Here is a 57,671-nt window from a genome sequence, read left to right as displayed (position 1 = left end):
TTGCCATATCTACGCCTTTACGGACTAATGGTTCTCCGCTTTTACTGATAATGCGATTCAGTGAATTGGAGAGCTTGGCTTCGTTGTGGGTAGAAACCAGTTTACCGGTAAACAGCAGGCCCCATGTTGCTGCGTTGACAAACATGGATGAACTTTGGCCCAGATGGGAATGCCAGTTGCCATTGCTGATTTTATCGCGGATCAGCGCGTCACGGGTGGCTTTATCTGGAATACGGAGCAGGGCTTCCGCGAGGCACATCAGGGCAACGCCTTCCTGAGATGACAGTGAAAACTCCTGCAACAACCCTTGAACCAAACCAGAACGTCCAACGCTGTTTTTCTGGTTACGCAATTTTTCTGCAATGCTGTAGGCCAGCTTATGCGTTGCTTGTGCCTGATCTTCGGGTAATTGCGCCTGTTGCAGCAGCATTGGCACTGCCTGTGTTTCCGGCAGGCGATAACCCGCGGTGATTGCGGAACGTTTTACTGATTGAGGCAAGATATGTTCTGCGAAGTCGAGGAAAGGTTGATGAGAAGAGTCTGTGACAGTTTCCTCTGTGGTTATCTTCTCTTCTTTAAGATCCTGACTGGCAGATAGCTCAGTGATCTGCTCATCATTTTCAAGACGTTCAAGGTAATTGAAAATAGCTTGTTTAATCAGCCAGTGTGGAGTGCGGTCAATCCGCAGTGCAGCGGCTTTAATGCGATCACGAGTTGCCTCATCAAGCTTCACGCCCATTGTTGTACTACCCATCCTCGCTCCTCAATAGGTAAGGTTTGTCTAAGTTACATGATAATATCTGACATGTTGCAACTTTGTGCAACCTTATGCGTATTGCTTGTTTGATTTTTGTGAAATTAATCCAGTTATTATAATTAGGAAAGGGTATTTATTTTTGTAACTTTATCTAATTGATATATATTGGTTCGGCATTTTATGGCTAATACCAGTGGGGTAACCATGAAATGGTTAAAAAGTATAACCTTTAAATCAAATAAATGTGATTCAGCAAACGTTTCTTGTAAAAAATGGCGTTAATTAGTTGTTAAATTACCTGGTGCTAATCTAGGATTCATTGTGACTTTCTAATTTGTTACAAAAATAATTATTTCAATTTAAAATTATAAACTATTTTTAGGTGCAATCAGGTGCAACGTTCCTGAACCTGACAGGGAAAACTCTGTGTCCCCAGGAGAACTGCGGCTTTGCAAAACACAGATAACACTATGGAGAACCTGCATGACAGTAAATACACCAATGCTAATCACCTTTATTGTCTACATTAGTGGAATGTTGTTGATAGGCTTTTTGGCTTATCGCTCAACCAAAAATTTTGATGACTATATCTTGGGAGGAAGGCGATTAGGTAGCGTGGTAACGGCTTTGTCTGCCGGTGCTTCGGATATGAGTGGTTGGCTATTAATGGGTTTGCCTGGCGTAGTTTATTTCGCCGGGGTTTCAGAAAGTTGGATAGCGATTGGCCTTTCTTTAGGCGCTTACCTGAACTGGAAATTAGTTGCGGGCAGGTTACGGATCCAGACGGAAGTCAATAACAATGCGCTGACACTACCCGATTATTTCACCAGTCGTTTTGAAGATAGCAGTAAGATCCTGCGCATTATTTCCGCACTGGTTATCCTGATTTTCTTTACTATTTATTGTGCTTCTGGCGCTGTTGCCGGAGGATTGTTATTTGAAAGCACTTTCGGTATCAGTTATCAGAAAGCTATGTGGCTTGGTGCTGCGGCAACGATTGCCTATACATTCCTCGGTGGCTTCCTGGCTGTCAGCTGGACGGATACTGTCCAGGCTTCGTTAATGATCTTCGCTCTTATCCTGACTCCGCTTATCGTTATTTTCTCTATCGGCGGCATTGATACCTCTATTGCTTTGATAGCAGCGAAAAACCCCGCTTATCTGGATATGTTTAAGGGGTTGAACTTTATCGCTATTATCTCGCTATTGGGTTGGGGATTAGGTTATTTTGGTCAGCCACATATTTTGGCGCGTTTTATGGCGGCAGATTCCCATCACACTGTTCGTAAAGCTCGTCGCATCAGTATGACTTGGATGGTGTTATGCCTGGCAGGAACGATTTCTGTCGGTTTCTTTGGTATTGCTTATTTTGAAATGCATCCTGACCTGGCTGGTCCGGTCGCTGCCAATCGTGAGCGTATCTTTATGGAACTGGCTGTTGTTTTGTTTAATCCGTGGATAGCGGGCATTTTATTGTCGGCGATTCTGGCTGCGGTGATGAGTACTCTTAGCTGCCAGTTGTTAGTATGTGCAAGTGCATTGACTGAGGATCTTTATAAGCCCTTTATTCGCAAATCTGCCAGCCAGAAAGAGCTGGTATGGGTGGGGCGTTTCATGGTGCTATTGGTGGCCGCTGTCGCTATGGTAATAGCAACTAATCCTGACAATAAAGTGCTGGCACTGGTAAGTAATGCCTGGGCCGGATTTGGCGCGGCGTTCGGTCCGGTGGTACTGATCTCTGTTGTCTGGCAGCGTATGACACGCAATGGCGCACTGGCGGGTATGTTGGTGGGTGCAATAACCGTATTGGTGTGGATGAAGTACCAGTGGTTTGCGTTGTATGAAATTATCCCTGGTTTTATCTTTGCTTCTATTGCGATAGTTGTTGTCAGCCTGTTGGGTAAAGCGCCAAGCAGAGAAGCACAACAGCGTTTTATTGATGCTGAAGCGCAATACAACACTAAGTGATTTAAAGTCAAACCGGAAATTGTGAAGGCAAAATGCCTTCACATAAATTTAAGCTTTAAGTTTTTTAGCAATCGTTGCTCCATGTTCGCCCTGATAGCAAGCGATTCTTCATTCATGTTCATTGGGGGAATGCGAATGGAATTAAGTGTAGTGGTGATTTGTTAGATTGCAGTAATAAAAATGACCTGTGGTGTATTATTCCAACAGGTCATATAGATAATAGTAGAAATTTAAATAAGTTAGCCGTATAAGCGAGTTCTACGTTTTTTTACAATTTGAAAACCAATAATTAATACTAGAAACCAAACAGGTGTGATGATTAATGCTTGGCGAGTATCATCTCGTAATGTGAGCAATATCAGAACAAATGCAAAAAATGCCAGACAGACCCACGACATAATAATCCCCAGCGGCATTTTATATATTGAAGCCTTATGTAATGCAGGGCGACGTTTCCGGTAAACCAGATATGAACACAGGATCATACTCCAGACAAACATAAACAGAATGGCTGAAACAGTTGTCACCAATGTAAATACATGCATCACATCAGGAATTAAATAAATCAGCACCACACCACAAGATAAACATAAACAGGTAAAAATTAATCCTGACGCGGGCACGGAACGGCGTGAAAGGCGGCTAAATTGCTGTGGTGCATCACCTTCTTTTGCCAGTCCAAACAGCATACGGCTGGTGGAGAAGACTCCACTGTTTGCTGAGGATGCGGCAGAAGTTAATACTACGAAGTTCACGATACTGGCGGCAGCGGGTAAACCAATCAGAACGAACAGCTCAACAAAAGGGCTTTTGTCTGCAATGATTGAACGCCATGGTGTGACTGACATGATAATTATCAGTGCCAGCACGTAGAAGGTGATAATACGAACCGGGATAGCATTAATTGCTCTGGGAAGTGATTTCATGGGATCTTTAGTTTCCGCGGCAGCAGTACCCACTAATTCAATTCCTACAAAGGCGAATATTGCTATCTGGAACCCAGCAAAAAATCCACTTAACCCTGTTGGAAATAATCCACCATCATTCCATATATTGGCCAATGAGGCGGTATGACCCGCAGGAGATTGAAAATGCATACCAATCAAAACAGCGCCTGTCACAATGAGTGCGACAATGGCAACTATTTTTATCATGGCGAACCAGAATTCCATTTCACCGAATAATTTCACTGTTGCCAGATTAAGGGCCAGCAATAGTGAAACGCAGAGCAGGGAAGTGATCCATTGTGGAAAATCGGGTTGCCAATAGCTGATATATGAGGTGATGGCGACGACATCGGCGATACCGGTAATGACCCAACAGAACCAGTAAGTCCAGCCGACAAAAAAACCAGCCCAAGGCCCTAATAAATCTGCGGAAAAATCACTGAATGATTTATATTGCAGGTTCGAGAGCAGGAGTTCACCCATTGCGCGCATAACGAAAAACAGCATGAAACCGATAATCATATAAACAAATATGATCGATGGCCCGGCCAGAGAGATGGTTTTCCCTGATCCCATAAACAGGCCTGTGCCAATGGCACCACCGATAGCAATAAGTTGTATATGTCGGTTGGTTAGATTGCGTTGTAGTTGCATTTCCCCGGTTTTAGCGGAAAGTGTTGTTTGTATTTTTTCTGCCATAGAATGGTGTCCAATATTTTCTCAGGTAAATTGTTAAGGCTCTTTAAGTGGCCTTATATGTGATGATGTTTGCGAAAAATATTGTGACACAGATTACTATAATAATAACAGCTTGATCTCACGTTAAAAACAAATTGGTTACAATTTAACTTATTAGTACTCTTGGGATTGAATATGAATTATTCGTTTAGTAAAAAAGAGTAAGAAGATATTGACGGCAGCTTTGTATCGGAGAATAATCGTTGACATTGGGTTGTTAGCTCAGTCGGCAGAGCAGTTGACTCTTAATCAATTGGTCCGGGGTTCGAGTCCCCGACAACCCACCAGTTAAATCAGTCAGTTATAATTAACTTCCTTTATTTCATTTCTAATTTGGGACATATTTGGGGCAAGCTTACCGAATATTGTATCTATTTTTTGTATGCTCCGTTAAATGAAACTGTTAAGACCGGGTACTATTCTACCCCGGTCTTTTTCCAAGCCTGTTATGATAGTGATGTTGATAGGATGGATTAAAGGCGCTGGCTTTTTACACAATAGAAAAACTAGGTTCTGTAAATCTCCAATAGTGGTTAACATAAATGTTGAAATTTCTGAATAAATCACCAAGGCTATAAATCATATAAGATAATTAACCTTGGTGATAATATAATCTTTTTATTGATTAAATTAGAAACGATAGCCGACGCTTATATTAAAGCCATTGGTGGAAATTTTATATTTATCTACACCGTCTTTGATATCAAATCGGCTGCCTTCATAACCGACTGTAACTGATGTATTTGTTGTTGGGTTTACAATAAATCCGGCTCCCCAGCCTAAGGCATTTTCATTTGTCTTTCCATTTGCATCAGTACCGCTATAGGATAATTTCAGGTTTATTCTGGATAATCCTACCTGACTGTATAAACTAATATAATCATTAATTCTATAAGTTGGGCCAGTCATTAAAGAATAATATTTAGTATCAATTTTGGGGCGATCTATTGTTTCTGCGTCATCTCCTTTAGCAAAGGTGAACGATGATAATACTCCCCATTGATCATCCAATTCATATCGGTAACTGAGTGTCGCGCCATTTAGCGCTTTAACGTCTTGTGGTTTCACATAGGCATACCCGATAGAAGCTGTATGTTGTTCAGCTTGAGCAGGTAAAGTTATTGCAAATACAGAAAAAATAGCGCCACAGCTTAGTAAAAGTTTTTGCATTTAATTACACTCTATATAATTTCTAAGTAAACTAATTTATAACTATTCAAATGACTTGCTTAATAACTGCTGTAATAAATATCATAATTTAGGTCATGAGTATATATTTTTTGATAAAATTTATATCTTATATACGATTAACTAACTATTTTTATTGTTTTCTCTTGATGGATAGCAGTAGATAAGGATGACTTTAATTATCATAAATATTTTCTTTATTGCTTTAATATTCATCAATTGTTAGCTGTGAAATTCTTCCCTCTTTTTTGCTAATAATTTATTTATATTGAAAATTCTCTATTTTTATACAAATTAGATAATGAATGGTTGAGGAACATCAAAAGGGGATTAATTTTTTGTAGATTAAAAGTGTTAATATACATTGGTTTTAATAAAAAATGTGTTTTTTTATGGCCTATCCATGGCCATGATACACATTTTAATTAATATTATAATTATTAAATGAAATGAGGTCTAAGATAATAATAGAAATAGGGGGTTTTTCTAATGTTCTTAATGAATTTCTCATAATGTACTCTCCTTTACCCTAACTTTTTTTCCTGAAATTTTCATCATTTTTTACGTAATAAAAAGAATCTAAGATAATTCCTGCAATTCTTAGTATATTTTCTGGGTGATCGAAGAAAATACGGGAACCATCACATTCCAAACCTGCGCGAGAGACCTCATTAAGTAAAACATCAGTGAGCTCAATAGGAAGTTGGATACATGAACGGTTTTTTTTATCATAGTATCTTAATATCCAGCGATTTGTTTTTCCTCGATAAAGGATGCTGAAATATGATTCTGTATCTTTTGACTGTAATTCCTGATCTTCGCCTAATATAGATATAACTTTGTCAAAAAGAGCTAATTCATTTTTCGTAGTCACTATGTTGGGATTGTTTGGATCAACAATATCTGTAATTTCATCAACCGGATTAGCGTCTTTTTCTAATTCACCACTAATAGTAGTATCGTCTAAAGGTATATGTTTATTAGAAAGACCAGATACTACCATTGCACTAACTGATTTTTCCACTGCTTGTTTAACCAAAGGTGTTATTAATTCAATAAAGCGCTGGTTAAGCTGACGTTCCACATTAGATCTACTTGCAACATAACGAACGAATTCAGTATCAACATCTCGTAAACTTGAACTTATTGTTTTAGTAAATGCTGATAAATAAACACTTTCTTCTGCCAAGGTTCTTAATGCTTCTGGTTTGAACTTATCATGCCTAAAACGAAATAATTGATTGGCATCTGCGTCACTTATTTCATCCATTCTAATACGTAAAAATGGGGTAGTATCCATAACATTTTTTTGTTTCAAGTCGGTAAAAAAACGCCATTCGACACCATTTGTTATAGCTGAAATAGTTACTTCGGGTGTCGAATTAAAATACCTGGCAAGCTGTGGGCAATGGTTTTCTATTTTTTCTCTATATGATTTAGCTTCAATAAACATTACAGGGACGCCTTGGCAAAACAAGGCATAGTCAACTCGTTCATTTGCTTTCGCACCAGGAAAGTCAGCCCCATATTCAGCTTTTACTTTTTGTGGATCATAAGGGTTAAATCCAATAATATCTAAGAATGGTAAAATCAATGCTTGTTTTGTCGTTTCTTCCGTAGTGCAATGTTCACCTACTTTTTTTACATGTTCAACATGGGAACGTAACTTAGATTTGAAATTTTCCATTAATAACCCCTTGTTTTTTCATTAATAATCAATAACAGACTGTCAAAATACCTGACCAATAATTTTAACTTTGCCAATATCAGCCATTTCGTCAGCTAAAAATATTAAACATTTTGTAAATTTCTTCAATCATTTCACTGGTTGATTAAGTAAAAGAGGAGATAATTACATTAACATGAAAAACAGAAGTATATCTCTAAAATGACTGTTATAGTTGATGTTGGGAAATAAAAATATCTAGAAAAAATCAGGTAATTAATTTTCTGGTGATGCTTTGATGTAGATGATTAAATCAATGTTATGTTAATTTTGTCGTTGGTAAACAGATAAATCTATTCTTATCTAAATGCAAATAATGTGACTTATATCTACATTAATAACGTATTAATGCGTACTAGATTGAATGAAAAATAGTCTGACATGGCAGTTTATGGGGAAACAATTCTTGCGGGGATATTTATATGTCTGTTTCATGGCTGTCACACGCTGCATCGGAAAATGTGAAAACACAAAAGCTAATCGTTAGCAGGAAAATCGCCTCCTTTCCTCTTTGTCTTGAAGGATGGGGTTGCTTGGAGGCAGACTGATGATGGGTTATGTTTTTATTCGTTTATAGTTGATTTCAACCATTGAATAAATGCATTGACTTTCTCATTCTGTTGTTGAGGTAGGGTACAGGTATAGTAATACTGTTTACATAGCACTTCGGTGTTGGGAAAGGGCGCGACTAATTCGTTATTTTCAATTTTTTCCCAAATCATATTCTTTCTTCCCATTGCAACACCCGCGTGGTGCATTGCAGCGACGGCAGCTAAGTCAGAGCGATCGAAGACGATACACTTTTGTGATGGGTCCAGTGTAATATCAAAGTGTTCTGTCCAGGTGTCCCATTCTTTGGTATCAGAATCGTAGCTCCATGCTTGTTTATCATGCAATAGTGTACAGTATTGCAGATTATCGATATTTCCCATCAGGTTATGTTTTTCTGCATATTGCGGGCTACAGACTGGGGTAATGTATTCACTCATCAGATATTGATGTGATAGCTCATTAGACATAATATCATCAAAGTAAATCGCAAGATCGATACCATAACCGCGGAAATTCACATTTTCGTTACCGACCAGAATATTCAGATTAATGGACGGATATAGCTGATTAAAATCAGCCAATTTGGGAACTAACCAGCATTGAGTAAAAGTAGGACGGGAGTAAATAGTCAGATTACCCGATAACTCTTGATTTTTTATTTCCAGAATTTCCTGATTCAAATGCTCCAGAGTCGATTTAATTGTCCAAAATAAACGCTTTCCTTCACAAGTTAATTCAATCTTTCTGTGAAAACGTTGGAAAAGTTTAAACCCCAGCTCTTGTTCCAGTGAACTGATTCGATGGCTGACTGCACTGGCACTGATAGCTAGCTCATCAGCAGCCAGAGCAAAAGAGCAGTGACGGGCCGCTATCTCAAATGTATGCAGTTTTGATAACTGGTTTCCATTGAGTAGCTTATTTACAACCATGAAATTATCATCTGTGTACATATTTATAATGTTTCTGTTTTATCGACGACGGGGTAATGCAACCGTATCATTAAGGTGGCATGTTTCAGATAGTTTTAGTGATTTAAATCTCAAATAAAGTGAAAACTTTGATCAACATCACTGAATTGACTCAATCTGGTTCATGCATGACTATGTATTAATCATTTGTCAAAAATGGAATATTCATATTCAATAGTAAAAAAGCGTGTAACAGACAGAGGTCAACTGTGGGGAATGATTAAGTGGATTCACAACCTTGGGTGATAGGTACGTTACTCACAAGTATTGTGTTAATTGTATTTACGATAATTAAATTAAAAATTCACCCCTTTTTGGCGCTATTGTTGGCAAGTTTTTATGTCGGTGCATTAATGGGAATGAACCCTGTTGAGATGGTGAGTGCCATTGAGGGAGGGGTTGGTGGTACGTTGGGTTTTTTGGCGGTGGTGATTGGTCTGGGGACCATTCTTGGTAAGATGATGGAGATATCCGGTGCCGCAGAGCGCATTGGTATCACATTGCAAAAATGCCGATGGCTTTCATCAGATATCATTATGGTACTGATTGGTCTGGTTTGTGGTATTACGTTGTTTGTTGAAGTGGGGGTAGTATTGTTAATCCCACTGGCGTTTTCTATTGCCAGGAAAACCAACACGTCACTGTTGAAATTAGCGATCCCATTGTGTGTGGCATTGATGGCGGTTCATTGTATTGTTCCTCCACATCCGGCCGCATTGTTTGTGACAAATAAACTGGGTGCGGATATTGGTTCAGTCATTGTTTATGGGCTGATAGTTGCTCTGTTTGCTGCTTTGATTAGTGGCTCATTATTTCAGAAATTTCTCGGTAGCCGTCTGCCTTTTAAATCGGTTCCGGCTGAATTTTCTAAAATTAAAGTTCACAAGGAAGAGGATTTACCCTCTTTAGGCATGACATTGTTTACTGTGTTATTGCCAATTGGCTTGATGTTGATTAAAACAGCTGCCGAATTAAATATGGAAAAAGGCACCACGTTTTATACGGTGTTGGAATTTATCGGCAACCCTATTACAGCCATGTTTATTGCCGCGTTTGTTGCCTATTATACTTTAGGCATCAGGCAAAATGTGGGCATGAGTACATTGTTGACGAAGACGGAAGATTGTTTCGCCTCTATTGCTAATATCTTATTGATTATCGGTGCAGGCGGAGCATTTAATAGCATTCTGAAAGCAAGTGGGCTTAGTGATACGCTGGCCGTTATTTTGTCGGGCCTGGATATGCATCCAATTCTTTTATCTTGGTTGGTTGCTATTATTTTGCATGCAGCGGTTGGTTCAGCAACTGTAGCAATGATGGGCGCAACAGCGATTGTTTCACCAATATTGCCGTTATATCCGGATATCAGCCCTGAAATTATTGCGTTAGCTATTGGTTCCGGGGCTATCGGCTGTACTATTGTAACTGATTCGCTGTTTTGGTTGGTTAAGCAGTATTGTGGCGCAACGCTCAATGAAACTTTTAAATACTATACAACCGCAACATTTATTGCATCTATTGTTGCATTGGCTGGGACATTTCTCCTTTCTACTATCGTGTAATGAGAGGGAATAATAGCTCAGTCTTGAAAAATAAGAATAAGAAGTGCGAATGTGTCAGTACCAGGGAAGCCTATAAAATAGGCAGCTTTAGAGCTAAAATAATAAAAAATAAACAGTAACGTAGTAATCAAAACAAGGGGAAGATAAAATATAAATAAATTGTGATGTTTTGGTGTTTTATAGAAAATCGTAGTAAACATAACATATTGAATATAATAAGAATTCTAATAATTAAAAAAGTAAGAGTTGTTTTTTTATATACCAGGGAAACACCAATCTTGGGTTAACACATAAATGAAAAGTACTGAGATTCAACAATTACTAAATGAATATCCGTTAGTAAAAAATTTAATCGAATTGGAGGAAATCTTCTGGTTTAACCCTTGTAACACCACTTTTAAAGAGGGATTACCTTTCGTGGGTTTGGATGCTAATGATGTCGGGGATGCTGAAGCACGTCTGAATCGTTTTGCACCTTATTTATGTAAAGCTTTCCCAGAAACGGAAGCCACACATGGCATTATTGAATCAGAGATAGTCGCTATTCCTGCGATGCAGAAAACACTAGAGCAACATTATGGTGTAGATATCGCAGGAAAAGTTTTGCTCAAAAAAGACAGCCACTTGCCCATTTCTGGTTCGATTAAAGCCCGTGGTGGAATTTATGAAGTATTAACTCACGCGGAAAAATTAGCATTACAAGCTGGTTTGCTTTCTGAAGACGATGATTACAGCAAATTGTTTTCAGAAGAGTTCAGGCAGTTTTTTAATCAATACAGCATTGCTGTAGGCTCCACCGGTAATTTGGGGTTATCCATAGGTATTATCAGTGTGAAGCTGGGTTTTAATGTCAGTGTACACATGTCTGCCGATGCCCGTGAATGGAAGAAGCAAAAGCTACGTTCACATGGGGTTAATGTTGTGGAATATAAACAAGATTATGGGGTGGCGGTGGCCCAGGGCCGTAAAGAAGCGGAATTTAATCCTGACTGTTTCTTTATCGACGATGAAAACTCTCAAACATTGTTTCTGGGGTATTCTGTAGCGGGTGCACGGGTAAAAACGCAGCTTGAGCAAATGAATATGGTAGTTGATGAAGATCATCCCTTATTCGTTTACCTGCCATGTGGCGTTGGTGGTGGTCCTGGTGGTGTCGCGTTCGGATTGAAGCTGGCTTTTGGTGATCATGTGCACTGCATTTTTGCTGAACCTACCCATTCTCCCTGTATGTTGTTGGGGGTATATACCGGTCTGCACGACAATATTTGTGTACAGGATATTGGTATCGACAATATTACTGCTGCTGATGGTCTTGCGGTAGGAAGGGCTTCCGGCTTTGTTGGGCGCGCTATGGAACGCTTACTGGATGGTTTTTATACCGTTCATGATCAGGAAATGTATAATCTGTTGGGCTTACTTAATCGTGATGAGGGTATCCGGTTGGAGCCTTCGGCGTTAGTTGGGATGGTTGGCCCTGCTCGTGTTAGCGGAAACCTTGATTACCTGAATAGTAGAAACCTTTCGGTGGACAAAATGAAACAGGCTACACATCTGGTTTGGGCAACCGGCGGTGGTATGGTGCCTGATGATGAAATGACAAAATACCTGGATGCAGCCGAAATCTAATCGTAAATAATTTAAAAGTACCCGATTTGTATTATGAGTGTGATTCATTGGTGAATCGGGTCTTCCAATCTATATATTGCATGGCCTTTTGTATCATGGGAATTGATATAGAGAAATTGTAATCAATGATTGCATAATGCAACAAAATGTTGCATTTTATCGCGTATGCGCTTCATATCGCATGTAGTACAAAATCCCAGAGGAGCACGCTATGGCTATCAGTATACGTTTAGATAATGATTTCGTGAATGATGTCAAGATTTACGCAGAAGCTTCAAGTAGAAGTGTACCTAAGCAAATCGAGCATTGGGCTAAGATTGGGCGCATTGCTGAGGACAACCCCGATTTGCCGTACTCTTTTATTCTTGATTCTTTACTGGCAAAAAGCGAAGTCAACAGTGGTAAGGTATCGCGTTATGTCAGAAGGACAAAAAGATCCAAAGATTGATGTTTACGAAACAAGGCGTTTCTCTAAGGCATTATCTAAGTTATCTGAAAATCTTCTTACGATAGTAGAAGATGAGATTGATAGAATAATTGATAACCCTGAAATCGGTGAACAGAAGAAAGGCGATTTAAGTTTCCTTCGAGTTCATAAATTTCAGTTAAATAACCAGTTAACATTGCTTGGCTATTGTTGGATTGAAGGGAAAATAGAGTTGTACCTGCTGAACTTTGGCCCTCATGAAAATTTCTATCAGCAACAAAAGCGACACAGAAAAGCTGATTTAAAATTCATTGGATAGGGGCTCTATCCATTAAAGAAAGCTTCAAGGCTGCGTATTACGTGGCCTTTTTTATGTCACTCCCCTCTTGTTTAATGTAACTGTGTAAGTTACATTAATTCACATCGGCGGATCCCCTCGTTGCTGAAGGTTTGAGAATGAAGACATTCCCTGACCGATGTTGTTTGCTGTTGGTATACCTGGTTATGTATCGATTGATGATGTGTAACGAAGAGCATTTATTTAGTCCATATGAGAGAAAAAAATATGCCTACACTTTTTGACCCAATTCGCATTGGTGATCTCGACTTGCCGAATCGTATCATTATGGCTCCTCTGACACGTAACCGTGCCGTGGGAGAAGGACGTATTCCCAATGCTCTGATGGCGGAATACTATGTTCAGCGCGTATCTGCTGGTTTGATTATCAGTGAAGCAACTTCAGTAACGCCACAGGGTGTGGGTTACGCTGATACTCCTGGCATTTGGTCAGACGAACAAATTGCGGGGTGGCGGTTAGTTACGGATGCGGTACATGCTGCCGGTGGGCGTATTTTCATGCAGCTTTGGCATGTAGGGCGGGTATCGGATCCCATTTTCCTTAATGGGGAACGGCCAGTGGCTCCAAGCGCGATTGCAATTGATGGTCATGTCAGCTTATTACGCCCAAAACGCCCCTTTGTGGTTCCGCGGGCTCTGGAATCTGATGAAATTCCTGGCATTGTTGAGATGTTCAGACGTGGAGCGGAAAATGCGAAAATAGCAGGATTTGATGGCGTGGAAATACATGGTGCGAATGGCTATTTGCTCGATCAATTTTTGCAAGATAATACTAATCTGCGTACAGATCAGTACGGAGGTTCAGTAGAAAACCGGGCCCGGTTGCTGCTTGAAGTAACAGATGCTTGCATTTCAGTCTGGGGAGCATCTCGTGTTGGTATGCATTTGTCACCACGTGGTGGTTATTACTCCATGGCGGATTCCAATCCTATGGTGACTTTCGGATACGTCGCGCGTGAACTGGGTAAACGTGGAATTGCTTTCATTTTTTCGCGTGATCCTGTTGTTGACGGTGATTTGGGCAAGATGATAAAAGAAGCCTTTGGGTCAACCTATATTGCCAATGAGGAACTGACAAGAGAGAGTGCCGCGCAAGCCCTTGCTGACGGCAGGGCTGATGCGGTGGCTTTCGGTCATTTGTTCATCTCTAACCCGGACTTACCTCACCGGCTTTTAGTTGAAGCGCCATTTAACGAACAACAACTGGAAACCTTTATGGTTCCTGGGCCCGTAGGCTATATCGATTATCCTGTGCTTACCTAGGTAAGGGGATATCTTACCCGCAATGGATAGCCTAAGATGAAAGATGTTCGGGTTATTTTCCAGGGATGTAAATTAAAAATTTTATAGAATTTTTACTGAACATTCCAGAATATCAGGTCGGCTCGTTTTACCAGAGTCGGCCCTATTATCAACGTGGGGTAATTTGAAGGAGAAGTATCAATGTCAGATTCATTAAATATATCTATTGTTCGTCGTTTTTACGATTCTATGGGTGATGTCGATATTCTTCGCCAGATCATGGGGAATGACGTTGTTTGGGATATTACTGAGGGCTCTCGATATAGTGGGGTTTATGAAGGAATTGAAGATATATTGAATAATTTTTTTGTGCCACTTTTTAACGATACTGATGAATTCGTTGCAGATGGCTCTGAATATTTCGAGTCAGGTGATCATGTCATTGTGTTGGGTAATTACTTGGGACGAATAAAGAAAGGCAAACGATTTATTTCTCGTTTCGTCCACATATGGACAGTGCGGGATGGGCGATTAATTAAATTACAGCAGGTTGCCGATACTCTCCAGATTGAACGTGCCCATACAGATCGTATCTAACCTGATATATCAAGCTCGTTACACGAGCTAAACTAGATAATGGTATGTGGTAACAGATCGGGAGGAGCAGGAATGTTAATCAGTCAGATTGACATTCTGAGTTTCACTATTTACTCTGCGGCGAAATTAGTGACATATCATATAACTTTTTTCTTATTTTCTGCTATTCTCAATGACATCCTTAAGATATACAGGGTTTTCCAGTGCCGACATCTACCCGTTTTGCCGTGGCTATTCATATTCTCACTGATATTGCGCTTCATCATGGTCAAGCTGTACGCTCCGAAGACATCGCAAAAAGTGTGAATACTAACCCGACTGTCGTTCGCCGGCTTCTGGGTGCTCTTGCCGAGGCCGGGTTGACCTATTCGCAAATGGGTCAGGGCGGGGGAGCGTTATTGGCCCGGCCACCGGAGCAGGTCTCATTGCTGGATATTTATCGTACAGTTGAAGATCCATTATATTTCACGTTGCACCGTTCCAAACCCAATCCCAAATGCTATATCGGACACAATATCACTCCTGTTTTAGAAGATGAGTTCTCGCGTATTACCTGTGTGTTGGAAGCTGCCCTGGCTGAAACGACAATTGCTGACATAGTAAATCGGGTTGAAGACTGCGCGGGTTTTCCTTTTAAGCCACATGATCTAAGTTGTCAGCAGACTAAATAATTAGCGCTTTTATAGGCTCTTGTGGCAGTTTGTGTCATCTTACTGGGATTTTTAACTCCGTTAAGCACTTTGTCTTGGCTCAAACTTATACGAAAACAGGTGATATTGATTATTTTGATATTCTGGCTCATCTTCATCCTGTTTATTAAGCAGTTTTACCAGCCATTTTCCTGTGTCCTTTCCTATTTTGGGGTAGTCAATACGGATTGATGTCAGTGTTGGTTGTGTGTGATCGCAGTTATCAGAGCCTTCCAGGCAGGCAACGGCCAGATCAGCCGGTATTTTAAGCAGACGACGCTGACATTCAAACATCACTCCTAAGGCAATCACTTCATGGCTGCAAATCACGCCTTCCAATTCCGGTTGACGTAATAACATTTCAGCGATTGCCTGACAACCAAATTGCATACTGGCAGTATCTGGCGTAGTGATATTTTGGTCTGCGTTCTGATAGTGATGTAGCATGGCTTTATTCCAGCCATTAATTTGCTGATTTTGCAAACGATTATCCATCTGTGCGCCAATATAACCAATATGCTTGCGGCCATTATTCAGCATATGTTCAGTCAGGGTATAAACTGCTGCGGAAAAATCCGTTTCTATATTGATCGTTGTCTGTTGTTGATGAGATCCCGCGACATTGATAATCGGGATATTGATATGAGAAATGTTGTTATAGGTTTTATCTGCCAGTTGAGAACCGAAGATAACCAATGCAGCTGCGTTGCTTTGCAGCAATGTCATGATAATTTCGGCTTCTTTATTACGGTTATATTCATGACATCCGAGTAAAACCTGGAAGGAATGTTTATTCAGCACCTGTTGCAGGGATTGTATAAATGTGGCGCTGGCTCTGTCTGTCAGAGATGGAACAAGAACCGCGATAATATTGCTTTGGCCTGAGGCAAGTACGCCGGCAGCGCCATTGGGGATATAGCCTAATTCCTGTATGGCCCGTTCAATTTTTTCCCGTAATTTATCCGATACCATTTCTGGTGTTCTCAATGCGCGAGAAACCGTCATTGAACCGACACCGGCATACTTAGCAACATCTTGTAATGTTACTCGCCCTGTATTACGGCGTTTTCGTGTCTTTTCCATCAATATTTTTCTTTTTTTAACTAACGGCTATGAATTTGACGGTGGGATTCTACCTTATCTCAGGCAAGTCGTGGGAAAAAAACCATGACGTGTTTTTCATATTCAGGTAAATCGATCAGATAACAAATGATAGCGCTATCACAATAATGAGTTGCAATGATAGATAGCGCTACCATTTGTGACTAATATCACTGGGTAGAGAACAGGGGATAGAAAGCGGAATATAATTTCAGGAGAGGCCGATGCTAAAAACTTTACTTACCAGTGATGTAGTCCAAATTATCTCTGACGCTGAAGACTGGCGCGAAGCTATTGCTATTGCTTGCCAGCCTCTGGTGGAGAATCATTCAATCTCACTCCGTTATATTGATGCTATTTATTGCTCTCATGAGGCCATTGGGCCCTATTACGTTGTCGGACCGGGAATTGCCATGCCACATGCCAGACCTGAGGAAGGTGTCAATAAGCTATCTTTAGCATTAACCGTTATTAGTAAAGGTGTTGAGTTTGGTTCTGAAGAAAATGATCCGGTCAAACTGTTGATTGTCTTGGCAGCGATTGACAGCAATAGCCATATTGAAGTGATTTCTCAACTTGCTGCACTATTTGATAATCAACAAGATACAGGGTTGCTGATGGAGGCTAAAAGTAAAGAAGAGATTCTTGCTGTTATTAACAAATATTAATTCACTATTTTTTTCTATGGGAAAACAGTATGAAAATTACAGTCGTTTGTGGAAATGGGCTAGGTACCAGCCTGATGATGGAAATGAGCATTAAAAGTATTCTGAAAGAGATGGGGATAGATGCCAGCGTTGATCATGTTGATCTGGGTTCAGCAAAAGCAACTCAAAGCGATATTTTTGTTGGTACAAAAGATATTGCAGAACAACTGGTTGCTCAGGCAGTCGATGGCAAAATTGTTGCGCTGGACAATATGGTAGATAAAGCTGCAATGAAAGCGCGTCTGTCCATGGCATTAGCCGAACTTGGTGCATTGTAACCGGAGGCTGTCATGGAATTCTTCCATTTTCTGATGAGTGATGTATTGTCAGAGCCTGCGATTTTAGTGGGATTTATCGCACTTATTGGTCTGGTCGCGCAAAAAAAGCCGGTGACTGAATGTATCAAAGGCACCATAAAAACCATTATGGGTTTTGTGATCCTGGGGGCCGGGGCCGGATTAATCGTCTCTTCATTGGGGGACTTTGCTGCAATTTTCCAACATGCTTTTGGTATTCAGGGGGTAGTACCAAACAACGAAGCAATTGTTTCCATTGCGCAGAAAAGTTTTGGCAAAGAAATGGCAATGATTATGTTCTTTGCTATGGTGATCAACATCTTGATTGCCCGTTTTACCCCGTGGAAATTCATCTTCCTGACAGGGCATCACACACTGTTTATGTCCATGATGGTCGCGGTCATTCTGGCAACAGCAGGGATCAACGGAACTATGCTGGTGGTTATTGGTTCTGTGGTTGTTGGGGTTGCTATGGTTTTCTTTCCGGCGATCGCCCATCGGTATATGAAGAAAGTGACAGGTTCTGACGACGTTGCCATTGGGCATTTTTCCACGCTCTCTTATGTTCTGTCCGGTTTTATTGGCAGTAAACTGGGTAACAAAGAGCACTCAACGGAAGAGATGAATGTACCGAAAAGCTTATTGTTCCTGCGTGATACGCCGGTTGCTATCTCTTTCACGATGGCAATTATTTTCATGGTCACTTGCTTGTTTGCCGGTGGTGATTTTGTGAGAGAAGTCAGTGGTGGAAGAAATAGGTTCATGTTCTCGCTAATGCAATCCATTACCTTTGCCGCAGGTGTATATATCATACTGCAAGGTGTGAGAATGGTGATTGCAGAAATCGTCCCCGCGTTTAAAGGAATTTCTGACAAACTGGTTCCGAATGCTAAACCTGCTTTGGATTGTCCGGTTGTATTCCCTTACGCGCCTAATGCGGTATTAGTTGGTTTCCTGAGTAGTTTTATTGCCGGTATCATCGGTATGTTTATACTGTATATATTGGGTATGACGGTAATTATTCCCGGTGTTGTACCACATTTCTTCGTTGGCGCTGCGGCTGGGGTTTTCGGTAATGCGACGGGGGGTCGCAGAGGGGCTATTCTCGGTGCTTTTGCACAGGGCTTGCTGATAACTTTTCTGCCTGTATTCCTGTTACCTGTTCTGGGGGATATTGGTATTGCTAACACGACATTCAGTGACGCTGATTTTGGTGCATTGGGAATTCTGTTGGGCGTTATTGTTCGTTGATTGGAACATCTGGAGTTTGGGGTTGAAACAGGGTTATTGGTGCCCTGTCTCGATCTCTATTACCAAAATATTAATGCAAACCATTCGACCATAATAAGCTTCAATCAGTGCTCATGCTGGTCTCGTGGTTTCTTAATTTTCTAAAAGCCTTTAGCAAAAGAGACGAAAATATTCATAAAAATGATAATTTAGCTTTGTATCAAGCCCTTTATTTTGATTTATCAAATTGTTTTCCATATATCAGTTTAGGAGAAAATTTAAGCGGAACGAAGATTAATTAAACAGGTCAGAGAGAAATACGTAATAATGAAATCGTGATTATTTATAGCAAAATATGGCCTATAGATTGAAGGTATTTTGGGGGGATATAAAGATCATAACCATTCTCTTTGCAAAATGTTCTTAATTCAATAGCTGAGTTAACCGATAGTTTCTCATAGATACTTTCGAAATATTTTTCCACAGTGCGATATGAAATTTTTATTTCGTCAGCAATATATTTATTGCTGACGCCACGGCAGAATAAAAAAATTACTACCCATTCTTTCTCTTTCAAAATATTGTTTGGTGGCTGAAATCTAATCGATATAGGAATATCATTCTCCATATAATGAGATACGGTAAAATTATGTATTTCTCTGGCGTGAGAAATTACGCCAATACACTGATTATTTTCATCCATTAATGGGTATTTATTACAGAAATAGGATGTAAATTGTTCGTTTTTGTTTGGAGAATAAGTGGTAAGAGATGATATTCGCTGCATATACTGTAAGACCTTACGATCATGTTCCTCAAAAAAGTGAGTAAATTTATTAACTGGTGTTAGTAATTCTTTATCGGTATATCCGATAACATTAAAGTTTTCAGGTAAATTATTAACTTTAATAAACATTGCATTTGCATAAATAAAGCGGAATTCCTTATCTTTTACAAACCATGGTTCTAAACTTTTATCCCACATATTAGTTAACTGAGGAGTAATAAAAGGGACTTTTTTACATCCTGATTGACTCATATTTGACCTTTATAACATTATTACCTTATAAAAATTTGAATAAATAGACGACATTTATAAGTAAGACAATAAAAACCTTTTTGGTGCATAGAGATCAAAACTATTTAGCCGGCAATATTCCTCCAGTTGTGAATCTGAACTAACTTTAAATTTATTATAAATCTTTCTTATGTATCCATCTATGGTTTTATCAGCAATATTAAGTAATTGGCTGAAATTTTTCTGGTACATAGAGATGAAAATCATTAAGGCGACAATATTCTTCCAGTTGTCGGTCGGAATTCACTCCAATTTTGCGATAAATACTTGATATATGAATTTCAAGGGTACGATAGGAAATATTCAGTATTTGCTCTATTTGTTTGCTGGAATATTTTTGTAGAAACAGGAAAATAATATCCCATTCATGTTGAGTAAAAATTTCAGATGGTGATTGGAACATAACGGATTCTGGTAATTTTCCATAAAACAGATGTGTTAGAGAAAAATCTTTTACTTTACCTGCATGAAATAGAGTTCCAATACAACTTCCTGAATCATTATAGAAAGGGTATAATTCAAATAAATATGAACAAAGAATTTGTCCTTTACCAAAAGGATGGGTTTCCAGTGAATATACCTTTTGCTCCAGTTCTTCTGCTTTTCGATCATGTGATTGAAAGTCTGCTTCAAATTCTGCTGTTGGAGCTGGAAGCTCTCTATCATATTTTCCTTCAATATTATAATTATGAGGTAAATTAAGGAGATCACAATAGGCTTTATTGGCATATATAAAGCACGATGTCTTATCTCTAATACCCCATGGATCGTTGCTTGTTTCTATTGTATTTATTATTTGTTGGGGGATGGCTATTTTATTGGTATTTTCCATCATTTTTATTGGTATTTTCCATCATCAAATCCTATTTATATAATTAATAATAAGTTTATAATTCTTTGCTTCCGAAAGATATAAATCTTTCAGGAACATAAAGATTAAATTTATTCTCTTTGCAGAAATCTTTTAATTCTATCTGTTGTGATAGATTAAATTTTTGGTAAATTGATTGAATGCAATCAACAACATATTCTGTACTCAGCATTAATTTTTCACTGATGCTTTCTTCATCTAATGAGCGAAGGGTCAGAAAAAGAACTTCCCATTCAGTTTGCGTCAATAAATCATTAGGTGGTGTGAACTCCAGTGTTGCTGGAGGGGTTTTTTCATAATAATAAGAAGCAGAAAAATTTTGAGTTTTGTACATATGAAAAGTGATACCGATACAACGACCATGATCATCGCAAAGCGGATATTTATCACAAATATAGATTTGCTTAGTTTTATTTTCTCCAAATGGATGAGTCTCCATTGAAGTTACTTTTTGCATAGTTTGAATAACTTTTTGATCCTGACGGTAATATTCTTCTTCATATTCTGCAATAGGCGAGGGTAATTCGGCTGTGGAAAGCCCGGTAATATCAAAATTTTCAGGCAAGTTGAGTAGTTGGTAAAAGGCAGGATTGGCATAGATAAATTTTGACTGGCAATCTTTAGCTCCCCAAGGTTCATTACTTCTTTCCCACATGCAAATTAATTGCGGAGTGATATTATTTTTCTTGTTTATTATATTTGACATGGCAACTCCTTAATTATCATTTAAGTAATTATCTGAAGAGTTTTTAATGATTCCACTTAAAATAACCTGATTATATAATATATTGCAACAGTTAATTCGTCAAAAAATAATATTTTTTATTTTTACCTATATGTGTTAGTTAAATGATTTATTATTTGATATAAAAATACTTCCAGATGGATAATGTAACCATTAATACTATTTATAATTGGAATTATTTAGATATTTTTATGTTATTTTAATCTAATACTTAACATCCCTTGTTTATTTTCCTATTTTTCTTGTTTGTCGCGATCATATGGTGTGGTTTTAACTAACTTGAATATATAGTCATCATTGGTGTTGTTCTGACGGAAAAAACTAATGTCAGGTTGCTCTATACTGAGATGGCGGATCAGGAGATCAATTGTTCGGTTTGCTGAAATCAACACTGGACCGTATGAAGATTTACCGGGGTTTTGCAACACATCAATGATTCTTTTCACTAACTTATTCCTTGGCATGGATATTATTAGACAGATTAAGAATAGCCGTACGGGAAGATGAAATTATATCTATCTTATTGTTTTAAATAAAAAATAACAGAATGAACAACATGTAATCTTTAAATGTGTGAGTACACTCGCAAATCATATTTTTGTATAAATAATTAGCTGAAAAGGGGAATAATGAGTCATAATATATGGGTTTTTAAAAGTACCACTTGGCAGTGAAGGGCATTATTATGGCGACATGGGTAAAATTGAACGACGATTTAAAACATCGAACTTCGTATCTGGATGGTGTACTGCATCGTTTTGCACAAAAGAACATGTGTTAGTGTGACCAGCCAGTCATTTTGCTGCCCGCCGGATTTCTCCGGCAGAAAAATAGAGCGATGGAATGTTTATCGATAGCCGACATGTATTACTACATCAACATCCTTCCTTGTGATTTGAACCAAAAATCAACCTGGCACAGATCCTTTTGTTAAAATGGTTGTTGAGCCTATCGCAGTGATTTTTGTTGATATTTTAAGCCAGCATGACTCATTTGTTGAGGGACGGTTAATTGAATCACTATTTTTCTTTTTATTGTGTGATGGTAAGAATAGGGGAGGGCTACCGGAGAGCAGACATTGGAAACTTATCTATTACACAGCTTGAACATGGATCAGGCACAGCAAAAGCAATTTCGTTCAGTCATCTGCCGCCATCCTGGTGCAGATTTAGTTACTATGGGGGATTTAGGGTTGGTTCCGGGTCTTAATCAGTTACAGATAACGCAGTGTGTTCAATGCGTTAAAGCAAAGAATATTTGGGATAGACCATAATGGGTCAACGAAAACATCTGACGCAACGCGAAGTGGAAAGTATGCTGGAAGTAGCAAAAGAGAGCTCTAATCGGGAGCGCGACTATTGTCTGGTATATATGAGTTTTGTTCATGGCTTACGTGTTAGTGAAGCTAGGTATCTACGGTTATCCGATCTGGATTTGGAAGATGGAAGTTTGTACATCCGGCGTTTGAAAGGTGGATTTTGTACAAATCATCCTCTTTTAGGCTATGAAATTCGGGCGATCAAGGCTTGGCTCAAAGTGCGTAAAACCTTTCAGGGTGCGGATAGCGATTGGTTATTTTTGTCACGTTACGGGAACCCGTTGACTCGCCAGCGCATTTATCAAATTATTAGCCAGTTAGGGCAACGGGCTAATATTTCTATAGGTTCGCACCCGCATATGTTGCGGCATGCCTGCGGTTTTGCTCTTGCAGATAGGGGGGTGGATACTCGGCTGATACAAGATTATCTTGGACACAGTAATATTCGCCACACAGTGCGGTATACCGCCAGTAATGCAGAGCGCTTTCACGGCGTTTGGAGTGTAAAAAGAAACCGGAGTCGGGAATTACACTTCGATTATGTCCCAAGGGCTTCTGCCTGTTCAGTTGAATAAATGGCTCTGATGTATGCGCCTGTTAAGGCGCATACATAAAAGCAATATTAATTAATGAGGAACAGTATTTGAAGTCAATTGAATTATCGCTTCATTTATGGTTCATCTCCGTGGATGAGGAGAACATACTACTGGGATCTCCAGTAAATCAGTAATATGGCCTTGATGATGTTATTTTATGTATCGAAATTACTCATCGATATGATTTCCTTCTTTTAACATTACAATGGCACGTAGCCAGACATCATGTGTTGAAAGAACAACCCGGCTTCTCCGGCTAAAATTGATGAATGCTTACATCAAAGAAATAAAGTAAAAATCCTATTCCCAATCTTGAAATACAACTCACACAGAAAGTTGAATATTGAGGAAGGGAAAGAAACGAAAGCTAATCAGTTAACCCCTGTTGCTAATGATAAACGGCATCTGGCGATATAACAGAACTTAGACAATTATTATTAAACAGTTGTCAGATAGCAAGGTTTTTTTCGAAAATACACGAAAAAATAAATCTATAATAAATTATTGGAAATATAGCACGGAAGAGTATCGAAAAATTAAGTTAAAAACAAAAAATTCAAAATGGAATCAGCTAACAGCTCAGAAAGACAATCTGCAATAAATAAAAAAATCTTTAACTCAGGTGGGTTCATATGATAATGTGCTGATTATTAGTAATTTATTATCACGTAGATGTTTCATTTGTCTATTTGGTCATTTCATTAATCATTGGATTTCATCCCAGGTAGATAAAAGAATAGATAGTATAGTCACCATGTACCAATATTCCACGATTAATCGCCTCCACCTCTGTTATTTATTGTATTCACATTTACATATTGTTGCAGAATATTACAATTTGACTAACTTTAAGCATAAGTATTGAATAGCTTCATTATCGCCATCACAGTTCTTCGCAATTGGGTGATATTCTTGGTAGTTATCTGTTTGCTAATTCCTTGAACTGGAGATACTCAAAGAAAGATACCGGGAAAACTGTGCGTAATCTCAAAAAATTGCAATATTATACAGTGCAAATATTGAATAACAATTAATCATACTCCACACTAGTTGAAACGTTTCAGTTTTATTGCTTTTTCTTTTACGGTGGATTTTAACGCTTTTTTCTCAGTATTACTGAGACGATTCTATCTTCAGTGAGAGGGGAAAATTATGTTCCAGTTGGCTCTGCAAAATATCCACACTGGTGCAACTGCAACCAGTAAAGAGGATGCCATCCGTCAGGTGGCGGCCATGCTAGCCGCTAGCGGTAACGTCAGTGATGCTTATGTTGATGGCATGCTGCAACGCGAAAGGCAAATTTCGACCTACCTTGGCAACGGTATCGCTATTCCGCATGGCACGATCAATACCCGTGATTTGGTGCTGAAAACTGACGTACAGGTATTTCACTTCCCACAGGGTGTGGAATGGGATAAAGGCGCTATGTGTTATGTGGTCATTGGTATCGCTGCATGTTCCGATGAGCATTTGTCACTATTGCGTCAGTTAGCACACCTGTTGAGCGACGATCGCATTGCTGGGCAGCTAAAAGCTATTGATTCAGCTAAGGCACTGCGTAACTTGCTAATGGGAGAAGGCCAGCAAGCCGAGTTTAAATTCGATACCAGCCTGATTTCTCTGGATATTAATGCCGGCGATCTGATGACGCTACAGGCGTTGAATGCCGGGCGGTTACAGCAAGCGGGTGCGGTGGATACGACTTTTGTCAGCAAAGTGATTAACAGTAAACCGCTGGATCTCGGACAGGGGATTTGGTTGAACGACAGCCCTGACGGTAACTTAACCAGCGCGGTAGCCGTCAGCCGGTTATGCACGCGAGACAACGAACCGGTGGTGGTGATGTTGTTGACCGTTGCGGTTACCGACGATCAGCCGTTGAATGTGTTGAATCACTTGAGCAACCTGCTATTAGCACAAAAAGCTGAATGTTTGCTGAAGGCTGATGCACCGACGGTACTGGCATTGCTGACCAGTGGCGTACCAGAGCAAAGTGAAATGTTCAGCGGGGAGTTCATCGTGCTCAATGATCACGGTTTGCATGCCCGTCCAAGTACGGTGTTAGTCAACGTTGCCCGGCAATTCTCCAGCGAAATTACCATGATCAACCTTGATGGTGGCGGTCGACCGGTAAATGGCCGCAGCCTGATGAAAATTATGACGCTGGGTGTTAAAAAAGGTCATCGGCTTCACGTCACTGCCAACGGTGATGATGCACAGCAGGCGATAGCTGCCATTGGTGAAGCGATTGCTTCCGGTTTGGGTGAGAGGGCGGTGTAATGAAAACGTTGCTTATCGTTGATCCTTTATTAGGACTGGCCGGAAGCTATCTGGTGAAAACTGTCCTCAGTGCCGCTGCGGCGGAAAATGGGCTGATACTGACAGAAAATCCGGTTGAAGCCGATTTGGTGGTCGTGACCGGCGATACCATACCCGCCGATAACACCCTGAATGGCAAACGAGTTTATCTTGGCAACACGGAACAGGCATTGCATGTACCGGAAGAGTTCTTTCGGCAAGCAAAAGCTGACGCGAAGCCATATCAGATGCCGGCAACCGACCTGAGTTGTGACACAAAACGTATTGTTGCGGTTACCGCCTGTCCTACGGGGGTGGCACATACCTTTATGGCAGCCGAAGCCATCGAAACCGAAGCCAAAAAGCGTGGCTGGTGGGTGAAAGTGGAAACCCGCGGTTCAGTGGGAGCGGGTAATGTTATTACGCCGGAAGAGGTGGCAGACGCGGATCTGGTGCTGATAGTCGCGGATATTGACGTAGATCTGGCGAAATTTGCCGGTAAGCCGATGTACCGCACCTCAACCAGCCTGGCGTTGAAGAAAACGGTTCAAGAGTTTGATAAAGCATTGGTTGAAGCAAAGCCTTTCGAGCCGGAAAGACAAGATGCTAAAGCTGGGAAAGGGGAAGAGAGCACCGGCATCTATCGCCATCTGTTAACCGGCGTCTCTTATATGCTGCCGATGGTGGTGGCGGGTGGTCTGTGTATCGCGTTGTCATTTGCTTTTGGTATCACCGCATTTAAAGAACCGGGCACATTGGCGGCGGCGCTGATGCAGATCGGGGGTGGTTCAGCTTTCGCTTTGATGGTACCTGTGCTGGCAGGTTATATCGCTTTCTCAATCGCTGATCGTCCTGGTCTGACGCCCGGCCTGATTGGCGGCATGTTGGCAGCCAGCACGAACGCGGGCTTTATCGGCGGCATTATTGCCGGCTTCCTTGCCGGTTACACGGCGAAGTTGATCAGCACTAAAGTGACGTTGCCGCAGAGTATGTCCGCGCTAAAACCGATCTTGATCATCCCGTTATTCGCCAGCCTGATTACCGGTCTGATTATGATTTACGTTGTTGGTAAACCGGTCGCCGGTATTATGGCGGGTTTAACCCATTGGCTCTCAAATATGGGCACAACCAACGCGCTCCTGTTAGGTGCCATTTTGGGTGGGATGATGTGTGCCGATATGGGAGGCGCGGTAAACAAAGCTGCCTATGCGTTTGGTGTTGGTTTGCTCAGTTCGCAAACCTACGCGCCAATGGCGGCCATTATGGCAGCGGGAATGGTTCCACCGTTGGCAATGGGTGTGGCGACACTGATTGCCTGGAAGAAATTCGATAGCGTTCAGCGGGAAAGCGGCAAAGCCGCATTGGTGCTGGGCCTGTGCTTTATTTCCGAAGGGGCGATCCCTTTTGCTGTCCGTGATCCGATGCGTGTGCTCCCATGCTGTATCGTCGGTGGTGCGGTGACCGGGGCGATCTCTATGGCTGTGAGCGCACAACTGATGGCACCGCACGGTGGCTTGTTTGTACTGTTGATCCCAGGTGCTATCACACCAGTACTGGGTTATTTGATGTCAATTATTGTCGGTACACTGTTGAGCGGATTAGCTTATGCCGCGCTGAAACGTCCGGAGCCGGCCACAGCCAAAGCGTAAAAATAGTTTAATGAAAAGCCGAATTTTTCGGCAATTGTAAAAAAATACTCATTTAATCGTGACCTCATTCGCATTTTTGCTATTTTCCGATTGTTATTTGTCTCTTTAAATTAGATACAAATACATTCAAAAAAATGAAGAATAATTATGAGTCGTGGTCTGCTTAAAAAAGAGGGGGTTGCTCAGGCATGTCTGGCGCGTTATCTGCTAGGTGAGTGCAATGGTAACCGCTTGAAGACCATTGAAGAGCTGTCGTCTGACTATGCGTTGTCGGTTGGGTTGGTACAACTTGCATTAAAAAAATTGGAGAATTCTGGTGCAATTTGTGTGGATCGGCGGGGGCGTAACGGCAGTTACCTGGTCAGTCTGGATCACAAGGCGCTGTTAGCACATGCCGATATCGGTAACGTGGTTTGTGTGATGCCGTTGCCTTATACCCGATTGTACGAAGGGCTGGCGAGTGGTCTGAAAGCGCAATTTGATGGTATTCCGTTTTACTTCGCCCATATGAGAGGTTCAGACGCCAGGGTGGAATGTCTGCGTAACGGCATTTATGACCTGGCAGTGGTATCTCATCTGGCGGCGCAAACTTATCTGGAACAGCGTGATGTGTGCGCTGTACTTGGATTAGGCCCACATACCTATGTTGGGGCACATCAACTGATTTATCGCAAGGGAGGAGAACATAGCATCCGTCGTGTTGGGTTAGATCATCACTCTGCCGACCAGAAAATCATGACAGAAGTGTACTTTGCCGGGCAGGATATCACGTTGGTGAGTATCTCTTACCACGAGAGCCTGGACAAGGTAGCAAAAGGTGACATTGACGCCGTGATCTGGAACGTTAGCAGAGAATATGAACTGAGTTCCCGGGAGCTTATTGCGGTACCGCTCCATGGAAATCCGTTCTTTATACAAGCTTCTGAGGCGGTGATTTTAACCAGAGTTGATGACATTCCGATTCAACAACTTTTACGTACTACAGTGAATAAAACAGAGTTGTTGGCTCATCAACAACGTGTGCTGACAGGTCAACAGGATCCAAGTTATTAGTTTGAAATGGACGGAGTAAATGAAATGGAAAATCGACTGAATCTGCTCTGTCAGGGAAATGTCATCGATCAGGACATCTGCGATGGCATGTTGCAAGTTGTGACTCAGCTTGAGAATGATTGGGAAATCCCTGTCAGGAACGGGCTGGGTGAAATGGTAATAACACATATGGCAAATGCGTTGATGCGCTCGCGCCGGGGAGAACAAATCGGTTCAATGGATGCTGAACTGCTGATGGAAGTACGTCAATCTGATGCTTTTGCACATTTGCAGGCGATTAACGCTTCATTGCTGGCACAATTTGACGTGCAATTACATCCCTGTGAAGAGGGTTATCTGCTGGCGAACTTGTTTAGCCTTTGGGCGGCAAAAGATCAGGGGTAGCACGGCAACAGAGGTGACGGGAATTTTTTTTCCATCAAATATTCAAAAAAATGATGACTTAAACATTTATTATTTATTGCTTTGGCATTGATTGCTGTCAGGCGTACAAGGAGGTACAGCATGTTTATTAACGCACTCAAAAAACAAAATTCTGCACTGATTGAGACCGCCCATACATTATGGGTGCAAGGAGCTTTACTGCCTGATAGCTATGTTATTGACGTTGATCAGGTTTTGGAAAATGCCGGACGATTGCTTGCGGTAGCGAAGTTCTATGATATTGCGCTGTATCTGATGACTAAACAGATTGGGCGTAACCCCTGGTTGGCACATAAACTGATAGAACTGGGTTATCAGGGTGTTACTGCGGTGGATTTTAAAGAAGCCAGGATATTAATGAGCAGGAAGATCCCGGTTATCCATGCCGGTCATCTGGTACAGATCCCCCGTAATATGATCTCCTCAGTGATACAGCAACATCCGGAAGTGATCACGGTATTTTCTTTAGAAAAAGCGGAGGAAATTTCCTATCTGGCACAGCATAAAGGAAATGTGCAATGTATTATGCTGAAAATCTATGATGATCATGATCATTTATATCCCGGACAGGAAGCAGGTTTTCATTTATCGGCATTGAACACTGTTGTGCGACGCATTATGGCGATGCCCGGCGTAAAACTGATGGGATTAACACATTTTCCTTGCTTATTGTGGCAAGAGGTGCTGCAACAGACGCTGCCTGCACCGAACTTATTTACTTTGTTGAAAGCAAAAGAGATTTTACAGCGGGCAGGGGTTGAGGTAACACAGATAAATGCACCGTCGGCGTCAAGCTGTAGCACGTTGTCGTTACTGGCAAAATATGGTGTTACCCATACAGAACCCGGACATGCACTAACCGGAACAATCCTTGCCAATTTTCAGGGAGAACAGCCCGAACGTATTGCTATGCTGTATCTGACAGAAATATCCCATCGGTTTAACGGCAACAGCTATTGCTATGGAGGCGGTTATTATCGCCGTGGGCGAGCTCATAACGCGTTGATATTCATGCCAAATGGTCAAATTATATCCACTCACCTGTTACCGATGGATAACAGCAGTATTGATTACCACTTTTCCCTTAACGGTGAATTTCCGGTCGGCTGTGCTGTCGTGTTGTGCTTTCGCACTCAGATATTTGCCACCCGTAGTGATGTGGCGTTGGTCAGCGGCATCCAGTCAGGACATCCGGTATTGGAAGGGCTTTATGACAGCCAGGGAAATCGCATCCCTGCTAATGGGCAGTGCCCTCATGACTAAGCAAAACCGGTTTGATGCATCCGGCTATACCTATGCGCATGAGCATCTGCATATTGATTTATCGTCATTTAAAAACAACATTGACTGCCGACTAGATCAATACGACCTGATTTGTGATGAGATGAAAACATTGGTCAGCCTGGGGGTACGCAATATTGTAGAAATGACCAATCGTTACATGGGACGTAACCCACAGTTTATGCTGGATTTGATGCGGGATTCCGGCATTAATGTGGTGGTCTCAACTGGCTATTACCAATCTGCTTTTTTTCCTCAGCATGTGGCACACACCACCGCCCGACAACTGGCGGATGAAATGATCGCTGAGATTGAGCAGGGTATTGATGGTACGACGTTGAAAGCCGGGGTCATTGGGGAAATTGGTTCCAGCAAAGGGGCGATTACGCCTGATGAAGAGAAAATATTTCACGCTGCGGCTATCGCGCATTTGGAAACCGGGCGCCCTGTCTCTACCCATACTTCATTAAGCACGATGGGGCTTGAGCAATTGGCATTACTGAAAAAGCGGGGCGTAGATGCTGAACGGGTGGTTATTGGTCATTGTGATCTCAGAGACAATCTGGACAGCATACTGCGCATGATTGAACAGGGGGCCTACATACAGTTCGACACAATTGGCAAAAACGATTACTACCCGGATGAAAAACGGATTGCCATGTTACAGGCACTGGCCCAACGCGGTCTGCTTAACCGCGTCATGTTATCGATGGATATTACCCGTCGTTCCCATTTGAAGGCTAATGGCGGCAATGGATTTGAATATTTAATCAGCACTTTTGTGCCGATGTTAAGCAATGCCGGATTAACGCAGATAGAAATTGATTTGATGTTACGTGATAACCCTGCTGTATTTTTCAAATAAAGGAAAAACATATGAGATTTGTTATTGGAGGACAAATTGAGAAGGAAAAAATTGCTGAAACCTTACGCCGCCTGGCTGGGGATAAAGTCTCATCCATTACTTTAATGGGCGACATTGATGCCGCTATGGCCCTTAAGAACGGCAATGCCGATTACTACCTGGGTGCCTGTAATACCGGTGGGGGCGCTTTGGCAATGGCGATTGCCATCGTGGGTATTGATCAATGCGTCACCATCAGTATGCCGGGGAAAATCCTGCCTGATGAAGAAATTATTGCCCATATTAACGCTGGGAAAACTGCGTTTGGTTTTACCGGTCAGGATATAGACGCTGTTATTCCGGTGGTTATCAGGGCTATTTTTTCTTCATAAGGACAGGAAGATGGAATATGAATTTTTCACACGTTTAATGGAAATTGATCCGTTTAAAGCCGGTTTGCTGGCCGTTATTGGTGGAATATCCACCATGATGGCTAACCGTGGTATTGCGGTGTTTCATGACGGGTTGCGCCCTTTAATCCCGGAACATCTTGAAGGACGGATGAATCGTAAGACCCTGGCTGCGACCAGTTTTGCGTTAAGTTTTGGCCTGGTTATCGGTTTTGGTATCCCGTTCTCGCTGACGGCACCCATTATTCTGGTGCATAGCCTGTTGCTGGGAACCGACGTCATTGGTACTTGGTGCGCAAACAGTAAAAAAGGTTTCATACTTTCTGGTGTCTTGGGGGCGCTGTATGCCGTCGCTTTGATGACAGGTTTACGATCTGTTGTCGATATCTTTGCCCATTTGCCGGTTAATTTCATGAATAACCTGAGTAAAGTGGGCGATCCCATTGTTGCCTGCTTCGCGTTGTTTCCTGCCGTTGTTGTGGCCTATCAGTACGGATATGGTAAAGGGATATGGGTACTGATTGCGACATTGGTGGGGTATGTCGCGACGAAAGCGATAGGCTCACTGAGTTTTGGCGGTTCCCTGGATAAACCGGTACAACTGGATCCTAACGGGATAGCGTTGCTGATCTCGATGATTGTGATGTTCTACTTTGCCATGAAAGAGCGTGCGCCCAAAGCAGGAGATGGGCCGGATCCGGCTAAAGGCGCGAATGAGATGCTGGTTGGCTTGTTTTCCACGCGGATCCAACGTATTCAAAACAACATCTGGTTACTGGTACTCAGTGGGGGTTTAACTGCGGTAGCGGCCTCGATGTCACTCAGTTTATTGGCAGAAGGCCCTGTATCACTGCAACTGATGGCTCAGGGTGAAGGGGCTAACGCCATGTTGGTAGCGCTTGCCAGGGCGATCAGTTTTGTTCCGTTAGTGGGGATGACGGCAATTGCCACCGGGGTTTATAGCCCGGTCGGCATGAAGTTCGTGTTTGTCGCTGGATTAGTCACGAATAACCTGTGGATTGCCTTCATTGCCGGCAGTGTGATTATGTTTATGGAAATTAAACTACTGGCAAAAATTGCTATCTGGCTGGATAAATACCCTGGCGTAAAAGCCTGTGGCGACCATATTCGTACTGTCATTACCCGTATGTTGGAAGTTGCGTTATTGGTAGGGGGAATGATTGCTGCCAACGCTATCCTGCCGGGAATGGGATTTATGGTGGTAGCGGGCATTTACCTGCTCAACCGTACATCTAAACGTCCTTTGGTTGAAATGGCGATTGGGCCTATCGCAACGATTATTGTTGGTATTTTAGCCAATATTATCCATTTGATAGGCATCGGTTAATTGAATAGATCTCCCCCTTATTTTGCGATGAAAAAATAGAGGGGAGAGCCGGAGAGCAGATATTGAACACTTATCCATTACATAGTCTGAATATGGCGCAGGCACAGCAAAAACAGTTTCGTTTGGTTGATATTATCTGCCGGCATTTTCCCGGCGCAGACTTCCTTACCACGGGAGATTTAGGGTTGGTACCGGGGTTGAACCAGCCACAGATGACACAGCGGGTTGAACGGGTCATTGCTGGTTTCTTTTCAGTCGAGGCTGCCGTGTTGGTGCAAGGGGCGGGAACCGGCGCAATACGTTGTGGGTTAGCGGCATTACTCAACGCGGGCGATACCCTGCTGATCCATGATGCGCCGTTATATCCCACGACAGCGATGGTTGCTGAACAGATGGGATTACATCTTATTCGGGCGGATTTTAATCAACCAGAACAAATACGGACTGCGATTTTGCAACATCGGCCAGTGGCCGGACTGGTACAGCACACGCGGCAGAAAATTGATGATTCTTATGAGCTGGTGGCTGTCATATCGCTGCTGAACTCGGCGTCACTGCCGGTTCTGGTTGACGATAATTATGCTGCTATGAAAGTGGAACATATCGGTTGTGAATGTGGTGCTGCGTTATCGACTTTTTCCAGCTTTAAACTGTTCGGCCCGCAAGGTGTCGGTGTTGTGGCAGGTCAACAAGTGCTGATAGACAGCATCCGGCGTAATATGTATTCCGGCGGAAGTCAGGTACAGGGATTTCAGGCGTTAGAAGTATTGCGTGGACTGGTATTTGCGCCAGTGATGCATGCGGTACAGGCTCAGGTTAATGAAACGCTGGTCATTTGGCTTAATCAGGGGGTCATACCGCAGATAAAACAGGCTCTTATCGCAAACGCACAATCGAAAGTATTGCTGGTGGAATTTTATGAAGAGATTGCAGAACAGGTACTTTGTTTTGCCCATCAACTCGGTGCACTGCCTTATCCGGTAGGTGCTGAATCAAAATTTGAAATACCGCCTTTGTTTTACCGGGTGTCCGGTACATTCCGTCAGTCTGATCCCACATTAGAGAAACGAATGATAAGAATAAATCCCAATCGAAGTGGTGCGGAGACGGTAATGAGGATTCTGAGTCAAAGTTGTGCGCAGGCCGTCGCCTTGCTGTAGGTAATAGGCTAAAGTAAGCAGAAGATTATTCTGGACACAGAGTAACATCCGCCGCAATGGGCGGTATATATCGTCAGTCATCCAAAACGCTTTCAATATGTTTTGTCGGCATAAAACTTTATCGTTTGAGGGAGTAGAAAAATCTGTGATGCCATTATTGTATTCCTGATTATTACTGCAATGATCAATAGTTTGGTGAGAAACAGCTAATAGTAAAATCAACTACTTATAATAAGAAATGACCTATAGACTCAGAATATCTTGGTGGGATATAGAGGTCATAACCCTTTTTTTTGCAAAGTAACCTTAACTCCAAAACCGATGTGACGGAAAATTTCTCATAAATATTTTCAAAATGTTTTTCTACAGTACGGCATGAAATATTCATTTCAGTGGCTATATCTTTATTACTAATACCACAGCAAAATAAAAAAATAATTGTCCACTCTTTATCTTTCAATAAATTATTGGGTGGTTTGGGGCAGATAGATATTGGTATATTATTCTTAATATAATGAGATATGGTAAAATGATCGATTTCTTTGGCATGAGAAATGATTCCGATACATTGATTATCCTCACTCATCAATGGATATTTTTCACAAAAATAGGATTTAGGTAGTTGACCACGACCTTGAGGATAAGTACCAATAGATGATACTCGTTGCATACACGCTAAGACTATGCGCTCATGTTCTTTAAAATGGTGAGCAAAACCACTAACGGGTGTTGGTAATTCTTCATCAGTATATCCTATAATATTAAAGTTTTCAGGTAACTTATTGGCTTTAATAAACATGCTATTTGCGTAAATAAAACGAGATTCCTTATCTTTTACAAACCAAGGATCAGAGCCTTTATCCCACATATGTGTTAACTGAGGAGTAATAAAGGGGACTTTTTTAGATTCTGATTGACTCATATATATCCTTTAAGGAAATTATTTTTTAAAAATTATTGAACATAAATACTTATTAAAAACAAGGAGAAAATTCCATAGAGCTATCTATTCTATCAATAAATAATGAACAAAGGTAGTATATATAAACAGGGAAGTAATACGTAATCTAAGACAATAAAAATTTTTCTGGGATATAATGATTGAAATTATTGCTCAGACAGTATTCTTCCAGTTGCCGACTAGAATTTATGCCTATTTTACAATATATTCTGGTCATATGCGTTTCAACCGTATGATAGGCGACATTCAGTATTTTTCCAATCTGTTTCCTGGAGTGCTTCTGTAAAAAAAGAAAGATGATATCCCACTCGCGTTGGGTAAAAAGATCAGTCGGTGGTTGGAGTATAATGGATGATGGTAGTTTTTCATAATATTGACATAATTGGGTCAATGAATATTCCTTAGCTTTCCACAAATGGTACATAATTCCCATACAATTACCATTGTTATGATAAAGAGGTAATTTTTCACAAAAGTAGGATGACTGAATTTGCTCTTGCCCGAATACATGAGTTTCAAGTGAACATACTCTTTGCCCTTTTGTCATGACATTTTTATCGTGAATAATAAACTCTTTTGCAAATTCAGCACCATCCCAAGGAAGCTCATGATCATAAAGCCCTTCATAATCAAATGATTCTTTAAAATTGTGAATAAATTTTTTTGTCGCTGAATTACCATAAATGAAATTTGAAGAACTATTTTTTATTCCCCACGGCTCATTGCTCATTTCCATTGTGTTAATAATCTGCGGTGATATTGTATAGTCCTTCTTCATGTTAAGAAAAACTCCTTTTTAATCTATAGGTTAAGAAACATCTTACTTTCTGGATGCACAAATCTTTCTGGTACATAGAGATCATAATCATTCATTCGGCAATATTCTTCTAATTGATAACTGGAATTAACACCAATTCTTCTATATATCCGTAAGATATGCGTTTCAACAGTGCGATAGGAGATATTCAACATTTTGCCCATTTGCTTACTGGTATATTTTTGTAAAAGAAGGAAAATAATATCCCATTCCCTCTGAGTAAATAAATCAGTTGGTGGTTGAAACATAATAGATGCAGGGAGTTTTCCATGGTATAGACGGGTTAATGAAAAATCTTGAGCTTGCCAACCGTGAAATATAATTCCCATACAATTCCCATCTTCTTTATAAATAGGGTTTTTGTCAAAAAAATAGGATGACAAAATTTTTTCTTTTCCATATACATGTGTTTCAAGTGAACATATTCTATCTTCTCTTTCCATCACTTTTTTATCATGGAGCATGTATTCTTTGGCAAACTCAGCACCATCCCAGGGAAGTTCATCCTCATAATGGCCTTCATAATTAAACGAATCTGGAAAGTTTTGGAGATTTTTAAATGCCTGATTACCATAAATCCAGCATGAATTTATATCTTTAATTCCCCAAGGATCATTACTTTGTTCTAATGTATTAATGATTTGGGGTGAAATTGTTAATTTACTATTCATAGTGTCATTCCTCTTTTGCTAGTCTTAAAATTTGATTGTTGATATTTAAGTTTATTGTCAATCTAATTCTATGCTACCAATAGTGACAAATCTTTCTGGAATATAAAGATCAAATTTGTTTTCTTTACAGAAATCGTTTAATTCTTCATGCAATGGCAAATCAAATTTTCGGTAAATTGACTGAATATGATTAACCACACTTTCTGTACTTATCACTAATTCTTCACCGATACTCTCTTCATCCAATGAACGAAGGGTTAGAAAGAGAACTTCCCATTCAGTTTGCGTCAGCGTGTCATTAGGAGGTACGAATTGCAGTGCCGACGGAGATGTTTTTTCATAATAATAGGCAACGGAAAAATTTTCAGTTTTGCACATATGAAAAGTGATACCAATACAATGGCCCTCTTCATCACAAAGTGGATATTTATTACAAAGATAGGTTTGCTTAATCTTATGTTCTTCAAATGGATGAGTTTCCAATGAAGTGACTCGTTGCAGGGTTTGAGTAACTTTCTGATCCTGACGGTAGAACTCTTCTGCATATTCTGCAATAGGAGAAGGCAATTCATCGGCAGAAAGCCCGGTAATATCGAAATCTTCTGGTAAATTGAGTAGTTGATAAAAAGCGGAATTGGCATAGATAAACCTTGATTGGCGATCTTTAGCTCCCCAAGGTTCGCTGCTTTTTTCCCACGTGTGAATTAATTGTGGGGTGATATTATTGGGTTTGTTTTTTATATGTTGCATTGTGACTCCTGAATGATTATTTCAGCCGTTATCTGCAAGGTCTGCCTGCTAATTTATACCTTCATTATACTTAAAATATCTTGGTCACATAATATAATATAATAACTTGCGCGTCAAAATACATATATTTATTAATCAAATATTATTATTATTTTATATTGGGATTTTAATTTTGAGTAAATATAACAAATAATACTATTGCATATAAAAACATTTTATAATGATTAATAATCAGATAAATTAATGAATTTTATTTTTCAGTTATGAGTAATTAAGTGACATGTATCAAGAATTTTCTGTCATAAACCGGGGATGGAGAGAGCTACTCTTATAACGATGACTTGTAATAGGATGAAAGAAAAGGTGTTATTTCTGGGCCAGAATAATGCGAAAAAAATAGTATTTTATTGAAATAATGTGCGATTAATTAAAGAATGTTTCTTAAATAGAGTCTGCGAGATATTGTAATTCGATAAGGTATATTTAGAAATTATCAGCACAATCAACTATATGAGCTTTTTAACCCAAAAATCAGGTTTGAATTTTTTGGTTGTTGGAATAACTAAACTTAAATAAAATTAAGGTTAGGTAAATTCTGCTTAATTTAATTTTTGAAGAATAATGAAATAAAAAACTTACTTAAAATGGTATAGCTACAAGATATAAAGTTGTATTTAAAACTCCACTTAGATATTTGTAACAGCTTTGTACTTTGCTCCACTTCTGATGATTTTGTATCAATGGCTTTTGCCTTTAGGGAACAGATGAGCAATTGCGTGATGGGCAGCTATAAGAAGCAGGATAAGGTTACAGACCGGGATTAATATGGTGTGCAGAATTTCTCTTTGTCAGAGAAGAAAGCGGGAAGTATTTAGCTCGAGCCGTCGATATTGGTGTTTACGAATATTCTTTTTCTTTATATTTCATCGCAGGGTGTTTGATATTAAAATCTGCAAAAAATAGACATCTGGACACTAAAAAGTTAACTATTACGAGGCGGATTCGACTAAAAGATCAATTAAATAAACTAGGGGGAGAAATAGGGAATAATGAAATCGATTATTTATAATAAAAAGTGACCTATTGGTTGAAAATATCTTGGTGGAATATATATATCATAGTCATTTTCTTTACAAAATATCCTTAATTCAATTGATGAGCTAATTGATAGTTTATTATAGATACTTTCAAAATATCTTTCCACGGTATGGAATGATATTTTCATTTCATCAGCAATACATTTATTATGGATGCCGCGACAGAATAAAAATATTATTGCCCATTATTTTTATGCCAATATATTGTTAGGTGGCCTAAGTCTAATGGACATAGAGGTATTATTCATCATGTAATGAGATGCCGCGAAATGATCTATTTCTTTAGCGTGAGAAATAATTCCAATACATTGATTATCTTCATCCATTAATGGATATTTATTACAAAAATAGGATTTAAGTTGTTGACCATTGCCTTGAGGGTAAGTACCAATAGATGATATTCTCCCATGTATTTGTTAACTGAGTGGTAATAAAAGGAACTTTTTTACATCCAAATTTTTTCATGTATAGCCTTTAAAAAATTATTGAATATAACTATAATATTTTCAAATAAAAATACATTCCAGTAAGACTGATTATTTTTTCCATTGATCATGGACAAGGGCGGCATATATAGGCCGGGAATAAATACGTAATTTAATATAATAAAAATCTTTCTGGTATATAGTGATTGAAGTTATTAACCTGACAATACTCTTCCAGTTGCTGACTGGAGTTAATCCCTATCTTGTGATATATCCGAGCCATATAAGATTCAACGGTACGATAGGCAATATTCAATACTCGCCCAATCTGTCTTCTGGTGTTTTTCTGTAGAAAGAGAAAAATAATATCCCATTCACGTTGAGTAAAAAGATCAATCGGTGGTTGGAGCATAATGGAGGCGGGGAGTTTATCATGATATTGATGCAGATGAGTTAATGAATAATTTTGGGCTTCCCAGCCGTGATATATGACACCCATACAATTTCCATCTTCATGATAAAAAGGCGATTTTTCGAAAAAATAAGATGACAGAACTTGCTCTCTTCCAAATATATGTGTTTCAACTGAGCATATTCTTTGCTGTTTTTCTATCACTTTTTTATCATGCTTAATAAATTCTTCTGCAAATTTAGCGCTATCCCAAGGGAGTTCATTCTCATAAAACCCTTCAAACTCAAATGCATTTGAAAAGTTCTGAAGAAATTTTAATGCCAGATTGCCGTAAATAAAACATGAATTTTTATCTTTGATTCCCCAAGGTTCATTACTTGCTGCCAGTGTGTTGATAATTTGAGGTGATATGGTGATGTGATGACTCATATTACAATTCCTTTTTCCCCAGTTTTCGAGCGTCAATCTTGATATGTTTGAGTTGCGTAGCTAGTTTAATACTTTATTGCCAGGAAAGACAAATTTTTTGAGAAAATAATAATTATGGCTGTTTTTATTACGAGAATTGTTTAATTATAGATGTCATTGTAGATTAAATGTCTATTAAATTAGTTGCGAAGTGATATTGTTTGGTTCTTTTATTATATTTAAGATAGTAAAGCCTTAATGTTGCTCCAATCCCAATAAAAATACTGCGATATATCAATTCAAATTCGCTATCCATTGTCTTTATTTAGGAAGGTAACAACGGCAACCGAGATCAGTTGCCGTATTGAAAATTGCTCCTGATGGCGGGAGATCATTAGCGGATCCAGATATAAAATAGTCTGACTTGTGAATTTCTCCATAATATAATAAAAGTTCAATTTGGTGACAGTTATTCACAGATTGCGACAGATAGGATTAATTGATCTTGTAACTTAAATTGTGTAATTTCCTGTTTTTGAGATGTTTTCGATTCAAAAATGTTGAGCCACTTATTGCTGACAATGATATAAAAATAGTTAACCTTCTAAATCATAAGAACGCCGCATTATTCTTTTTCTGAACTAGACTTTGAGTGGTATGAATTGCAAAAGGATTATTTTTAAAATAATTCAATATATTGCTTATAAAATAATATTACTTAAGGGGTGTATATGAATCACAAGAATAATTTTAAGGCTTTTTCTATTAGTGATAATGCGAATGTAGTCAGTCAGGAAAAATATGAAGAAAACCAGAGTTTGCAGACTGGATTTACACCGGATAATGTTCCCACACACTTGTTAAATAAGGGGAACCACTAAAAACTTTTCACAGCCACAAAATTGAGTAAAATGTAGACACAACACCTCTCTGCAAGGTAGCGCCGTCATGATACCGCCTCGTTCTGCTTTAAAAAAAGACAAGCTGGCATCCGAATATCACCGTCGAAAAATCGATGAATTAGGTGATCCGCTGCTTGTTCTTGATAAGTATGTTGATTTCTCGGCACTGGCTGACACCATAGACCGTGTCGCACCACGCATTATTTCTCCCAAAGGGGGACGCCCGCCATTCCCGACTGAGGTGATGGTTCGCATCATTATCCTGAAACATTTCCATCATCTTTCCGATGAAAAGATGGAATATCAATTGCTTGACCGAATGAGCTGGCAACGTTTTTGTCGCCTGACCAATGTTATTAATATTCCAGACCGTAACACGATTTGGTGTTTCGAAAAACGGATTGGGCAGGAAGGAGCCAGCGCGTTGTTTGAAGAGGCGAAGCATCAGCTTTCGGCACAGGGATTCATTCCCAGAGGGGTCAAATCATTGATGCCAGTTTCTAATTCTGGTATGTGATGAAAAAGCGATGAGTTTATTTTTTCCCCTGAAAAAGCAAGAAAAAGTCATACACAATAAAGTCATTTATTGATGAGTGCAAAATTGATCTTATTTTTTGTATTGAAAGTTTTTAGAGGTTCCCTATCATATATAGCTAATGCTATTGATTTGATGCCAATGTGATTCTATTATTACCTTAGCGGCATATTTATCGGTGAGAGGGGGTTACATGCCAACAAGATTGGTAGATCCTGGAAAGGTTAATGCAGTTTTCGCTCATTTGAACGAGAGCTCAGATAATCACACCCTCTATATTGCGTTATCTAAGGGTATCGATATTACCGATCAGATAAACGGATTGGCACTGGCTCCGGGTTATCGTATGGTTCGCGTTGATGGGCGCTTTGGTGATCGAATTAATCAATCTCATTTTGAACTGGCGCTGCTTAACGATGTGTCTCAAGAAGTCGTTTATTATAACAGGGTTATCATACAGCCTGATGTAGTATTAAATTGTCGCCCAGTAACACAAATTCTTGTTTGGCGTATTCTGAAGCGTGAACACCGAACGATTTTGCATGAACTGGCTGGTCAGGTGTTCTTCGGTTACTTGCTCGAATCTTATAATGTGATCGTGTCAGATATGAATCAGACTCATGACGGCATTTCTTTTTGGCAGGCCCGTATGTATGACGCTCTGGCGTATAAGATGCATGTTTATGCTTACGATATGATCACATGTGAGTTGCATAAAATTTTGTCTGATGAGGAAATTGCTAGCAAAGAGTCGTGGTTATGGGGAGATCCTGAACACTATCAAAACAGACTGGCAATTATTTCAAAAAACGAATTACCTATTCAATAAACCTGCCACTGTGCGGGTTTTTTCATAGATATACCCATGCTCTGCGCCATTGGCTTATACTGATAAAGCGTATATTATCATCTAAAATGTACGCCAATGGCGCACTAAAACATGATATTTATAGAGACCTATATCTTCACTGAAGATTGTAAAGAGTTGTTAAATGACGATGAATATCATGAATTTCAGCAATATCTCGCAGACAATCCTACTGCTGGTGATGTTATCCAACACACTGGTGGCTTACGTAAAGTCAGATGGGCATCTAGAGGGAAAGGTAAGCGGGGTGGTGTGCGCATTATTTATTACTATAAAGTAGATGTCTCACACATCAGGCTGTTGCTGATTTATAAAAAAGTATCAAGGATGACCTTAGCGAATCAGAAAAGAAAGTCTTGAGAGCACTAAATGAGGGGTGGTAACAATGGATAGTAAATTATTTTCCAAGCTAACTGAAAGCATGACACAGATGAACGAAATTATTAATGGCGAACGTGCTGCCTCTCGTGAAACTCACGTTGAAGCAGTAAAAGTAAAGAATATTCGTCAGGCAACCGGTTTAAGTCAGACTGGTTTTGCTAAGTTAATTTCCGTTAATGTTGGAACTTTGCGAAATTGGGAGCAGGGAAGGCGTGAACCAACTGGGCCAGCAAAAGCATTGCTTAAAGCAATAGAGAAAGATCCGGTTCATGTTTTAAAGGCATTATCTATGTAAATAGAACGCATCGAAATTCCTAAGCCCCGCTAAAACGAGGTTTTTTTTTGCTGGCTGCTTTCACTTCCAGTACCTTGATGGTATTGGAGTCTACCAGACCGCCGCCCAAATATTTATCGGTGTGTACCTTATAAAATCCCGGTTCGGTGATATTGTCGGGACGGGTGCGGGTACCTGTCTCATGGCCAACGATGAAATAACCCCGCTTGAAGTCACCCAGACCGATCACATCATCTGGCATAAATTCGAGATAGTGGACAGGCAAACCCAATAGCATATCGGGATCACCCGCCTGTAAACGTTCCCGCCAAATATAATCCCCATTACCGTTTTTGAGTTTTTGCACTTTAGCAGCAGTATTAGAGTTCATTACCCAAACCGCATTTTTGCGGTATTTATTGCGGAGTTTAAATTTCAGGTCAATCAGGCTATCTGCTATCTGCTATCTGCTCAGGTACTTCTATTTTTTGTAATGTCCCGAAAGTACGCGCTGGATCACTTTTGGTATCACGAGGATAAGTTAAAAAGCCTTTAACTTTCTTAGCGCCGTCACCACTGACCAGATCCGTTTCTTCGGTATCGACAAAAGTCTCCCCCATTTCCGTTGTTAACCAGCCTAATAATGTCTACGTCACTGAAATCTAAGATTTCCTGTGTGGTTTTTGGATAGGCTCAGATAGGGAATAGCTTAATGCTGACTTCTTCCAGCTTTGGCGTACTGGTTTCGGTGCGAGCTTTACCTTCTTCTTCGTGATTGATTACCGTATTGCCCACAGAAACAAGCTGTTTGTATTCGTTACTGTATGTGGTTTTAATAGCACAGATCTTACGCATCACTGATTCATCGGTCAGTTGCTGCATGATTTGCTTATTCAGTTCAGGGATGACGGTATAACCACCATCAGCCGGAACGCTGGTAAACAGTGAACGGGTTTCCCCTGTCAAGATATAGTGACGTAACTCATCATTACTGACTGCTTTATCACCTGATACGGGTTTACCTGCCTGTGAGCGCTCCTCATCAGCGATAGCCTCATAACGGGCCATTTCAGCATTCAGGGATTCGGACTGACTGCGCAATTCGTCAAACTGTTTCGTTGTCGCTCAGTGAGCGCTTTTCGTCTTCTGCTTTAGTGAGAAGGGGGCGCATTTGATGGGGCAGATCAGCTTTTTGCTGGCGCAATTCAAGTAATTTTTTCATGATGTTTTGCGATTGGTTTTTATATGCTTAAAACACTATTTAACATCATGATAAATAATAAAAAAGCCTCTATGTTTCAGAGGTTAAACATAGGAAAGCATGAGGGCGGAATATTTACCAAAGTTTTCATTCACAAAATGATAAATTTTTCACATAAGTTGTTGGTGACATCCACGATATTTTATCACATGTTAAATAACCCTCATTTTTTAACTTATAGCTAACATAAAAAGATATCGGAAAACTAACGATAAATGATGCAATCATCAGCATGCTCAGGTACTTAACAATCAACTTGTTAAATTTAGGCAGCCTATCAAAGATAAAGAAAAAGATAGAGCCTGATATAGAATAAAATAATAGAGGAAAAGACATAAAACATATGACAACTGTGCTAGAAAATATTATCTCATCTTTCATTAGTATTAATGAAACAACAGAATTAATAACTAAGCACATCATAAATGTCACTATTAATAACAGTATTAGTCCTCCTAATGCTTTAAAATATTTATTATTCACCTCAACCTTCCTAATCCATTAAAAAAATATTGTAAGTCTGCTGCTGGTGTTCTTGGTTTGCTTTTCATTGCTTCTTTTAAAAACGCTATTAATTTTTCACTTATTCCATATTTTTTGTCAAGAATGTCTAAACCATAAGCTACCAAAATACCAGTAACCAAAACTATTCCAGCAACAGCGACAATACTGCCACCTAAAATAGCTGTAGCAGTTAAAACTGTACCTACAGCCCAAGAGGCAACAGCGATAATAGCTGTCTTAGCCATATCCATTGTTATGTTGCCGATAAAATCGGCTAAGGTATATTCATCCTTAAAAATACTTTCTATCACTCGGTAACCAATAGAAAAGATAATACAGAATTTAACACCTTTGACAATACTTGAATTAAGACCTTGCTGGCCTATCCCCATTGCTAGCATTTTAGGGTGATTGGCACCGTATCGTGTTCCCCTGACAAAGCGTCTAAGACCTGCATGTCCCGACAGGTGAATATACCTATTTCCGTTTTCTCCTACATGTATTGTCGCGGTGATATTTAACCTCTTAAACTCTCTACAAACTTCATAGAACCCATGTAAATCATAGATACTTCCGGCATAGGTAGAAACAGGATCTGTGACAGAAAATACATACGACATAGGATTTTTTTCTTGTTTTCCTCCTCTATGCCTCTTGTAAATGCTTCTCCGTCATATGGATTCGGTGAACGAAAAGGATTTATATCTTTAATAATGCTTTTGGCTTCTGATAACGTAAGAACAATATGGTATTGAGTATTATCACTTAATGCCTTTTCTAATCCTACGGCATCAAAAAATTCATGTTGAGGCTTTAGCTGATTAATCCCCACATTACCCCTTAAAAAATCCCCCATGTAACCTTCCACACTGGGATTATATTTTTTATATGTCATACGCCTTCCTTACATCAGTTTAATATTACTTATTCTGACATCTTCGTTTATATAATAAACAGGGTCAACAAAAATAATTTAACTCTTATCAGAATGCTCCCTGAACCCGACAAACTGATAATGCCCCCTGGCTTCATCCAGTGCTTTTATATTGCCGTTTGCGGTATTGTGTTCACCGGCTAATTAAAGACGCGATAACGGTTTGCCAATATCATAAATAGAGTGGTATTAATGCGGGCCATCTTGTTCACATCATTACTCGCGGCATGGGATAACCAGCGATAAAAATGCGAGGCGTGTGCCTGTAATTTTTCCCTTCTTATGGGCTGGGTAAACTCAATGCCATTATGGTTCATTCGTCAGTGTTCAGGTTGGTGAGGCTTAAACATCTTCGTCGATAAATTATAAACACCATTACTAAAGCTGATGATTTTCCTGAGCTGCCCTCTGATAACAGGGAATTGCAATTTCATTGTGTTAATCGCGTTGTTGATTCCACTAAGTGTTTAGTCCAAATATCTAAAGATTCAGTGTGGAATGTTAAACAGAGGGAGACTCAGGAAGAGGTTATAGACGTGTTACGGAAACAGTACAGGAAAATTAGCGAGCCGGAGATGCTGACTGAATTTACGTATATTGACAAAAGTTACATAAAAAGCTTACATTTATTACATGGATATAACAATAATTTCACGTATTGACCAAAATGCTTATATTTAAGTCAGATTACCCTGAGAAAGGCTAATCTCGTGGTTAACTATTTTTCCATGCCATCCCGCATGGATATTTATTCTGCACTGTTTTGTGCGCCCTGGAACAGTTCGTTTTATCATTGATTTTTTAAATAAATCAGTGACCTGAGCGGTTGCTCTAGTCCATATAAGCGGTTTCCAGGCTGGTTTTGTAAAGAAAAGATCAATGAAATTGAGCTCACAGAGGAAAGTAAGTAATGGACGTATCCGCGCGTAAAAAGTTAGTGTCTGAATACCTGTGCAAACTTGCTGGTAAGCAAGATTTAGACGATTCAGTCAATATTTTCGAAACCGGCTTGGTTAACTCCTTGGCCGCTATCCAGTTAATCTCCTTTCTTGAAAAAAACTTCAAAATTAAGGTTGAAATCGATGACCTTGATAATGCCAATTTTTCCAGCATTCAGGCGGTCTGCAACTTCTTAGACAGAAAGGTGGCGGTAAATGCTTAATCGCTTTTTGTCACCTTCGCAAAATGCGTGGTTACAGGCATTTGAGCAATTTTCAGCTATTGAAGTCGCTCCTTATGCCGATGAATGGGACTTGGAAGAAGCGACGCCCGTAAATGTTGTGCAAAAACTTGCGCATAACGGTTGGTTAGGTGGTTTAGCGAAAACTGAGAGCGGCGGTCTGGGGTTTGATGCCACGACTTTCGGATTGCTGAACATGGCCATCGGTGCCGGGAGCGGCTCGCTCACCGGTTTGCTGAATGTTCACTCAATGGTGTTGAAAACCATCGAGGATTGGGGTTCTCAAGATCAGAAACAGCGCTTTCTCGCGCCGCTGGTGAAGGGCGAAATCATTGGTGCCTTCGCGCAAACTGAAGTTTCCGCCGGTGGCGACTCTAAAAACCTGTCGACTAAGTTTGAAGAAGATGGAGATTATCTGAGGGTTAATGGGCAAAAAACCTGGATTACTTTCGCCCAGATCGCGGATCTATTTCTGGTATTCGGTAAATACCAGGGGTTGGATACCGCCGTATTAGTTCCCAAAAATACCCCAGGGTTAAAAGTGACCGCCAAGAAAAATATGCTGGGCTTTAAGAGCGCATATCTGGCGGTGTTGGATTTCACCGATTGCCGGGTTCCTAAGACAAATATTGTAGGAAAGCCTGGATTTGGACAAAACCTCATCTCTAACAACGCGTTGGACTTTGGTCGCATCAGTGTGGCCTGGGCGGCGCTGGGAATACAACAGGCGGCATTGGCGGCGTCTGCTCGCAGGGCCAACTCCCGCTCCACCTTTGGTTCGTTACTTGCGGACCAAGGCATCATTCGCGGTTACCTGGCAGAAATGTCCGGTAGCCTGCTAGCCTCTCAACTCGTTTGTTTATCAGCGACAAAAGCGAAAGAAGCAAGGGATGAAGATGCTCTTGAGCAGATTCTTCAAGCCAAGCTTTTCGCCTCGCAGGAAGCTGGCGTTGCCGCGGCGAAAGCCGTGCAGATTCATGGTGGTCACGGTTGCGATGAGAGTAATGGCGTCAGCCGGCTCTATCGGGATGCGAAAATACTGCAAGTTGTTGAAGGTAGCAATGAGCTGCAAAAAATGTTGATCGGCAAGGAGGTATGTAATCGGTACAACTGCAACTTTGCACAGACTATCTCATAAACCACTCCTTAAATTTATTTCACCCTGAAAAGACAGACTGCTTAGTCTGGCTGATGGGGTGCTATTACCTGGCGTTCGTCTGTAACGCTGGACGTAATGAAGTTTGGGAGCAACAAAGCCAGCAATCAGAGGATTTCGGCATCATGGAAACTGGTCAACTTATTACTGATTATTTCGAAAGCACGGCGAAAGATAACCAGAACCCGGCGATACGGTGGGGAAAAGGCAACTCTTTATCCTGGAGCGAGTTATACGAAAGAGCGCAACGGCTGGCGCATTATCTGGTTAATGAGCGCGGCGTATGCCAGGGTGATTGCGTCGCCATTGGTCTTGAGCGTAGCCCGGAATTTCTGGTGGCAGCATATGCGGTACTGCTTGCTGGCGGCGTTTATTTTCCTGTTGATGTAAAAACCCCTGTCGCCCGGTTGGCGTCTATGTTTGCGACGGCCCGATGCCGTATCGCTTTTTGCAATGTGACGCAGGAGAGTCTGTTTATTGAGGCTAATGCCGAATTGGAGTTGATCAGGCGTGAACGTCTGACAGAAATATCCACTTTTCAGCGTTTAGAAAACGCTGGCAAAAAAGTGCCCCAATTGCGGGCCGCCGATCCCGCCTACTTAATTTTTACTTCCGGTACGACCGGCACGCCAAAAGGAGTTTTGGTAAATCATAGCGCTTTCATAAACCGGCTGGAGTGGCATCAGACTCACAGTGAGATGACGGATTCGGACACTATCCTACAGAGAACTGCGCTGACTTTTGACGTCTCTTTATGGGAGCTATTTTTACCTGCTTTGAACGGTGCGAGTCATTATCTACTGCAACCGGGATTGGAGTCATTTCCCAGAGGTATAGTGGCTGCACTGGAAAACGAGAATGTTACCGTTGTCCACTTTGTCCCCAGTTTATTGAAGCCGGTTCTGCAAGAGCTTCAGGAAGGCAATGTGGATACCTTGCTGTTGCCGGCGCTGCGTAAGGTATATGTGAGCGGGGAGCCGCTGTCTGCCTCTCTGGTTGATCAATTTCAGAAAGTATTCGCTTCGCGTTGTCTGTTGACTAATTTATACGGTCCCACGGAAGCGGCGATCGACGTCAGTTTTTATGATTGCGTGGAAACCTTGCCGGGAGTCATCCCCATTGGGCAGGCTCTCACCGGGTGTCAGTTGTACGTCTTGGACCAGGATAGTCTGGCGTTGAAAGCAGATTCGGAAGAAGGCGAGATAGCCATTGGCGGGATATGTCTGGCCGAGGGCTACTACAACCAGAAGGACCTGACCGATAAAGCATTTATTTTCCACCCGGAACTTCAACAACGGATATACCTGACCGGTGATCTTGGATGGTATGAGGAAGGAAGAGGCTTTTTCTGCCAGGGCCGGAAGGATACGCAAGTTAAGCTACGCGGACTGCGCATTGAACTAGGGGAGATAGAGCATCATCTGCTCAACTATCCTTCTATTACCGAGGCTGTCGTCTGTATGGTTGAGGACGAAGAGCAGGAACAATGGCTTGTCGCGGCGATCGCGGTAGGGGAAGAGGTGTTTGATCCGCAGGATATTCGTCAATTTCTCTCTGCGCAAGTGCCGGCTTACATGTTGCCTACCCGTTATTGGCAGACTCGAAGTTTGCCGAGGTCCAGCTCAGGGAAACTTGATAGGAAAGCCATCGCCAGGAATATGCGGGATCTATTTTTCACCAAAGTGGTAGCTTAAGTCATGAATCAGTCGATTTTTGAGCTATCCCGGTCACAACAGACCGTTTTTAAAATGGAGGCGTTTCATCTGTCTGGCCATCGGTTTTATCTGGGCGGCGTTGTGCGTCTGAGTGGAACCCTTTCTCTGGATCAACTGGTGCGGGCGGCTGAAACTGTCCGGGATTCTCAGGATGTATTCCATATTGGATTTGTCACCGATCATTTGGAAACCGGACAGTTGGAAATACAGTGGCGTGGAGTCCGGCACGACGCACCTCAGGCTGAAGTGGAAAAGGTGGATTTCAGCAGGCATCCGGAGCCTGGGCAGGCTTTCGATAGCTGGGCAGAGCGGCAACTGTTGGTGGAGGAGGAATTGTCACTCACACCGATACGAATTTTCGCTGTGCGTTTCCGACAAGAACAGTCGGGATGGTTTGTGAAGGCGCATCATGCAGCGGCGGACAGTGCAGCGTTGGCGATACTGATGGAGCATTTGGCGGAGGCGTTGGAGCAGGAAGCTCTGGGCATGGGGAAGGCGGCGTCCCCCTTATTTTCTGTTATTGCCGAGGGAGAGCGGGACTACGAGAGCTCCCGGCGCATGGAAAGGGACGCCGCGTATTGGCGGAGTGTTTTTGGCGACACGCAGTCAGCAAGTGCCAGCAAAATATCCTGCCGCTATCCGATTGGCGACTATCGCGGATTGGAGCCTCGCTCTATGCGTGTACGGGTCGTTTTGAGCGAAGCGCAAAACGACATGCTGCGCAGATTCAAGAGCAGCGGCGGTTCTGTTTTCCGGCTGTTTTTCGCTGCTGTCGCGCATACGCAAATGGTGATTGAAGACGGCAATGGCGCTTTATTGCAGGCACCCATGCTGAATCGCTGGAACGAGGATGAAAAACGGTCAATCGTTATGGCGGTGGCACCAGTCTTGGTTCCGGTGTTTCGTGAGGAGGGGGAGACGGTGGCGGATTGCTATCGCACCCTTAAAAACCGTCTGCAAAAAGCCATTGTGCATTCACGCTATGCCCCAGGCACCCGTTGGGGGGATTTTGTATCGCAAGACTGGAAGCGGATTATTCCGGCCTTCGGTGTTTCCTATCAAACAGGCGTGTTTCAGCATACTGTCTCAGGTGCAGAAGTAGAGATTAATCACATTCAGGCGGTGGAGGCGCTGTTCGCCACTGTTCACATCCACGACCGCTTCGAGGGCGGCTGCTTCAAGCTTGATGCGGATTTTCGCAAGGTGTGGTCATCCGACCAATGTCGCGCGTTCCTGCAAACTGTCATTGACTATGCAATGGAAGCGGCCGCTGAAGTGATGGGGCAAACAGAAGAAGTCAACGCTTGTTTAGATTGCAGAGCAGAATCGATAGGCGTTCATTTACGCGACGCTTTTGAACGCTATGCTGACAATTTGTTGTTCAGACAAGGTATAGGCGTAGAGCTAGGTAACCTGACTTACCGCCAGGGTTTGCAATGGATTCGTCAGTTCAGCGTGCAGTTGCGGGGCCAGCATTCCGGGCACAATCCGGTGTTGATCTTGGGAAGACGCTCTCCTGAAACGATACTCGCCTATCTGACCTGTCTTATTGAAAATGTGACGGTGGTTCCTGTTTGTCCCACTACGCCTTTGGTCAGGTTATCGACTATTGTCCGTAACTCGGGGGCCTCTCTTTGCATTTACATGGGTACGGATCGGGATCTGGCGGAAGCGTTGGATTTGCCACTGTTGCGCGTTTCGCTGGATGAGGCGTTATGTGAAGAAATGTCGCATCCAGAGGGGCGACCAGAACCAACGTGGTCGAAACAGGCATACAGCAACCCTGCTTATATCCTGTATACATCCGGATCGACCGGAGAACCTAAAGGCGTTGCGATTTCTCCCATTGCGCTGGCGAACTATGCGCTGGCGGCCAAAGAGGCTTACGCTGCCGGGGCACCGTTTAATATGCCTTTGTTCACCTCCTTTGGATTCGATTTGACGCAGACTGCTATTCTGATCCCTGTTTTATCGGGCGGTTTTATACAAGCTTACGAACAGGACATTCGCGATAATCCGGCACTGCTGCGGACTCTTCTCGCCGATGAGTCATTGACGGGCGTTAAATGTACGCCGTCTCATCTTTCATTACTGATTGAACATAGCCCCAAGAGACACAATCCGTTGACCTTTGTTGTCGGTGGAGAAAACTTGTCCGTCGTGTTAGTGAATAAAGCGCTTGATTTCTATCCTTCTGGCAGCAAGGTGATCAATGAGTATGGGCCGACGGAGGCGACAGTAGGGTGTTGCATCTATTCAGTGAGCGGGCCTGGCGGGAACAGCAAGACGAACGGTGTGATTATGCCTATCGGCAAAGCGCTGGGTAAAGCGGAAATGTCGATAAGAGATGCCTGGGGCCAAAATATGCCCCGTGGATTCAGAGGCGAAATATGGATCGGCGGTCCGGTGTTGGCGGATGGGTATATTAACGACAGTATTCAGACAGAAGCAAAATTCGTGCGCAGCGCTGATGGGCGACTCCGTTGGTATCGCACGGGCGATCTGGGTTTGCAGGACGAACAGGGTGTGTTTCATTGTGTTGGTCGCATCGACGATGAATTTAAAGTGCGTGGTCACCGGATTCATCCTGCGGAAATTGAAAAAGCTGTGCAAGACACGCTGACGCACCTTGGGCAAGACGATGATCACCATTGGCAGTTGAAGGTGCTGAAACTGATTGTTGATGATGTTGATGGAATTGATAGAGATGAAACGGTCACTTTGTGCAGCAGTAAGCCTGTCCCGTATGACAGCCATGATTTCCAGAGAAGCTTGAGAAGCAAAATTCCTGAGGCTTGGCTGCCGGGGCTGTACTGCACTGTGCAGCCCTGGCCGGTTAATGCTAATGGTAAGGTTGATATGGCCGTACTCACCGCCGAGGCTAGGCGGGTGGCGGTTGATGCTTCTGATATTCGTTCAACTGACGAGAAAGGTCAGGGGGAGCAGGAAGCCTACAAACTCCCTTCATGGCTGGATGCAGAGTTTTTAAGGCCGATCTGGCCGCAAACTGTGGATCTGACGGCCTCATTTTTGGCGCAAGGGGGTGACTCGATCAAAGCGATCCGGTTTGTCGCGTTGCTAGCCAGAGAAGGTGTTCGGATCGGCGCAAGTGAATTGTTAACTTCGATAGCTTTAGGCTCTGTGCTTGAAAAAGCGTGTGCGGAGAAGCCGGAGGACGCGGTAACCGATTCGGCCATATCGGCCATAATAGAAGGATCCGAAGCAAACTGGGTGAAGTATTTACCTAGTGTGCGCTGGTTCCAGCAACACCGCTTTAAACACGGTGATCGACTGCAACAGGGAGTGGTGCTTGAACTGCCACGGTCCGTTTCCGCCGGGCGTATAAACGTTGGCGTCGCAGCGGTAAAAGCAAGGCATAAAATCTTCTCCCTGAGGGCAAATCGGGATTTGAGCGAATTCCATTTTTCGTCTTCGGAGCCGGAACAGCATGGCTGCGATATGTTGGTGCAAGGAAAGGTGTTGGCACAAGGGGAGCACCTTGAAGACAGACTAAATAAATTGCAAGGTGAGGTCTGTCTGGAGAATCAACCCAGCGTTCATGAAGTGGTGTTCGATCCGGTTTCGAACAAAAACTATCTGATCTGGGTTTGCCATCACCTTATTTGCGATGTGCACTCATGGATTTTCTTGTTGGATGAATTGGATCAGGCGCTGAATGAATCGGTGGCCCAGGCTAATGCTGATGTGGAGCAGGGAGCGTTCCTTTGGGGGAAATGGTTGCGGGATCACACCTCTTATGCAGAACCTGTGCTACATGACGACGCTTTTTATCTGCCGGCGGTTGCTGCCGTCACTTTGGCACTGTCAGTTTCCGGCGATAACTTAGGGTTCATGGCGCAACGCTGCAAAGCTGAACGTTCACAGTTGATCGCTGCCGCTTTGATGGAGGTTGTGCAGGATAACGGCGTGCTGCTGGAGCAGCCCGCCGTGCTGTTTGAAAATCACGGACGCTTATTCTCCGAGGCGGAAATGCCCGCTATCTGGAATGCAGCAATGGCGAACGCGGTGGGTTGGTTTACCGGCTTCAATCAATTGAATCTTAATGTTCCCTTAGATCATCCGTGCGACTTTTTGCGCGCGTTGAAGTCGTGCCTGTATGAAGGCAGTCTGGACTGGAAAGACCAACTGGGGCTGAATGGCACGGGTGTGCGGCCACTAATCTGCATCAACGACATTGGTTTCGGACTGGGCAGTTGCGGAACATGGAGTCATTTCAATCTGGTTCATTCCCTGTCGGGTGGTTTTCGACATCTCGACGAAAAGAGTGTGGCCGACTTTGACATACTTATTCGCGATGGTCGCGAGTCCGGTTCTGTTTTCGTTGAGTTGAGGTTGGGTGTTCTTGGCGCTGACGGTAATGATGCCCGGCGCTACCTGACGCAATTGAATGAAAAGTTATCGGCCTGGAACGATGTCTGGAACAAGGCATTTCATGATGGACAGACTGCTCATTGTCCGGAGCGGGCGTTGATCCCTTCGGATTTTCCTCTTTGTCAGCTCTCGCAATCGGAGCTCGATCTCATTATTAATGGAGCCTCAGCATGAGAACCGCTATCGACTCAGCGAAGACAGTGTTTTTATTTCCCGGAGTGGGGGCGCAGAAACCGGACATGTTTGCCGAATTCAGAAAGTATCCCGAGTATCGGGCCTGTCTGGAAGAAGTGTCGGAGCTGTCTCAGGTCGATTTATACGATGTTATCCACGGCGACCAGCGCGATACCTTGAAACAAGTGCGTATCGCCCAACTGGCACTCACGGCGACGACAGTCGCCATCGCCGACATATTACGGAAGTATTGTGGACTGGTTCCCGAGTTTGTGATGGGACACAGCCTGGGACAATATCCAGCCCTGTGCTCTGCCGGGTATCTTGATCTGGCGACACTGACCAAAATAGTGAACATCCGTTCGGAAGTGGTGGAGGCCTGCGCCCGCAATTACGATCAGGGCGAAATGTGTTGGGTATTGCACATCCCAGCCGAAGTCGTGGTTCAGGAAGTTGAGAAAGCCAGAAAAGACGACGGCGTGGAGGTGTACATATCCGCCATCGATGCGTTTGATCAGGCGACAGTTTCCGGTGTGATGGCTGATATTCGACGCTTCGCGCCTCGTATGGAGGCGTTGGGAGGGTTGTTTTATCCGTTGAAAATCGGTGGCCCGTTTCATTCGCCTTTAATGGCGGAGGCAAAAGCGGAATTAGAGGCGCGGCTTGACTTTTTGCCTGACGCAGGCAAGCCGGATGCGCTTATCTCCAGACTTGTTTGCAACGTCAGTGGCGCTGAATTGCCAGCGGAGAACCTGAAATCATCGATTTTGCAGCACCTGACGTCTCCGGTGCAATGGCTGCAAAGCTTGCAATATGTTGCGCAGAACGGTGTCACCCGCTATTTGGAAATTTCACCGAAAACCGTATTGAGCTATCTGTCTGAGCGTGCCGGATTGCCTATGCTACCTCTGTGCCAACCGGATGAAATTTTCACTTTCGCTGAAGACTTAAGCGCCACAGCGAATCGGCTGGAGCAGTTTTTCAGGTGTTGCTATTTCCATCTTTACAGCTCAAGACTGCCTGACATAGCGGATTTGGCGGCGATAGAACGACTGCGGCGAATCAGGGATGAGGTAAAACAAAGGATGAAAGAAAAAAATATGAACCCTGAGGAATGCGACTTTCTCCACCAGCGCACACAGCAGTGGCTGGGGATTATTGAGGAGAGCGGAGGTCTCCCTTTGTCTATGGAGAAGATGAAGTTGCAAAGCTTGTTTGATGCGGTAGGGCGTTGAGTATGACGCAGTCCAACTCTACCAACTATATTGAAGAATTGCTGCAAATGACGCCGCAAGCGAACGGGTTGCTGTTTCATGCATTAAAAGATGGAAATAGCGCCTATCACATCGGCGTGGCAATCAGCCTGAAAGTTGACGTCAGTGAAGAAGAGATTCTTGATGTATGGTGCCAGATACAGCAGTCACAGCCTGCTCTGCGATCGGTTTTTATCTGGAAAGGGATTCGTGTTCCCCATCAGGTCATATACGCATTGCCGCGAATCCCGATTGAATATGTCCGCGTTGATCCGGCTGACCCGCTGCCGTCGAGAAAACAACGCTGCCTTGATTGGCTGGCTCAGTCGAAAACGACGCCGTTTGAGTTGGACACAGAAGTGTTCCGGATCGTTTGCTTCCACGATGTTCCTGCGGGAACCGTAAGCATCACCTTCTCTTTTCACCATATTCTGATGGATGGCTGGAGTAGCTCGCTGCTGATTTCCCTTTGGCTACAGGGATTGCGTAAACAAAAGATCGTCTCTCTGACCTCACGACTGTATGCGCAACAACTCTGGAAAGGGTTAAGTAAAGACGATCTGGGGCTCAGTCGTGAATACTGGCGAAGTGTTTTTCAACGCCTGCCTGACGGCGAAGCCTCTGCGACGACAAAACTGCTGGTTGAACCACTGTTCCGTTCCTCTGAACATGCCGCGACCAAGCGAAAACCAGGCGAAAAAGTGGTGGTGAACAGCATGTGGGACGAAGAGCGCAAAGCGGCGATAGAGTCGCTTTGTCGCCACGCTGGTGTTACTCCGGCAAGCTTCGTCTATTTGTGTTGGGCACTGGTGCTGACCAAGTTTACCTTCCAAAAAACTGTCGCTTTCGGCTGCACGTTTTCCGGAAGAGGAGCGGCTTTGACGCAAAACACCGATTGCCAACCTTTGGGGCTGTTCATTAATACTGTGCCGTTGATTTTTACGCTCGATGGCAAATGGAACTTAGAGACGGCGTTGCGCGCTGTTTTTCAGGCGCTACAACAGACGCAGAAACATGAAAAAACGCCGCCCCTGGCGATAAGAGAAGAGGCGGGGATACGTGACGAACTCTATGACTCTATCGTCGTCTTCGATAACTATCCCATCGATGCCACGTTACAGGACACCGGTTATGGTGCGTTTCTGACGGATTTACACAGCGAAGAGACGACGCATTTCGGTCTGACTCTGACAGTTTCTGGCGTGGAACGATGGCAAGTCGGGTTAAGTGCGGGAGAGGCTTTTGAAGGTGATCCTGACGCGGTAAAAACGGTGTTTAACGCTTTTGAATCTTTGGCGGCGGATTGGGTTAAGGGTTCCACGGATGTGTTGGTTGAAGATCTGGTTTTAAAACTCAGTCCGGACGGCGCAGAGGGACTCTCTCTGGTGATGGGGGAGCAAAATGCGCAAATGCCGGATATCAATGCATTGCTGCTAGGTATTTATCAGCGCCTTAGTGAGTCTCCCCCAGAGATAAGTTTGATCGTCGGACAGCATCGGATCAGCAATCACGCGCTGTTGCAGGGTGTTTGCGCCTTGCAGGAACGGCTACAGGTATCGGGTTTCGTCCCTGGCGACAGAGTGGCTGTCCACCTTGAAAAGGGGCTGTTATCCACTCAGGCGATACTGGCGATACTGTTCAGTGGCGGTAGTTACTTCTATGTAAACCCAAAAGATCCGCTGCCACGCAAAAAAAACCTGTTAGCTTTGGCGGATTGCAGCATTGTCTTATGTGGCGCTTCTCTGAACGGGGAGATCAGCGCTGACATCGGTCGTCACTTGTTGTTGGATGTTGAGGCGGAGATGACATTGCCGCCGTCCTCTGATGAATTGACGCTATGGCGCAACCGGCGGCCTAAAGATGAGTTTTACTTCATTTTCACTTCAGGAACCACCGGCACGCCTAAAGGCATCTCCATCCGTAATGAATCGGTGGCGAACCTGCTGGATTGGTTTGTCAGGGAAACCGGCCTTGCGCCTGCTGACCGGGTGCTCGGGCTGACTGATCTGAATTTCGACCCCAGTGTGGAAGATCTGTTTGGTAGCTTTGTTGTCGGCGCTACCCTGATATATCCATCACCCAATGGATTGTTGGAGCGACAGACGTTCATCGATCTGCTGCGGGATGAGTCAATCACTTTAATCAACTTTATTCCTGGGGCCATCGCACAACTCATTCAAGGTGCGCCATTCTTCCCTGCTATGCGATTGTGGGTATTCGGAGGCGAAGAGTTACCTAAACGGCTCAGGGACGATTTGCTGAAGCAGGGCTACGCCGTCAACAATCACTATGGTCCCAGTGAGACAACTGTGGATTGCCTCAACGCCAAACAGTCTCTTGCCACGGAAATATCCTTAGGCTGGCCAATTCAAAACGTTACCGCCTACTGTGCAGACGTATTCGGCAAGCCATTACCCGCGGGTGTCCGCGGTGAGCTTTGGGTGGGAGGCCGGGCGGTCGCTTATGGCTACGCGACCAATTCGCTTGAATCTAATAAATATTTCGTCAAATACAATGAACAATCTTTTTATCGCACTGGCGACGCGGTCACTTTTTCTCGTGACTCTGGCTTTAAGTACCTGGGGCGGATTGACGATCAGGTGAAGGTGAACGGCGTTCGCATTGAGCCACGTGAACTGGAGCGCACCGTTGAGATGTTAGAGGCGGTTAAAGCCTGTTGTTTGCTGCCGGCGACGGTGTGGGAGGGGAAACGACAATGGCATCTTTTCGTCGATAGCGGTGAACAGCCTGCGATGCTGGGGGCCCGTGTGCGAGAACACATCCGCCAGCATTTTCCTGAGTCGTGGACGCCTGCGCTCATTGTGGTTGTAGACGGTTTTGAACGCAC

At 42.3% G+C, this 57,671-nt stretch carries 50 protein-coding genes, 1 tRNA gene and 5 pseudogenes (2 of these 56 cut by a window edge); 35 read left to right on the top strand and 21 right to left on the bottom strand.

What is annotated here, in order from left to right; genetic code table 11:
- On the bottom strand, window positions 1-754 hold the beginning of the coding sequence (gene putA, locus ACGF7G_RS06165; RefSeq protein WP_387464214.1) for a trifunctional transcriptional regulator/proline dehydrogenase/L-glutamate gamma-semialdehyde dehydrogenase. It extends 3,227 nt beyond the left edge of the window; the window shows 754 of its 3,981 coding nt (coding positions 1-754); its start codon is at window positions 752-754; its stop codon lies off the left edge, out of view.
- Window positions 755-1,240: 486 nt separating this feature from the next.
- Between putA and putP the strand changes: the two genes are divergently transcribed.
- Window positions 1,241-2,725 (top strand): sodium/proline symporter PutP, encoded by a 1,485-nt coding sequence (putP, locus tag ACGF7G_RS06160; RefSeq protein ID WP_387464212.1) that lies wholly within the window; start codon window positions 1,241-1,243, stop codon window positions 2,723-2,725.
- 239 nt (window positions 2,726-2,964) lie between these two features.
- Here putP and cycA read toward each other — a convergent pair whose 3' ends face one another.
- On the bottom strand, window positions 2,965-4,371 hold the full coding sequence (cycA, locus tag ACGF7G_RS06155) for a D-serine/D-alanine/glycine transporter (RefSeq protein WP_387464210.1): 1,407 nt from the start codon (window positions 4,369-4,371) through the stop codon (window positions 2,965-2,967).
- A 250-nt stretch (window positions 4,372-4,621) separates the two neighbouring features.
- On the opposite strand from cycA, the gene ACGF7G_RS06150 reads away from it, so the two are divergent.
- Window positions 4,622-4,697 (top strand) — tRNA-Lys (locus ACGF7G_RS06150).
- A gap of 343 nt (window positions 4,698-5,040) precedes the next feature.
- Here the strand turns inward: ACGF7G_RS06150 and ACGF7G_RS06145 are convergent.
- The 3 genes from ACGF7G_RS06145 to dsdC all read right to left on the bottom strand — a co-directional run bounded on the left by ACGF7G_RS06145 (window position 5,041) and on the right by dsdC (window position 8,826).
- The gene (locus ACGF7G_RS06145) at window positions 5,041-5,580 is read right to left on the bottom strand and encodes an Ail/Lom family outer membrane beta-barrel protein (RefSeq protein ID WP_387464209.1); all 540 of its coding nucleotides are present in this window, start codon (window positions 5,578-5,580) and stop codon (window positions 5,041-5,043) included.
- A 547-nt stretch (window positions 5,581-6,127) separates the two neighbouring features.
- Window positions 6,128-7,285, bottom strand: coding sequence for a type I restriction endonuclease (locus tag ACGF7G_RS06140; protein ID WP_387464206.1), 1,158 nt, complete (start codon window positions 7,283-7,285; stop codon window positions 6,128-6,130).
- 602 nt (window positions 7,286-7,887) lie between these two features.
- Window positions 7,888-8,826 (bottom strand): DNA-binding transcriptional regulator DsdC, encoded by a 939-nt coding sequence (gene dsdC / locus ACGF7G_RS06135; RefSeq protein ID WP_387464204.1) that lies wholly within the window; start codon window positions 8,824-8,826, stop codon window positions 7,888-7,890.
- Between the two features lie 242 nt (window positions 8,827-9,068).
- On the opposite strand from dsdC, the gene dsdX reads away from it, so the two are divergent.
- From dsdX to ACGF7G_RS06100, 7 genes are all read left to right on the top strand, one after another.
- Window positions 9,069-10,406 carry a D-serine transporter DsdX gene (dsdX, locus tag ACGF7G_RS06130; RefSeq protein WP_387464202.1) on the top strand — a complete coding sequence of 446 codons (1,338 nt, stop codon included), beginning with the start codon at window positions 9,069-9,071 and terminating at the stop codon, window positions 10,404-10,406.
- 294 nt (window positions 10,407-10,700) lie between these two features.
- Window positions 10,701-12,032 carry a D-serine ammonia-lyase gene (locus ACGF7G_RS06125; protein WP_387464200.1) on the top strand — a complete coding sequence of 444 codons (1,332 nt, stop codon included), beginning with the start codon at window positions 10,701-10,703 and terminating at the stop codon, window positions 12,030-12,032.
- Between the two features lie 211 nt (window positions 12,033-12,243).
- Window positions 12,244-12,480: a hypothetical protein gene (locus ACGF7G_RS06120; protein ID WP_133815797.1), complete on the top strand. Its 237-nt coding sequence runs from the start codon at window positions 12,244-12,246 to the stop codon at window positions 12,478-12,480.
- Window positions 12,449-12,778, top strand: coding sequence for a type II toxin-antitoxin system RelE/ParE family toxin (locus ACGF7G_RS06115; RefSeq protein WP_387464199.1), 330 nt, complete (start codon window positions 12,449-12,451; stop codon window positions 12,776-12,778). The genes ACGF7G_RS06120 and ACGF7G_RS06115 overlap by 32 nt, the downstream gene beginning before the upstream one ends.
- A gap of 246 nt (window positions 12,779-13,024) precedes the next feature.
- Entirely contained in the window at window positions 13,025-14,080 is a 1,056-nt protein-coding gene (locus ACGF7G_RS06110) for an alkene reductase (protein ID WP_387464198.1), read from the top strand.
- Window positions 14,081-14,260: 180 nt separating this feature from the next.
- Complete coding sequence (locus ACGF7G_RS06105; RefSeq protein ID WP_133815794.1) at window positions 14,261-14,656, top strand: nuclear transport factor 2 family protein; 396 nt, start codon at window positions 14,261-14,263, stop codon at window positions 14,654-14,656.
- A gap of 203 nt (window positions 14,657-14,859) precedes the next feature.
- On the top strand, window positions 14,860-15,327 hold the full coding sequence (locus tag ACGF7G_RS06100) for an Rrf2 family transcriptional regulator (RefSeq protein WP_387464197.1): 468 nt from the start codon (window positions 14,860-14,862) through the stop codon (window positions 15,325-15,327).
- Window positions 15,328-15,387: 60 nt separating this feature from the next.
- Here ACGF7G_RS06100 and ACGF7G_RS06095 read toward each other — a convergent pair whose 3' ends face one another.
- Window positions 15,388-16,428: a LacI family DNA-binding transcriptional regulator gene (locus tag ACGF7G_RS06095; RefSeq protein WP_133815792.1), complete on the bottom strand. Its 1,041-nt coding sequence runs from the start codon at window positions 16,426-16,428 to the stop codon at window positions 15,388-15,390.
- Between the two features lie 242 nt (window positions 16,429-16,670).
- Here ACGF7G_RS06095 and ACGF7G_RS06090 point away from each other — a divergent pair, with 242 nt between their 5' ends.
- Genes ACGF7G_RS06090 through ACGF7G_RS06080 form a run of 3 tightly spaced genes read left to right on the top strand, consistent with a single transcriptional unit; the run spans window position 16,671 to window position 18,700 of the window.
- Window positions 16,671-17,114, top strand: a complete 444-nt coding sequence (locus ACGF7G_RS06090) for a PTS sugar transporter subunit IIA (RefSeq protein WP_133815791.1) — start codon at window positions 16,671-16,673, stop codon at window positions 17,112-17,114.
- A 29-nt stretch (window positions 17,115-17,143) separates the two neighbouring features.
- Window positions 17,144-17,431 (top strand): PTS sugar transporter subunit IIB, encoded by a 288-nt coding sequence (locus ACGF7G_RS06085; protein WP_133815790.1) that lies wholly within the window; start codon window positions 17,144-17,146, stop codon window positions 17,429-17,431.
- 12 nt (window positions 17,432-17,443) lie between these two features.
- Entirely contained in the window at window positions 17,444-18,700 is a 1,257-nt protein-coding gene (locus ACGF7G_RS06080; protein ID WP_133815789.1) for a PTS ascorbate transporter subunit IIC, read from the top strand.
- A 322-nt stretch (window positions 18,701-19,022) separates the two neighbouring features.
- On the opposite strand, the gene ACGF7G_RS06075 is transcribed toward ACGF7G_RS06080, so the two are convergent.
- The 4 genes from ACGF7G_RS06075 to ACGF7G_RS06060 all read right to left on the bottom strand — a co-directional run bounded on the left by ACGF7G_RS06075 (window position 19,023) and on the right by ACGF7G_RS06060 (window position 21,819).
- Entirely contained in the window at window positions 19,023-19,718 is a 696-nt protein-coding gene (locus ACGF7G_RS06075) for a helix-turn-helix transcriptional regulator (protein WP_387464196.1), read from the bottom strand.
- A 199-nt stretch (window positions 19,719-19,917) separates the two neighbouring features.
- Window positions 19,918-20,589 (bottom strand): helix-turn-helix transcriptional regulator, encoded by a 672-nt coding sequence (locus ACGF7G_RS06070; RefSeq protein WP_387464231.1) that lies wholly within the window; start codon window positions 20,587-20,589, stop codon window positions 19,918-19,920.
- A gap of 55 nt (window positions 20,590-20,644) precedes the next feature.
- Window positions 20,645-21,334: a PAS domain-containing protein gene (locus tag ACGF7G_RS06065; RefSeq protein WP_387464194.1), complete on the bottom strand. Its 690-nt coding sequence runs from the start codon at window positions 21,332-21,334 to the stop codon at window positions 20,645-20,647.
- 272 nt (window positions 21,335-21,606) lie between these two features.
- The gene (locus ACGF7G_RS06060; RefSeq protein WP_387464193.1) at window positions 21,607-21,819 is read right to left on the bottom strand and encodes a hypothetical protein; all 213 of its coding nucleotides are present in this window, start codon (window positions 21,817-21,819) and stop codon (window positions 21,607-21,609) included.
- A gap of 632 nt (window positions 21,820-22,451) precedes the next feature.
- On the opposite strand from ACGF7G_RS06060, the gene ACGF7G_RS06055 reads away from it, so the two are divergent.
- From ACGF7G_RS06055 to ACGF7G_RS06005, 11 genes are all read left to right on the top strand, one after another.
- Window positions 22,452-22,646 carry a hypothetical protein gene (locus tag ACGF7G_RS06055; RefSeq protein ID WP_387464191.1) on the top strand — a complete coding sequence of 65 codons (195 nt, stop codon included), beginning with the start codon at window positions 22,452-22,454 and terminating at the stop codon, window positions 22,644-22,646.
- On the top strand, window positions 22,646-23,266 hold the full coding sequence (locus ACGF7G_RS06050) for a tyrosine-type DNA invertase (protein WP_133815784.1): 621 nt from the start codon (window positions 22,646-22,648) through the stop codon (window positions 23,264-23,266). Before ACGF7G_RS06055 ends, ACGF7G_RS06050 begins: the two co-directional genes overlap by 1 nt.
- Window positions 23,267-24,439: 1,173 nt before the next feature.
- Window positions 24,440-25,567 (top strand): fused PTS fructose transporter subunit IIA/HPr protein, encoded by a 1,128-nt coding sequence (gene fruB, locus ACGF7G_RS06045; protein ID WP_387464189.1) that lies wholly within the window; start codon window positions 24,440-24,442, stop codon window positions 25,565-25,567.
- Complete coding sequence (fruA, locus tag ACGF7G_RS06040) at window positions 25,567-27,234, top strand: PTS fructose transporter subunit IIBC (protein WP_387464187.1); 1,668 nt, start codon at window positions 25,567-25,569, stop codon at window positions 27,232-27,234. The genes fruB and fruA overlap by 1 nt, the downstream gene beginning before the upstream one ends.
- A 147-nt stretch (window positions 27,235-27,381) precedes the next feature.
- Complete coding sequence (gene yhfZ / locus ACGF7G_RS06035; protein WP_387464185.1) at window positions 27,382-28,287, top strand: GntR family transcriptional regulator YhfZ; 906 nt, start codon at window positions 27,382-27,384, stop codon at window positions 28,285-28,287.
- 24 nt (window positions 28,288-28,311) lie between these two features.
- Complete coding sequence (locus ACGF7G_RS06030; protein WP_133815780.1) at window positions 28,312-28,671, top strand: PRD domain-containing protein; 360 nt, start codon at window positions 28,312-28,314, stop codon at window positions 28,669-28,671.
- 120 nt (window positions 28,672-28,791) lie between these two features.
- On the top strand, window positions 28,792-29,973 hold the full coding sequence (locus tag ACGF7G_RS06025) for a YhfX family PLP-dependent enzyme (RefSeq protein WP_387464183.1): 1,182 nt from the start codon (window positions 28,792-28,794) through the stop codon (window positions 29,971-29,973).
- On the top strand, window positions 29,966-30,856 hold the full coding sequence (locus tag ACGF7G_RS06020) for a phosphotriesterase-related protein (RefSeq protein WP_133815986.1): 891 nt from the start codon (window positions 29,966-29,968) through the stop codon (window positions 30,854-30,856). The genes ACGF7G_RS06025 and ACGF7G_RS06020 overlap by 8 nt, the downstream gene beginning before the upstream one ends.
- Before the next feature lie 11 nt (window positions 30,857-30,867).
- Entirely contained in the window at window positions 30,868-31,227 is a 360-nt protein-coding gene (locus tag ACGF7G_RS06015; protein ID WP_133815778.1) for a DUF2620 domain-containing protein, read from the top strand.
- Between the two features lie 10 nt (window positions 31,228-31,237).
- Window positions 31,238-32,593, top strand: a complete 1,356-nt coding sequence (locus ACGF7G_RS06010) for a YhfT family protein (protein ID WP_387464181.1) — start codon at window positions 31,238-31,240, stop codon at window positions 32,591-32,593.
- Between the two features lie 62 nt (window positions 32,594-32,655).
- Entirely contained in the window at window positions 32,656-33,753 is a 1,098-nt protein-coding gene (locus ACGF7G_RS06005; RefSeq protein WP_387464179.1) for an aminotransferase class V-fold PLP-dependent enzyme, read from the top strand.
- 226 nt (window positions 33,754-33,979) lie between these two features.
- On the opposite strand, the gene ACGF7G_RS06000 is transcribed toward ACGF7G_RS06005, so the two are convergent.
- From ACGF7G_RS06000 to ACGF7G_RS05975, 6 genes are all read right to left on the bottom strand, one after another.
- The gene (locus ACGF7G_RS06000) at window positions 33,980-34,675 is read right to left on the bottom strand and encodes a PAS and helix-turn-helix domain-containing protein (RefSeq protein WP_133815775.1); all 696 of its coding nucleotides are present in this window, start codon (window positions 34,673-34,675) and stop codon (window positions 33,980-33,982) included.
- A 145-nt stretch (window positions 34,676-34,820) separates the two neighbouring features.
- Complete coding sequence (locus ACGF7G_RS05995) at window positions 34,821-35,492, bottom strand: LuxR C-terminal-related transcriptional regulator (RefSeq protein WP_387464178.1); 672 nt, start codon at window positions 35,490-35,492, stop codon at window positions 34,821-34,823.
- A gap of 23 nt (window positions 35,493-35,515) precedes the next feature.
- Complete coding sequence (locus ACGF7G_RS05990) at window positions 35,516-36,202, bottom strand: helix-turn-helix transcriptional regulator (protein WP_387464177.1); 687 nt, start codon at window positions 36,200-36,202, stop codon at window positions 35,516-35,518.
- 57 nt (window positions 36,203-36,259) lie between these two features.
- Window positions 36,260-36,952 (bottom strand): PAS domain-containing protein, encoded by a 693-nt coding sequence (locus ACGF7G_RS05985; RefSeq protein WP_387464176.1) that lies wholly within the window; start codon window positions 36,950-36,952, stop codon window positions 36,260-36,262.
- A 1,063-nt stretch (window positions 36,953-38,015) separates the two neighbouring features.
- Window positions 38,016-38,204, bottom strand: coding sequence for a LuxR C-terminal-related transcriptional regulator (locus tag ACGF7G_RS05980; protein WP_387464229.1), 189 nt, complete (start codon window positions 38,202-38,204; stop codon window positions 38,016-38,018).
- Between the two features lie 442 nt (window positions 38,205-38,646).
- Window positions 38,647-39,315 carry a LuxR C-terminal-related transcriptional regulator gene (locus tag ACGF7G_RS05975; protein WP_387464174.1) on the bottom strand — a complete coding sequence of 223 codons (669 nt, stop codon included), beginning with the start codon at window positions 39,313-39,315 and terminating at the stop codon, window positions 38,647-38,649.
- A 710-nt stretch (window positions 39,316-40,025) separates the two neighbouring features.
- On the opposite strand from ACGF7G_RS05975, the gene ACGF7G_RS05970 reads away from it, so the two are divergent.
- The 5 genes and pseudogenes from ACGF7G_RS05970 (at window position 40,026) to nadS (ending at window position 42,275) form a co-directional block, all read left to right on the top strand.
- Window positions 40,026-40,175: a hypothetical protein gene (locus ACGF7G_RS05970; protein WP_387464233.1), complete on the top strand. Its 150-nt coding sequence runs from the start codon at window positions 40,026-40,028 to the stop codon at window positions 40,173-40,175.
- Between the two features lie 67 nt (window positions 40,176-40,242).
- Window positions 40,243-40,694, top strand: a pseudogene (locus tag ACGF7G_RS05965) (transposase); the annotation flags it as partial.
- Between the two features lie 230 nt (window positions 40,695-40,924).
- On the top strand, window positions 40,925-41,560 hold the full coding sequence (locus ACGF7G_RS05960) for a hypothetical protein (protein ID WP_133815770.1): 636 nt from the start codon (window positions 40,925-40,927) through the stop codon (window positions 41,558-41,560).
- A gap of 111 nt (window positions 41,561-41,671) precedes the next feature.
- Window positions 41,672-41,982, top strand: a pseudogene (locus ACGF7G_RS05955) (type II toxin-antitoxin system RelE/ParE family toxin).
- Window positions 41,983-41,984: 2 nt separating this feature from the next.
- Window positions 41,985-42,275 carry a NadS family protein gene (gene nadS, locus ACGF7G_RS05950; RefSeq protein WP_133815769.1) on the top strand — a complete coding sequence of 97 codons (291 nt, stop codon included), beginning with the start codon at window positions 41,985-41,987 and terminating at the stop codon, window positions 42,273-42,275.
- Window positions 42,276-42,294: 19 nt separating this feature from the next.
- On the opposite strand, the pseudogene ACGF7G_RS05945 reads toward nadS, so the two are convergent.
- From ACGF7G_RS05945 to ACGF7G_RS05925, 5 genes and pseudogenes are all read right to left on the bottom strand, one after another.
- A pseudogene (locus tag ACGF7G_RS05945) lies at window positions 42,295-43,476 on the bottom strand (phage major capsid protein).
- A gap of 126 nt (window positions 43,477-43,602) precedes the next feature.
- Window positions 43,603-43,998, bottom strand: a complete 396-nt coding sequence (locus tag ACGF7G_RS05940; protein ID WP_133815768.1) for a DUF1240 domain-containing protein — start codon at window positions 43,996-43,998, stop codon at window positions 43,603-43,605.
- Complete coding sequence (locus ACGF7G_RS05935; RefSeq protein WP_242688576.1) at window positions 43,995-44,420, bottom strand: hypothetical protein; 426 nt, start codon at window positions 44,418-44,420, stop codon at window positions 43,995-43,997. Before ACGF7G_RS05935 ends, ACGF7G_RS05940 begins: the two co-directional genes overlap by 4 nt.
- A gap of 116 nt (window positions 44,421-44,536) precedes the next feature.
- Complete coding sequence (locus ACGF7G_RS05930) at window positions 44,537-44,914, bottom strand: hypothetical protein (protein WP_242688577.1); 378 nt, start codon at window positions 44,912-44,914, stop codon at window positions 44,537-44,539.
- Between the two features lie 105 nt (window positions 44,915-45,019).
- Window positions 45,020-45,414 (bottom strand): annotated as a pseudogene (locus tag ACGF7G_RS05925) (DNA primase); the annotation flags it as partial.
- A gap of 449 nt (window positions 45,415-45,863) precedes the next feature.
- Here ACGF7G_RS05925 and ACGF7G_RS05920 point away from each other — a divergent pair.
- The 7 genes and pseudogenes from ACGF7G_RS05920 to ACGF7G_RS05890 form a co-directional block, all read left to right on the top strand.
- Window positions 45,864-46,115 carry an acyl carrier protein gene (locus ACGF7G_RS05920; protein ID WP_012989112.1) on the top strand — a complete coding sequence of 84 codons (252 nt, stop codon included), beginning with the start codon at window positions 45,864-45,866 and terminating at the stop codon, window positions 46,113-46,115.
- Window positions 46,108-47,271, top strand: a complete 1,164-nt coding sequence (locus tag ACGF7G_RS05915) for an acyl-CoA dehydrogenase family protein (RefSeq protein ID WP_133815767.1) — start codon at window positions 46,108-46,110, stop codon at window positions 47,269-47,271. Before ACGF7G_RS05920 ends, ACGF7G_RS05915 begins: the two co-directional genes overlap by 8 nt.
- A 53-nt stretch (window positions 47,272-47,324) precedes the next feature.
- Window positions 47,325-48,983 carry an amino acid adenylation domain-containing protein gene (locus tag ACGF7G_RS05910; RefSeq protein ID WP_207627211.1) on the top strand — a complete coding sequence of 553 codons (1,659 nt, stop codon included), beginning with the start codon at window positions 47,325-47,327 and terminating at the stop codon, window positions 48,981-48,983.
- Between the two features lie 3 nt (window positions 48,984-48,986).
- Window positions 48,987-49,928, top strand: a pseudogene (locus ACGF7G_RS05905) (condensation domain-containing protein); the annotation flags it as partial.
- A 279-nt stretch (window positions 49,929-50,207) separates the two neighbouring features.
- On the top strand, window positions 50,208-53,570 hold the full coding sequence (locus ACGF7G_RS05900; protein WP_387464228.1) for an AMP-binding protein: 3,363 nt from the start codon (window positions 50,208-50,210) through the stop codon (window positions 53,568-53,570).
- Window positions 53,567-54,805 (top strand): ACP S-malonyltransferase, encoded by a 1,239-nt coding sequence (locus tag ACGF7G_RS05895; RefSeq protein WP_133815765.1) that lies wholly within the window; start codon window positions 53,567-53,569, stop codon window positions 54,803-54,805. The genes ACGF7G_RS05900 and ACGF7G_RS05895 overlap by 4 nt, the downstream gene beginning before the upstream one ends.
- A 2-nt stretch (window positions 54,806-54,807) precedes the next feature.
- Window positions 54,808-57,671: the 5' portion of an AMP-binding protein gene (locus ACGF7G_RS05890; RefSeq protein ID WP_166295693.1), read on the top strand. The gene runs 457 nt beyond the window's last position; only the first 2,864 of its 3,321 coding nucleotides appear in the window; its start codon is at window positions 54,808-54,810; its stop codon lies off the right edge, out of view.

This window comes from Photorhabdus sp. RM323S, from assembly GCF_042879375.1.
Taxonomy (GTDB): domain Bacteria; phylum Pseudomonadota; class Gammaproteobacteria; order Enterobacterales; family Enterobacteriaceae; genus Photorhabdus; species Photorhabdus tasmaniensis.
This window is presented reverse-complemented; position numbering and strand designations above follow the sequence as displayed.

Excerpts from the sequence above, each read along its gene's own strand:
- ACGF7G_RS06075 (WP_387464196.1), bottom strand. The coding sequence starts at position 19,718 with ATGAGTCAATCAGGATGTAAAAAAGTCCCTTTTATTACTCCTCAGTTA.
- cycA (WP_387464210.1), bottom strand. The coding sequence starts at position 4,371 with ATGGCAGAAAAAATACAAACAACACTTTCCGCTAAAACCGGGGAAATG.
- ACGF7G_RS06085 (WP_133815790.1), top strand. The coding sequence starts at position 17,144 with ATGAAAATTACAGTCGTTTGTGGAAATGGGCTAGGTACCAGCCTGATG.
- ACGF7G_RS06010 (WP_387464181.1), top strand. The coding sequence starts at position 31,238 with ATGGAATATGAATTTTTCACACGTTTAATGGAAATTGATCCGTTTAAA.
- ACGF7G_RS05960 (WP_133815770.1), top strand. The coding sequence starts at position 40,925 with ATGCCAACAAGATTGGTAGATCCTGGAAAGGTTAATGCAGTTTTCGCT.
- fruA (WP_387464187.1), top strand. The coding sequence starts at position 25,567 with ATGAAAACGTTGCTTATCGTTGATCCTTTATTAGGACTGGCCGGAAGC.
- ACGF7G_RS06065 (WP_387464194.1), bottom strand. The coding sequence starts at position 21,334 with ATGTCAAATATAATAAACAAGAAAAATAATATCACTCCGCAATTAATT.
- ACGF7G_RS06000 (WP_133815775.1), bottom strand. The coding sequence starts at position 34,675 with ATGAGTCAATCAGAATCTAAAAAAGTCCCCTTTATTACTCCTCAGTTA.
- ACGF7G_RS06145 (WP_387464209.1), bottom strand. The coding sequence starts at position 5,580 with ATGCAAAAACTTTTACTAAGCTGTGGCGCTATTTTTTCTGTATTTGCA.
- ACGF7G_RS06110 (WP_387464198.1), top strand. The coding sequence starts at position 13,025 with ATGCCTACACTTTTTGACCCAATTCGCATTGGTGATCTCGACTTGCCG.
- ACGF7G_RS05985 (WP_387464176.1), bottom strand. The coding sequence starts at position 36,952 with ATGCAACATATAAAAAACAAACCCAATAATATCACCCCACAATTAATT.
- nadS (WP_133815769.1), top strand. The coding sequence starts at position 41,985 with ATGGATAGTAAATTATTTTCCAAGCTAACTGAAAGCATGACACAGATG.
- ACGF7G_RS05970 (WP_387464233.1), top strand. The coding sequence starts at position 40,026 with ATGAATCACAAGAATAATTTTAAGGCTTTTTCTATTAGTGATAATGCG.
- ACGF7G_RS05990 (WP_387464177.1), bottom strand. The coding sequence starts at position 36,202 with ATGAATAGTAAATTAACAATTTCACCCCAAATCATTAATACATTAGAA.
- ACGF7G_RS05930 (WP_242688577.1), bottom strand. The coding sequence starts at position 44,914 with ATGACATATAAAAAATATAATCCCAGTGTGGAAGGTTACATGGGGGAT.
- ACGF7G_RS05915 (WP_133815767.1), top strand. The coding sequence starts at position 46,108 with ATGCTTAATCGCTTTTTGTCACCTTCGCAAAATGCGTGGTTACAGGCA.
- ACGF7G_RS06105 (WP_133815794.1), top strand. The coding sequence starts at position 14,261 with ATGTCAGATTCATTAAATATATCTATTGTTCGTCGTTTTTACGATTCT.
- ACGF7G_RS06095 (WP_133815792.1), bottom strand. The coding sequence starts at position 16,428 with ATGGAAAAGACACGAAAACGCCGTAATACAGGGCGAGTAACATTACAA.
- ACGF7G_RS06025 (WP_387464183.1), top strand. The coding sequence starts at position 28,792 with ATGTTTATTAACGCACTCAAAAAACAAAATTCTGCACTGATTGAGACC.
- ACGF7G_RS06140 (WP_387464206.1), bottom strand. The coding sequence starts at position 7,285 with ATGGAAAATTTCAAATCTAAGTTACGTTCCCATGTTGAACATGTAAAA.
- ACGF7G_RS05995 (WP_387464178.1), bottom strand. The coding sequence starts at position 35,492 with ATGAAGAAGGACTATACAATATCACCGCAGATTATTAACACAATGGAA.
- ACGF7G_RS06015 (WP_133815778.1), top strand. The coding sequence starts at position 30,868 with ATGAGATTTGTTATTGGAGGACAAATTGAGAAGGAAAAAATTGCTGAA.
- ACGF7G_RS05920 (WP_012989112.1), top strand. The coding sequence starts at position 45,864 with ATGGACGTATCCGCGCGTAAAAAGTTAGTGTCTGAATACCTGTGCAAA.
- yhfZ (WP_387464185.1), top strand. The coding sequence starts at position 27,382 with ATGAGTCGTGGTCTGCTTAAAAAAGAGGGGGTTGCTCAGGCATGTCTG.
- ACGF7G_RS06115 (WP_387464199.1), top strand. The coding sequence starts at position 12,449 with ATGTCAGAAGGACAAAAAGATCCAAAGATTGATGTTTACGAAACAAGG.
- ACGF7G_RS06120 (WP_133815797.1), top strand. The coding sequence starts at position 12,244 with ATGGCTATCAGTATACGTTTAGATAATGATTTCGTGAATGATGTCAAG.
- ACGF7G_RS05935 (WP_242688576.1), bottom strand. The coding sequence starts at position 44,420 with ATGCTAGCAATGGGGATAGGCCAGCAAGGTCTTAATTCAAGTATTGTC.
- putP (WP_387464212.1), top strand. The coding sequence starts at position 1,241 with ATGACAGTAAATACACCAATGCTAATCACCTTTATTGTCTACATTAGT.
- ACGF7G_RS06125 (WP_387464200.1), top strand. The coding sequence starts at position 10,701 with ATGAAAAGTACTGAGATTCAACAATTACTAAATGAATATCCGTTAGTA.
- fruB (WP_387464189.1), top strand. The coding sequence starts at position 24,440 with ATGTTCCAGTTGGCTCTGCAAAATATCCACACTGGTGCAACTGCAACC.
- ACGF7G_RS05895 (WP_133815765.1), top strand. The coding sequence starts at position 53,567 with ATGAGAACCGCTATCGACTCAGCGAAGACAGTGTTTTTATTTCCCGGA.
- dsdC (WP_387464204.1), bottom strand. The coding sequence starts at position 8,826 with ATGTACACAGATGATAATTTCATGGTTGTAAATAAGCTACTCAATGGA.
- ACGF7G_RS05975 (WP_387464174.1), bottom strand. The coding sequence starts at position 39,315 with ATGAGTCATCACATCACCATATCACCTCAAATTATCAACACACTGGCA.
- ACGF7G_RS06070 (WP_387464231.1), bottom strand. The coding sequence starts at position 20,589 with ATGGAAAATACCAATAAAATAGCCATCCCCCAACAAATAATAAATACA.
- ACGF7G_RS06090 (WP_133815791.1), top strand. The coding sequence starts at position 16,671 with ATGCTAAAAACTTTACTTACCAGTGATGTAGTCCAAATTATCTCTGAC.
- ACGF7G_RS06020 (WP_133815986.1), top strand. The coding sequence starts at position 29,966 with ATGACTAAGCAAAACCGGTTTGATGCATCCGGCTATACCTATGCGCAT.
- ACGF7G_RS06050 (WP_133815784.1), top strand. The coding sequence starts at position 22,646 with ATGGGTCAACGAAAACATCTGACGCAACGCGAAGTGGAAAGTATGCTG.
- ACGF7G_RS06030 (WP_133815780.1), top strand. The coding sequence starts at position 28,312 with ATGGAAAATCGACTGAATCTGCTCTGTCAGGGAAATGTCATCGATCAG.
- ACGF7G_RS05910 (WP_207627211.1), top strand. The coding sequence starts at position 47,325 with ATGGGGTGCTATTACCTGGCGTTCGTCTGTAACGCTGGACGTAATGAA.
- ACGF7G_RS06080 (WP_133815789.1), top strand. The coding sequence starts at position 17,444 with ATGGAATTCTTCCATTTTCTGATGAGTGATGTATTGTCAGAGCCTGCG.